The 56558-nt window shown below is 72.8% G+C and carries 51 protein-coding genes and 1 tRNA gene (2 of these 52 only partly in view); 23 read left to right on the forward strand and 29 right to left on the reverse strand.

What is annotated here, in order from left to right; genetic code table 11:
• Positions 1-495, forward strand: the end of a protein-coding gene (locus B0I33_RS18625) for a LysR family transcriptional regulator (protein WP_106180070.1). It extends 525 nt beyond the left edge of the window; 495 of the gene's 1020 nt are visible here — the last part of the coding sequence; the start codon falls outside the window, past its left edge; its stop codon occupies positions 493-495.
• A gap of 40 nt (positions 496-535) precedes the next feature.
• On the opposite strand, the gene B0I33_RS18630 is transcribed toward B0I33_RS18625, so the two are convergent.
• Positions 536-2041 (reverse strand): SulP family inorganic anion transporter, encoded by a 1506-nt coding sequence (locus B0I33_RS18630; RefSeq protein WP_106180190.1) that lies wholly within the window; start codon positions 2039-2041, stop codon positions 536-538.
• 337 nt (positions 2042-2378) lie between these two features.
• Positions 2379-3104, reverse strand: a complete 726-nt coding sequence (locus tag B0I33_RS18635) for a spermine/spermidine synthase domain-containing protein (RefSeq protein WP_106180071.1) — start codon at positions 3102-3104, stop codon at positions 2379-2381.
• Between the two features lie 181 nt (positions 3105-3285).
• Here B0I33_RS18635 and B0I33_RS18640 point away from each other — a divergent pair, with 181 nt between their 5' ends.
• The gene (locus tag B0I33_RS18640; RefSeq protein WP_245900804.1) at positions 3286-3690 is read left to right on the forward strand and encodes a MerR family transcriptional regulator; all 405 of its coding nucleotides are present in this window, start codon (positions 3286-3288) and stop codon (positions 3688-3690) included.
• A 397-nt stretch (positions 3691-4087) separates the two neighbouring features.
• A complete protein-coding gene (locus B0I33_RS18645) occupies positions 4088-5305 on the forward strand; it encodes an MFS transporter (RefSeq protein WP_219927216.1) in 1218 nt (405 codons plus the stop codon).
• On the opposite strand, the gene B0I33_RS29710 is transcribed toward B0I33_RS18645, so the two are convergent.
• From B0I33_RS29710 to B0I33_RS18665, 4 genes are all read right to left on the reverse strand, one after another.
• Positions 5296-5610 carry a TetR/AcrR family transcriptional regulator C-terminal domain-containing protein gene (locus B0I33_RS29710; RefSeq protein ID WP_146147526.1) on the reverse strand — a complete coding sequence of 105 codons (315 nt, stop codon included), beginning with the start codon at positions 5608-5610 and terminating at the stop codon, positions 5296-5298. The genes B0I33_RS18645 and B0I33_RS29710 overlap by 10 nt on opposite strands.
• A gap of 141 nt (positions 5611-5751) precedes the next feature.
• Positions 5752-7107 carry a M1 family metallopeptidase gene (locus B0I33_RS18655; protein WP_245900806.1) on the reverse strand — a complete coding sequence of 452 codons (1356 nt, stop codon included), beginning with the start codon at positions 7105-7107 and terminating at the stop codon, positions 5752-5754.
• Entirely contained in the window at positions 7107-11030 is a 3924-nt protein-coding gene (locus B0I33_RS18660) for a Pls/PosA family non-ribosomal peptide synthetase (RefSeq protein ID WP_106180073.1), read from the reverse strand. Before B0I33_RS18660 ends, B0I33_RS18655 begins: the two co-directional genes overlap by 1 nt.
• 362 nt (positions 11031-11392) lie before the next feature.
• Complete coding sequence (locus B0I33_RS18665; RefSeq protein WP_181193355.1) at positions 11393-12406, reverse strand: helix-turn-helix transcriptional regulator; 1014 nt, start codon at positions 12404-12406, stop codon at positions 11393-11395.
• Between the two features lie 95 nt (positions 12407-12501).
• Between B0I33_RS18665 and B0I33_RS18670 the strand changes: the two genes are divergently transcribed.
• Positions 12502-12924 (forward strand): VOC family protein, encoded by a 423-nt coding sequence (locus tag B0I33_RS18670; protein ID WP_106180075.1) that lies wholly within the window; start codon positions 12502-12504, stop codon positions 12922-12924.
• A gap of 248 nt (positions 12925-13172) precedes the next feature.
• On the opposite strand, the gene B0I33_RS18675 is transcribed toward B0I33_RS18670, so the two are convergent.
• Positions 13173-14327 carry an epoxide hydrolase family protein gene (locus B0I33_RS18675; protein ID WP_106180076.1) on the reverse strand — a complete coding sequence of 385 codons (1155 nt, stop codon included), beginning with the start codon at positions 14325-14327 and terminating at the stop codon, positions 13173-13175.
• Between the two features lie 165 nt (positions 14328-14492).
• Between B0I33_RS18675 and B0I33_RS18680 the strand changes: the two genes are divergently transcribed.
• On the forward strand, positions 14493-15059 hold the full coding sequence (locus B0I33_RS18680) for a dihydrofolate reductase family protein (RefSeq protein WP_106180077.1): 567 nt from the start codon (positions 14493-14495) through the stop codon (positions 15057-15059).
• A 661-nt stretch (positions 15060-15720) separates the two neighbouring features.
• On the opposite strand, the gene B0I33_RS30015 is transcribed toward B0I33_RS18680, so the two are convergent.
• Entirely contained in the window at positions 15721-15909 is a 189-nt protein-coding gene (locus B0I33_RS30015) for a hypothetical protein (RefSeq protein ID WP_181193356.1), read from the reverse strand.
• 428 nt (positions 15910-16337) lie between these two features.
• On the opposite strand from B0I33_RS30015, the gene B0I33_RS18690 reads away from it, so the two are divergent.
• Positions 16338-17282 carry an alpha/beta fold hydrolase gene (locus B0I33_RS18690; RefSeq protein WP_106180078.1) on the forward strand — a complete coding sequence of 315 codons (945 nt, stop codon included), beginning with the start codon at positions 16338-16340 and terminating at the stop codon, positions 17280-17282.
• A gap of 503 nt (positions 17283-17785) precedes the next feature.
• Here the strand turns inward: B0I33_RS18690 and B0I33_RS18695 are convergent.
• Positions 17786-17859 (reverse strand) — tRNA-Leu (locus B0I33_RS18695).
• A gap of 194 nt (positions 17860-18053) precedes the next feature.
• Between B0I33_RS18695 and B0I33_RS18700 the strand changes: the two genes are divergently transcribed.
• Both B0I33_RS18700 and B0I33_RS18705 read left to right on the forward strand, forming a co-directional pair.
• Positions 18054-18671, forward strand: coding sequence for an ANTAR domain-containing response regulator (locus tag B0I33_RS18700; protein ID WP_106180079.1), 618 nt, complete (start codon positions 18054-18056; stop codon positions 18669-18671).
• 189 nt (positions 18672-18860) lie between these two features.
• Positions 18861-19682 (forward strand): alpha/beta hydrolase family protein, encoded by an 822-nt coding sequence (locus B0I33_RS18705; RefSeq protein ID WP_106180080.1) that lies wholly within the window; start codon positions 18861-18863, stop codon positions 19680-19682.
• Here B0I33_RS18705 and B0I33_RS18710 read toward each other — a convergent pair.
• Both B0I33_RS18710 and B0I33_RS18715 read right to left on the reverse strand, forming a co-directional pair.
• On the reverse strand, positions 19651-20625 hold the full coding sequence (locus tag B0I33_RS18710; protein WP_106180081.1) for a LysR family transcriptional regulator: 975 nt from the start codon (positions 20623-20625) through the stop codon (positions 19651-19653). The genes B0I33_RS18705 and B0I33_RS18710 overlap by 32 nt on opposite strands.
• 9 nt (positions 20626-20634) lie before the next feature.
• Complete coding sequence (locus B0I33_RS18715; RefSeq protein ID WP_106180082.1) at positions 20635-21078, reverse strand: PaaI family thioesterase; 444 nt, start codon at positions 21076-21078, stop codon at positions 20635-20637.
• Positions 21079-21139: 61 nt separating this feature from the next.
• On the opposite strand from B0I33_RS18715, the gene polA reads away from it, so the two are divergent.
• Positions 21140-23851, forward strand: coding sequence for a DNA polymerase I (gene polA / locus B0I33_RS18720; protein ID WP_106180083.1), 2712 nt, complete (start codon positions 21140-21142; stop codon positions 23849-23851).
• A 121-nt stretch (positions 23852-23972) separates the two neighbouring features.
• A complete protein-coding gene (locus B0I33_RS18725; protein ID WP_245900808.1) occupies positions 23973-24578 on the forward strand; it encodes a Rossmann-fold NAD(P)-binding domain-containing protein in 606 nt (201 codons plus the stop codon).
• Here the strand turns inward: B0I33_RS18725 and B0I33_RS18730 are convergent.
• From B0I33_RS18730 to B0I33_RS18755, 6 genes are all read right to left on the reverse strand, one after another.
• Positions 24575-25162 (reverse strand): TetR/AcrR family transcriptional regulator, encoded by a 588-nt coding sequence (locus B0I33_RS18730; protein ID WP_181193357.1) that lies wholly within the window; start codon positions 25160-25162, stop codon positions 24575-24577. The genes B0I33_RS18725 and B0I33_RS18730 overlap by 4 nt on opposite strands.
• On the reverse strand, positions 25159-27054 hold the full coding sequence (locus tag B0I33_RS18735; protein WP_106180084.1) for a YhgE/Pip domain-containing protein: 1896 nt from the start codon (positions 27052-27054) through the stop codon (positions 25159-25161). Before B0I33_RS18735 ends, B0I33_RS18730 begins: the two co-directional genes overlap by 4 nt.
• A complete protein-coding gene (locus B0I33_RS18740; RefSeq protein ID WP_106180085.1) occupies positions 27051-27740 on the reverse strand; it encodes an ABC transporter ATP-binding protein in 690 nt (229 codons plus the stop codon). The genes B0I33_RS18735 and B0I33_RS18740 overlap by 4 nt, the downstream gene beginning before the upstream one ends.
• 66 nt (positions 27741-27806) lie before the next feature.
• Positions 27807-28739 carry a GNAT family N-acetyltransferase gene (locus tag B0I33_RS18745; protein WP_106180086.1) on the reverse strand — a complete coding sequence of 311 codons (933 nt, stop codon included), beginning with the start codon at positions 28737-28739 and terminating at the stop codon, positions 27807-27809.
• A 27-nt stretch (positions 28740-28766) separates the two neighbouring features.
• The gene (locus B0I33_RS18750) at positions 28767-29639 is read right to left on the reverse strand and encodes a GNAT family N-acetyltransferase (RefSeq protein ID WP_106180087.1); all 873 of its coding nucleotides are present in this window, start codon (positions 29637-29639) and stop codon (positions 28767-28769) included.
• The gene (locus B0I33_RS18755; RefSeq protein WP_106180088.1) at positions 29636-30484 is read right to left on the reverse strand and encodes a class I SAM-dependent methyltransferase; all 849 of its coding nucleotides are present in this window, start codon (positions 30482-30484) and stop codon (positions 29636-29638) included. The genes B0I33_RS18750 and B0I33_RS18755 overlap by 4 nt, the downstream gene beginning before the upstream one ends.
• A gap of 269 nt (positions 30485-30753) precedes the next feature.
• On the opposite strand from B0I33_RS18755, the gene rpsA reads away from it, so the two are divergent.
• Positions 30754-32265 (forward strand): 30S ribosomal protein S1, encoded by a 1512-nt coding sequence (rpsA, locus tag B0I33_RS18760; protein ID WP_106180089.1) that lies wholly within the window; start codon positions 30754-30756, stop codon positions 32263-32265.
• A gap of 226 nt (positions 32266-32491) precedes the next feature.
• Here rpsA and B0I33_RS18765 read toward each other — a convergent pair whose 3' ends face one another.
• Entirely contained in the window at positions 32492-32710 is a 219-nt protein-coding gene (locus B0I33_RS18765) for a hypothetical protein (RefSeq protein WP_106180090.1), read from the reverse strand.
• Positions 32711-32867: 157 nt separating this feature from the next.
• Between B0I33_RS18765 and coaE the strand changes: the two genes are divergently transcribed.
• Entirely contained in the window at positions 32868-34052 is a 1185-nt protein-coding gene (gene coaE, locus B0I33_RS18770; RefSeq protein ID WP_106180196.1) for a dephospho-CoA kinase, read from the forward strand.
• Positions 34053-34059: 7 nt separating this feature from the next.
• Here the strand turns inward: coaE and B0I33_RS18775 are convergent, their stop codons facing one another.
• Entirely contained in the window at positions 34060-34599 is a 540-nt protein-coding gene (locus B0I33_RS18775) for a ribonuclease FAU-1 family protein (protein ID WP_106180197.1), read from the reverse strand.
• A gap of 59 nt (positions 34600-34658) precedes the next feature.
• Between B0I33_RS18775 and B0I33_RS18780 the strand changes: the two genes are divergently transcribed.
• From B0I33_RS18780 to uvrB, 3 genes are all read left to right on the forward strand, one after another.
• On the forward strand, positions 34659-35945 hold the full coding sequence (locus tag B0I33_RS18780) for a PucR family transcriptional regulator (RefSeq protein ID WP_106180091.1): 1287 nt from the start codon (positions 34659-34661) through the stop codon (positions 35943-35945).
• Between the two features lie 136 nt (positions 35946-36081).
• Positions 36082-36309 carry a hypothetical protein gene (locus B0I33_RS18785; protein WP_425440489.1) on the forward strand — a complete coding sequence of 76 codons (228 nt, stop codon included), beginning with the start codon at positions 36082-36084 and terminating at the stop codon, positions 36307-36309.
• A 59-nt stretch (positions 36310-36368) separates the two neighbouring features.
• Positions 36369-38528 carry an excinuclease ABC subunit UvrB gene (uvrB, locus tag B0I33_RS18790; protein WP_106180093.1) on the forward strand — a complete coding sequence of 720 codons (2160 nt, stop codon included), beginning with the start codon at positions 36369-36371 and terminating at the stop codon, positions 38526-38528.
• Positions 38529-38540: 12 nt separating this feature from the next.
• Here the strand turns inward: uvrB and B0I33_RS18795 are convergent, their stop codons facing one another.
• Complete coding sequence (locus B0I33_RS18795) at positions 38541-38921, reverse strand: VOC family protein (protein ID WP_106180094.1); 381 nt, start codon at positions 38919-38921, stop codon at positions 38541-38543.
• Between the two features lie 93 nt (positions 38922-39014).
• Positions 39015-39776, reverse strand: coding sequence for an enoyl-CoA hydratase/isomerase family protein (locus B0I33_RS18800; RefSeq protein ID WP_106180095.1), 762 nt, complete (start codon positions 39774-39776; stop codon positions 39015-39017).
• A gap of 65 nt (positions 39777-39841) precedes the next feature.
• On the opposite strand from B0I33_RS18800, the gene B0I33_RS18805 reads away from it, so the two are divergent.
• Together B0I33_RS18805 and B0I33_RS18810 are read left to right on the forward strand one after the other, a co-directional pair.
• Positions 39842-41200: a hypothetical protein gene (locus tag B0I33_RS18805; protein ID WP_106180096.1), complete on the forward strand. Its 1359-nt coding sequence runs from the start codon at positions 39842-39844 to the stop codon at positions 41198-41200.
• Positions 41201-41329: 129 nt separating this feature from the next.
• A complete protein-coding gene (locus tag B0I33_RS18810) occupies positions 41330-41725 on the forward strand; it encodes a hypothetical protein (RefSeq protein ID WP_106180097.1) in 396 nt (131 codons plus the stop codon).
• 45 nt (positions 41726-41770) lie between these two features.
• Here B0I33_RS18810 and B0I33_RS18815 read toward each other — a convergent pair whose 3' ends face one another.
• Positions 41771-42751 (reverse strand): ABC transporter permease, encoded by a 981-nt coding sequence (locus B0I33_RS18815; protein ID WP_106180098.1) that lies wholly within the window; start codon positions 42749-42751, stop codon positions 41771-41773.
• Positions 42748-45636, reverse strand: coding sequence for an alpha/beta fold hydrolase (locus tag B0I33_RS18820; protein WP_106180099.1), 2889 nt, complete (start codon positions 45634-45636; stop codon positions 42748-42750). Before B0I33_RS18820 ends, B0I33_RS18815 begins: the two co-directional genes overlap by 4 nt.
• A gap of 254 nt (positions 45637-45890) precedes the next feature.
• Between B0I33_RS18820 and B0I33_RS18825 the strand changes: the two genes are divergently transcribed.
• The 3 genes from B0I33_RS18825 (at position 45891) to B0I33_RS18835 (ending at position 49404) form a co-directional block, all read left to right on the forward strand.
• Entirely contained in the window at positions 45891-46895 is a 1005-nt protein-coding gene (locus B0I33_RS18825; protein ID WP_106180100.1) for a TerC family protein, read from the forward strand.
• 37 nt (positions 46896-46932) lie between these two features.
• On the forward strand, positions 46933-48885 hold the full coding sequence (locus tag B0I33_RS18830; RefSeq protein ID WP_106180101.1) for a S9 family peptidase: 1953 nt from the start codon (positions 46933-46935) through the stop codon (positions 48883-48885).
• A 75-nt stretch (positions 48886-48960) separates the two neighbouring features.
• A complete protein-coding gene (locus B0I33_RS18835) occupies positions 48961-49404 on the forward strand; it encodes a DUF8021 domain-containing protein (RefSeq protein WP_106180198.1) in 444 nt (147 codons plus the stop codon).
• On the opposite strand, the gene B0I33_RS18840 is transcribed toward B0I33_RS18835, so the two are convergent.
• From B0I33_RS18840 to B0I33_RS18860, 5 genes are all read right to left on the reverse strand, one after another.
• On the reverse strand, positions 49386-50039 hold the full coding sequence (locus B0I33_RS18840) for an RES family NAD+ phosphorylase (RefSeq protein WP_106180102.1): 654 nt from the start codon (positions 50037-50039) through the stop codon (positions 49386-49388). The genes B0I33_RS18835 and B0I33_RS18840 overlap by 19 nt on opposite strands.
• A gap of 37 nt (positions 50040-50076) precedes the next feature.
• The gene (locus B0I33_RS18845) at positions 50077-50661 is read right to left on the reverse strand and encodes a DNA-binding protein (RefSeq protein WP_106180103.1); all 585 of its coding nucleotides are present in this window, start codon (positions 50659-50661) and stop codon (positions 50077-50079) included.
• A 161-nt stretch (positions 50662-50822) separates the two neighbouring features.
• Positions 50823-51500 (reverse strand): helix-turn-helix transcriptional regulator, encoded by a 678-nt coding sequence (locus tag B0I33_RS18850; protein ID WP_106180104.1) that lies wholly within the window; start codon positions 51498-51500, stop codon positions 50823-50825.
• A 4-nt stretch (positions 51501-51504) separates the two neighbouring features.
• Positions 51505-52203: a response regulator gene (locus B0I33_RS18855; protein ID WP_106180105.1), complete on the reverse strand. Its 699-nt coding sequence runs from the start codon at positions 52201-52203 to the stop codon at positions 51505-51507.
• Positions 52200-53321, reverse strand: coding sequence for a sensor histidine kinase (locus tag B0I33_RS18860; RefSeq protein WP_106180106.1), 1122 nt, complete (start codon positions 53319-53321; stop codon positions 52200-52202). Before B0I33_RS18860 ends, B0I33_RS18855 begins: the two co-directional genes overlap by 4 nt.
• A gap of 149 nt (positions 53322-53470) precedes the next feature.
• Here B0I33_RS18860 and B0I33_RS18865 point away from each other — a divergent pair, with 149 nt between their 5' ends.
• Complete coding sequence (locus tag B0I33_RS18865) at positions 53471-54406, forward strand: ABC transporter ATP-binding protein (protein ID WP_106180199.1); 936 nt, start codon at positions 53471-53473, stop codon at positions 54404-54406.
• Positions 54403-55179: an ABC transporter permease gene (locus B0I33_RS18870; protein ID WP_106180107.1), complete on the forward strand. Its 777-nt coding sequence runs from the start codon at positions 54403-54405 to the stop codon at positions 55177-55179. The genes B0I33_RS18865 and B0I33_RS18870 overlap by 4 nt, the downstream gene beginning before the upstream one ends.
• 212 nt (positions 55180-55391) lie before the next feature.
• Here the strand turns inward: B0I33_RS18870 and B0I33_RS18875 are convergent, their stop codons facing one another.
• Positions 55392-56063: a histidine phosphatase family protein gene (locus tag B0I33_RS18875; protein WP_106180108.1), complete on the reverse strand. Its 672-nt coding sequence runs from the start codon at positions 56061-56063 to the stop codon at positions 55392-55394.
• A 116-nt stretch (positions 56064-56179) separates the two neighbouring features.
• On the opposite strand from B0I33_RS18875, the gene B0I33_RS18880 reads away from it, so the two are divergent.
• Positions 56180-56558, forward strand: partial view of an ABC transporter permease gene (locus B0I33_RS18880; RefSeq protein WP_181193358.1) — the 5' end (the start) only. The gene runs 380 nt beyond the window's last position; only the first 379 of its 759 coding nucleotides appear in the window; it begins with the start codon at positions 56180-56182; the stop codon falls past the right edge of the window.

Genomic DNA, 56558 nt, shown 5'->3' on the forward strand with positions numbered 1-56558 from the left:
GCCACCGCCGGTTCCTTCCCCGACGGTCCGGTCGGGTTGCGGCAGCTCGACGGCGTCCCGATGGTGGCCTGGCCGTTGACCTGCGACCAGCCCTGGATGGAACAGGCGGTCACCCGCGCCGGCGTCCGTCCGCGGATCGTGTTCCGGTCCGCGGTCAACGACACCCTGTTGTCGATGGTCCGGGCCGGGATGGGGTCGGCGGTGCTGCCCTGGCTCGCCCTCCGCGGAGCCGCCATCCCGGACGACGGGCTCCGGGTCCACGCGCTACGGCCGGCCTTGCCACCACGGGAGGTCTACCTGCACTGGCGGGCCGGAGCTGCCCGCTCACCCCTGGCCGGCCGGGCCGTCGAGATCGTCGTCGAGATCGCTGCCGCGCTCGCGCCCGAGGCGGCCAGGGCGGGAGACCTGCCGGGTTCCCGGGAGTGGCGCGCCCCGGCCGGCGACGGCCCGGCGGGAAACGGCAACAGGCCACCGGACCGTGCGCTTCGCCCGTGACACCGCGGCCGCCGTGGTCGGCGGGACGCGCCGGGCCGGGTCAGTGGGTGCTGGTGAGGTTGCCGGCGAGGGCGGTGTGCCGTTGCTCGCTGTCGGGGTTCATCCCGGTGATCGTGACGGTGGCGCCCCGCGCCTGGTACTTGGTGGTGATGGCGTCGAGCGCGGCGACGGTCGAGGCGTCCCAGATGTGGGCGTCCGACAGGTCGATGACCACGTTCGGCGGGTCGCCGGCGTAGTCGAACTGGAACACGAGGTCGTTGCTGGAGGCGAAGAACAGCTGGCCGCGGACGCGGTAGATCTTCGTGCTGCCGTCGGGGTCGAGGACGCTGTCCACCGACACCAGGTGGGCGACGCGCCGGGCGAAGAGCACCATCGCCACGAGCACGCCCACGACCACGCCGATGGCGAGGTTGTGGGTGGCCACGGTGACGCCCACCGTGGCGAGCATGACCGTGATCTCGCTCTTGGGCATCCGGCGCAGGGTCCTCGGGTGGACGCTGTGCCAGTCGAACGTGCCGGCCGCCACCATGATCATCACGCCGACGAGGGCCGCCATGGGGATGAGCGCGACCACCTGGCCGAGGGCGACCACGAGCACCAGCAGGAACACGCCGGCCAGGAACGTGGAGGCGCGGGTGCGGGCGCCGGACTTCACGTTGATCATGGTCTGGCCGATCATCGCGCAGCCGCCCATGCCGCCGAAGAACCCGGTGACGATGTTGGCGACGCCCTGGCCCCACGACTCCCGCGTCTTGTCGGAGTGGGTGTCGGTGATGTCGTCGACCAGCTTGGCGGTCATCAGCGACTCCATGAGCCCGACCAGCGCCATGGCCAGGGCGAACGGCGCGATGATGCCCAGCGTCTCGACGGTGAGCGGCACCGAGGGGACGCCGAGGACGGGCAGGCTGTTCGGCAGTGCGCCCTCGTCGCCCACCGTGGGCACGGCCACTCCGGCGGCGACGGTGAACGCGGTGAGCCCGACGATCGCGACCAGCGGCGCCGGGACCGCCCTGGTGAGCTTCGGCAGCCCGGCCATCACCACCAGTCCGATCGCGAGCAGCGGGTAGACCTGCCACGGCACGTCGATGAGGTAGGGCAGCTGGGCCAGGAAGATGAGGATGGCCAGCGCGTTGACGAAGCCGACCATGACGCTGCGCGGCAGGAACCGCATCAGCCGGGCGACCCCCGCCACGGCCAGCAGCACCTGGATCAGGCCGCCAAGGACCACGGTGGCGAGCAGGTACTCCACGCCGTGATCCCGCACCAGCGGGGCCAGCACGAGCGCGATCGCGCCGGTGGCGGCGGAGATCATGGCCGGGCGGCCGCCGGTGAAGGCGATGGCCACCGCCATGGTGAACGAGGCGAACAACCCGACCCGGGGGTCGACCCCGGCGATGATGGAGAACGACACCGCCTCGGGAATCAGTGCGAGCGCGACGACGAGCCCGGACAGTGCCTCGGTGCGCAGCACGCGCGGGGCGAGCCAGCTGGGGCGGCGGAGCCGGGAAGGCGACGTACTCGGGCGCAGCGCAGCGGGAAGCGACATCATCCTCTTTCGGGAGCGGGAGTTCGGGAACGAGAGACAGGGGAGCCGCTTCGACGGGGCTCGCACGCTCCCGGTCACCCTACCCTCACGTGACGGGAGAAATGGTCGGAATGTGATCCAGGTCCGTGGCCGGAGGGGCACGCCGTCAGGCCTCGTGAGCTTTTCCGTGGTGAGACCCGTTTCTCACGCACGCGTCTGGACGACCTGGCCGAGCAGCGTGACCACCTGCTCGCCGATCGTCTCGTAGCCGATCTCACCGGTGAAGCGCTCCGGCTCCGCCGCGAGTGCTGTGGCGAGAGGTGGCCGCCTCGTCCGGGATACGGTGATCGTCCAGGTGTCACCTGGCTCGCGGATCCAGTGCCGTGTAGACGGTCGCGGTGGCTTCGCGGCCCTGCAGCGGGTTGTCGAACCGGATGATGTCGGCTCGCACCCCGGTGAAGCTCTCCCGCAGTGCTGCCGTGAACTCGTCGTCGGGCGGGTCGTTCGACCAGAGCGCGAAGACACCGCCGGGGCGAAGATGGTCCCGAAGCCGCCGCAGTCCGGCGGGTTGGTAGAACCCGGCGTGGCTGGGGTGGAGCAGGTGGCGCGGTGAATGGTCGATATCGACCAGGATGGCGTGGAACGTCCGTGCGCCGACCGCCGGGTCGAGGCTCGCCGCCGACCGGATCATCGCGAAGAAGTCGCCGTGCACGAGGGTGCACCGCGGGTCGGACGTCAGCGTCGCCCCGGCGGGGATCAAGCCGCGCTCGTGCCACTCGATCACCTCGCCGAGGGCGTCGACCACCACGAGCGAGCGGACGGTGGGGTGCTCCAGTGCCGCCTGGGCGGTGTAGCCGAGGCCGAGGCCGCCGACCGCGACGTCGAGACTCCCGGAGGCGACCCGGGGGAGGGCCAGCCGGGCCAGTTCGATCTCGGCGACGGTGAACAGGCTCGACATCAGGAACTCGTCGTTCAGCTTGATCTCGTGGACTTCCTTCGCCACGGCGGGATCCCAGCGACGGCGGAGGACGAGCTCGCCCATCGGCGTCGAGCGCCAGTCGAGTTCCTGAAAGCGCGCGCTCATCGTGATGTCGTACTCCGGTCGGCCATCCCGACAGGGTAGCCGCCGCCCATCGTGGCCCAGCTCCGGTTCCGCGGAGGACCCTCCGGGCTCCCGCGCGTGGGCCGGGGCGGTGAGCGGGATTCTCCTGGAACAGAGCCGGTACGGTGGACGGAGCCGGTGGTCGAGGAAGTGAGGGTGCCGCGTGGGCGAGCACATGCAGATCGGCGAGGTGGCCGAGCGCACGGAGCTGTCGTTGCGCACGATCCGCTACTACGAAGAGGTCGGGCTCGTCATCCCGAGCGCGCGCAGCCAGGGCGGGTTCCGCCTCTACACCGAGCCGGACGTGGAACGCCTGCTGCTGGTCAAGCGCATGAAGCCGCTCGGTTTCCAGCTCGACGAGATGCGCGAACTGCTGGAGCTGCTGGATCCCGGCACCGGAGCGCGGCGAAGACTGCGCAAAGAGGACCGTGAACGGTTGCGCGGATTCACCGACGTCGCGGAGGAGCGGTGCACCGAGCTGCGCGCGAAGCTGCACTCGGCCGAGGAGTTCGCCGAGATGCTGCGCGAACAGCTCGCCCGGCAGCGAGTGAACACCGCACGAGCGTGAGTCCGTTCTCGCGGGAGAGTGCCGGGAACGCGGCCCGTCGAGCCGGGTGACGGCTGCCGGATCGCCGCGGTGGGAGACGGCGGGCCGGCGGGCGAGTCCCGTCGCCGCAGGCCCACCGCCGGATGCGGGCAGCATACAGTGACGTAACTGGAGATTTCGGCAGGTTGCCGCGCAAGGAAGGGCGGCCGCCCGGCGGGTCGCCGACGACCCGCTGATCGCGGGAAGCCTCGGAACACTACACTCACGTAACAGTTCTGTGCTGATTCGGTCGTACCGCCGTCACCGAGGCCGGCGCGTTCCCCCGTCCGTCGAAAGGACTGGCTCGATCGTGCCTTCCAGCGCCGCCACCCCGGTCCCGACACGTCCGGAGGTCCCCGGGCGGGCCTATCGGCCCCGGGTGATCTCGGCGGCGGCGGTCGCGATGGCGCTGACCGCGCCCGGGCAGACGGCAGCGGTATCGGTGTTCGTCGACCCGCTGATCCGTGACCTCGGGCTCTCGCGTTCGGTCGTCTCCACGGCGTACCTGCTCGGCACGCTGACCGGCGCCGTGGTGATGCCGCTGCTCGGCAGGCTGATCGATCGCTTCGGGCCGCGCCGGGTCATGGCCACGGTCGGGCTGTGTTTCGGGGCCATCCTGATGCTGGCCACGATCGCCGGCGAAGCCATCGGGCTGACCGCCGCGTTCGTCGGGATCCGCGTCGGCGGCCAGGGCGCGCTCACCCTGGTGGCCACCACGACCGTGGCGATCTACGTGCATCAGCGGCGCGGGTTCGCCGTCGGGGTGAGCTCGGCGATCGGCGCGGCAGGCATCTCACTGGCGCCGGTGCTCCTGGAGCGGCTAGTCACCGAGTGGGGCTGGCGGACGGTGTGGATCGCCGAGGGCTTCGCCGTGTGGGCGCTCGTGCTGCCCGCCGCGCTGCTCCTGCTGCCGCGACGGCCCACGCCCCGGACCACGGTGGCCGGTGACGACGGCGGCTCCCGCTCCCGGGCCGCTCCCGTGGTGGACTGGACCCTTTCCGAGGCGCTGCGCACCGGCATGTTCTGGGTCGTGGCCGGTGGGGTGGCAGTCTGCGCGCTGGTCACCACCGGACTGAACTTCCACCAGCTTTCCGTACTGGGGGAGCGCGGGCTCTCGGCCGCCGAGGCCGCGGCGACCTTCGTGCCGCAGACGGTCGCCGGGCTCGTCGCGACATTCGGCCTTGGCTGGCTGGCCGACCGGTTCTCCGACCGGGTGCTCATCGTCCTCACCATGCTCGTGCTCGCGCTGGCCACGGTCGGTGCCGGCTGGCTGACCCCGGGCGTGACCGCGGTGCTCTACGGTGCCGCACTCGGAGCGGCCGCCAACGGGCTCCGCACGCTGGAGGCCGTGGCGTTCCCCCGGAGTTTCGGCACGGCGCACCTCGGCGCGATCCGCGGTGTCGTGCATTCGGTGACGGTCGGCGCGTCCGCGTTCGGGCCGCTGTTCCTCGCCCTGGGCCGGGACGCGGCCACCAGCTACCGTCCCGCGCTCCTCGCGTTCGCCGCGTTTCCCGTGCTGATCACCGTCGCCGCGGTACTCGTCCGCACCCCTCCGCCGGTACCGCCCGGTCGCGGAACCGCCGGGGTTCACCGCTGATCCGGCGGCAGGTAGCCGTGGCGGAACGCGCGCACGCCGGAACGGACCAGGTCGTCGCGTTCGGCGTCGTCCAGCGGCGGCACCGAGGACTGGGCGCGGGTGACGGCCGCACCGGTGACGAGCCAGCGGTAGTGGTTGGCCGCCCGGCCGGCATCCTCCAGTGCCAGTAGCCCGCGATCGGCCAGGCGCCGCAACTGGTGCGCGAGCGCGCGCTCGGCCCGCCGTGGGCCGGACTCGTGCCACGGGGCGAGAGTTCCGGCCGGGAGCCGCGCCGCCTCGGAGGGGAGGCGGCGGACCAGGGCCAGGTGCTCGGCGAAGCCGGGTGGTGGTAGATCGTGCGGGGCGGCACCGTGGCCTCCGCGGCGATACCCGTGGGTGGCGGCGCGCCGCGCTCGGTGGCGGCACCCCCTCGGTGCCGCGCCCGCGGCGAGACCGGTCCGCTGAAGCTAACGTGCGACGGGCGCTTCCTGGTCGGGCAGTTCCGGCAGGCGCGGGTCGTCGAGCCACTCCGTGAAGAACTCGCCGAGATCCGCCCCGGCGTGCTCGGCGGCGAGGGTGGTGAACCGTTCGGTGGTGACCGTCCCGTGCCGGTGACCGGCGACCCAGTTCCGCAGCAGCGCGAAGAACGCGGCGTCGCCGATGCGCTCGCGCAGGGCGTGCAGCGTCAGGGCTCCCCGCTTGTACACCCGCTCGTCGAACAGGTGCGCCGCGCCGGGGTCGGCGATCCGGAGGTCGGCCGGCTTCCCGGCGAGCACGCCGTGCCACTCGCGTGCCAGCACCCGCGCGGCCGGGCCGCCGGACTCCTCCGACCACAGCCACTCGGCGTAGGTGGCGAAGCCCTCGTTCAGCCAGATGTGCCGCCAGTCGGCGACGGTGAGGCAGTTGCCGAACCACTGGTGGGCGAGTTCGTGCACGACCAGCCGCTCGTGGGTGCGCCGCCCGTCGACGTGGTTCGCGCCGAACACCGACATGCCCTGCGCCTCGACCGGGTCGTCCAGGTCGTCGTCGGTCACGACCACCTGGTACTCGCCGAACGGGTACGGCCCGAACAGGCGCCCCAGCAGGTCGATCATCGCCCGCTGCCTGCCGAAGTCGTGCCGGAACGACTCCCGCAGGCGCGCCGGCACGGCGGCCCGCTGGGGCACCGGCCCACCGGGCAACGTCACGTCCACATACTGTCCTATCTGGACGCTCATCAGGTAGGTCGCGGTCGGTTCCGGCCGCTCGAACACCCACCTGGTGGTGCCGGCGCCCCTGGTGCGCTCGGTCAGCCGGCCGGTCACCGCCACGGTGTACGGCGACGCCGTGGTGAGCGCGATCCGGTAGGCCGCCTTGTCCGCGGGGTGGTCGTTGCACGGGAACCACGACGGGGCGCCGACCGGCTGGCTCGCGACCAGCGCGCCGTCGGTCAGCTCGTCCCAGCCGATGTCGCCCCACGGCCCGGCGACCGGGCGGGGGTTGCCGACGTAACGGACCTCCGCCACGAACTCGGCGCCGTCCGGCAGCGGGCGGGCCGGCCGCACGCGCAGCTTGTGCCCGTGCCGGGTGAACCGGGCCGGCCTGCCGTCCACGAGCACGCGGTTCACCCGGAAACCGGTGAGGTCGAGGCTGAACCGGGACAGCGCCTGCGTGGCCACCGCGGTGACCGTGGCCCTCCCGGACAGCCGGTTCGGGCCCACGCGGTAGTCGAGGTCGAGATCGTAGTGCCGGACGCGGTAGCCGCCGTTGCCGTGCGCGGGAAGGCACGAGTCGCCCGAGGTCTCCGCGCCGGGTGTGGGCGGGGTGCCCTGCGCTCGCGCCACTACCGGTGCCCTCCGGGCCAGGCCGCGATCGGGTTGCCGAGCCAGCTCGAGCCGGCCGGAACCGCGTCCCCTCGCGTCACCAGCGAGCCAGGGCCGACGGTGGTGCGGGCGCCGATGCTCGCGCCGGGCAGCACGATGCCGTGTGGCCCCAGCGTCGCACCGGCGTCGAGGACGACCGCGTCCATGCTCATGATCCGATCGTGGAACAGGTGGGTCTGCACGACACAACCCCGGTTGACGGTGGCACCGTCGCCGATGCGCACCAGGTCCGACTCGGGCAGCCAGTACGTCTCCAGCCAGACCCCGCGGCCGATCCGCGCCCCCATCGTGCGCAGCCACGCGGGGAGCAGCGGCGTGCCCCCGGTCCGGCCCACCAGCCAGGGCACCGCGAGTACCTCGACGAACGTGTCGGCCAGTTCGGCCCGCCAGACGAACGAGCTCCACAGTGGATGCTCGACCGCGCGGAACCGGCCGGTGAGCGACCACTTCGCGGCGGTGGTGACGGCGCAGGCGAGCAGGCCGGCGGCGGCGAGCACCACCCCGGACAGCAGCGCGGCAGCCCACGGGCCCAGCGACAGGTGCAGGACCAGCAGCGTGAACAGCACCAGCACCGCCAGCACTACCCCGCACATCACGGGCACCACCCGGCACAGCTCGACCGCCGCCCGCGCCAGCTTCAGGCGCAGCGGCGGGGCGAAGGTGCGGCTGGTGTCGGCCGCTTCGGCCGCGCGCCGCAGCGGCATCGGCGGCGAGCCCAGCCACGACGAGCCCTTCTTCGCCTTGGCCGGAGCCGAGGAGAGCACCCCGACCAGCCCCCGCTTCGGGACGGCCCGCCCGGCCTCGGTCATGCCGGAGTTGCCGAGGAAGGCCTGCTTACCGATCCGCGCGGGGGCGACGTGCAGCCAGCCGCGGCCCAGCTGGTAGGTGGCGACCATGGTGTCGTCGGCGAGGAACGCCCCGTCGGCGACCTTGGTCATCTTCGGCAGCGCGAGCACCGTGGACGCCTCGACGCCCCGCCCGACCCGTGCGCCGAGCAGGCGCAGCCACACCGGGGTGAACAGGCTGGCGTAGAGCGGGAACAGGTCGTCGCGCGCCATGTCCATCAGCCGCTCGGTCGTCCACACCTGCCAGGCCGCGCGGCCGTGGACCGGGTGGTACCCCTCCCGCATGCCGAGGCTCAGCACGCGGACGCCGATCAGGACGAGCAGCGCGTAGCTCACCAGGAAGGCCAGCGTCGCCACCGGCACGGCGAGCAGCGCGCCACCGAGTGCCGCGCCGGGCGTCGGCGCGCCGCTGATCGCGGTGGCCAGCACCAGCAGCCCGGGCACCGCCGCGGCCGACGGCAGCAGGCCGAGCACCAGCGAGGTCAGGCCATAGACCGCGGCCCAGCGCCGGGACCGGGGCGGGCGGCTCGACGGCCACTTCAGCGCGTCCGCCTGCTGCCGGGTCGCGGGCGAGCCCGCCCAGCGCTGCCCGGCCGGGACCGTCCCGCCGACCGTCGAGCCGGGGGCGATCTCGGCGCCCTTGCCGATCCGGGCGCCGGGCAGCAGCGTGGCCCTCGCCCCGACGCGCGCCCCGGCGCCGACGCGGATCTCGCCGAGGTGCACCCGGTCGCCGTCGACCCAGTAGCCGGACAGGTCGGCCTCCGGCTCCACCGCCGCGCCCCGGCCCAGCTTGAGCATCCCGGTGACCGGCGGCGGGGCGTGCAGGTCGACGTCCTTGCCGACCTTGGCGCCCAGTGCCCGCGCGTACCGGGTCGTCCACGACGCGCCGGACACGCTCGCCGCGCCGCTGGCGTCGGCCAGCTGCTGGGCCGCCCACAGGCGCAGGTGGACCCGGCCGCCACGGGGGTGGCTTCCGGGCCGCACGCCCCGCAGGAGCAGCCGGGCGCCCCCGGCCGCGATCGCGATCCGGCCCGGCGGGCTGAACAGCACCACCCAGGCCACGCCCAGTGCCCACCACGGGGCCGCCGGGGCCCAGCCGACAAGACCGAGACCGGCGAGGAGACTGGACAGCGCGGCGCCGATCGTGGTCCAGCGCAGCCCGGCCAGGGTGAGCAGAGGCAGCAGGAGCAGCGCCTGCAGGAGGCCGGTACGCCGCGGGACCGGGGCGATGTCCCGGCGCTCGGTCCGCTCGGCGCCCGCCTCGTCCAGCCGTGCGGCCAGCGCGCCCAGCCGGGGATGCCGGTACAGGTCGCTCACCGAGATCGCCGGATGGTCTTCCCGGATCCGCGCGACGAGCTGGGCTGCGGTGAGGCTGCCCCCGCCGTGGGCGAAGAAGTCGGCACGCGGGTCGGACACCGCGACGCCAAGGACGTCGGCCCACAGCCCGGCCAGCAGGCGCTCGGTCTCGGACAGCGGTCGCCTCGCCATGGCCTTGCGGTGCCCCGGCACGGCCGGGCCGGGCAGCGGCCACGGCAGCGCGTCGCGGTCGACCTTGCCGGACGTGCGGGTCGGCAGGTCGTCCACCACGGCGAGCAGCGGCACGAGCGCGGCGGGCAGGCGGTCGGCCAGCCGCGCGGTGGCCACGTCGGCGTCGAAGGCGCCCGGACGCGCGGCGACGTAGCCGACGAGGATCTGGTTGCCGGACGGGGTCGTGCGGACCGCGGCGGCCGCGCCCGCGACCCCGGGTAGCGCCTGCAGCGCGGCGTCCACCTCGCCGAGCTCGATCCGCCGTCCGCCCAGTTTGACCTGCTCGTCGGCGCGGCCCACGAACACCAGCCCCTCGGCCTCGGCGCGCACCAGGTCGCCGCTGCGGTAGGCGCGGGGCCAGCCGAGCGCGGGCAGCGGCGCGAACTTCTCCGCGTCCCTGGCGGCGTCGAGGTAGCGGGCGAGCCCGGCGCCGCCGATGACGAGCTCACCGGTCTCGCCCATCGCCACCGGCTCGCCGTGCCCGTCGACCACGGCGAGCTGCCAGCCGACCAGCGGGAGCCCGATGCGCACCGGTCCCTGCCCGGTCAGCCGCGCGGCGCAGGCGACCACGGTCGTCTCGGTCGGGCCGTAGGTGTTCCACACCTCGCGGCCCGCCACCGCGACCCGCTCGGCCAGCTCGGGCGGGCAGGCCTCACCGCCGAAGATGAGCAGCCGGACGTCCTGCAGCGCGTCGGCCGGCCACAGCGCGGCCAGCGTGGGCACCGTGGACACGATCGAGATCCGCCGCTCGACCAGCCACGGTCCCAGGTCGACGCCGGAGCGGACCAGCGCGCGCGGCGCCGGGACGAGGCACGCGCCGTGCCGCCAGGCCAGCCACATCTCCTCGCACGAGGCGTCGAACGCGACGGAGAGCCCGGCCAGGACCCTGTCGCCCGGCCCGATCGGCTCGTCGGCGAGGAACAGCCCGGCCTCGGCGTCGACGAACGCCGCCGCGGCGGCGTGGCTGACCGCGACACCCTTCGGCGTCCCGGTCGAACCGGACGTGAAGATGATCCAGGCGTCGTCGGTGGGCGCGGGACGTCCGCGCACACCACCCGGCGTGCCGCGGCGGGTGAGGGTGCCGCCGTCGGTGAGCACGGCACACACCCCGGCCTCGCCGAACACCAGCGCGGCCCGCTCGTCGGGGTCGTCGGCGTCGACCGGAACGTACGCGGCCCCGGCGGCCAGCACGGCCAGGATCGCGACGTACAGCTCCGCGGTGCCGGACGAGATCCGCACCCCGACCCGGTCGCCGGCACCGACACCGGCGGCGTCCAGCCGCCGCCGGACCGTCTCGATGCGGTCGGCGAGCGCGCGGTAGGTCAGCACCGTCTCGCCGTCGTCGAGGGCCGCCGCGCCGGGGTGGCGGGCGGTGGTGTCGCCGAGGATGTCGAGCAGGGTCCGCTCACTCGGCGCGAGCCCGGACCAGAACAGTGCCCGTTGCGGGGCGGCGACGGTGCCGGTCGGCGTGGGAAGGAGCCCGGCCGGGCTCCGGTCGGCGGTGAGCGTCACGCACCCTCACAGGTTCTCGTCGGGCCCGCCCTCTCCACACGAGGGCACCCGGTGCGACCGGATACCTTACGCGAAGGAGAACAGCAGGTCTCGGCACGGTCACACGGACGAGGGCGGGCGCACGCTCCGCGCGCTCACTGTCGCCGGGGACGGGCCGCGCCGTCCGCGGGCCGGGGCCGCTCGACGGCAGGGTGGTGTTCGCGGCGGCGGACCCGGGAGGCTCTGGCTTCCTCCACGGCCCGGTGGCGGCGACCACGTCCCCGCGCGGTCAACGCCCGGGCCGATCCGCACGCCCCAGGAGGGTTGTGCGGATCGGTGAACCGGCGCTGCTGGTCCGCCCGGGTCGACGGGCACGTCGCCGGTCAGGTGGCTTGCGGGGTGGCGTGGGGCGTGGCGGATCCGCTGGCCGCCGCCCTGGCGTAGCGGTGGGCCAGGCGGGCGAAAGCGGCTTCGAGTTCGGCCGGGCTGACGACTTCGATGTCGGCATCGAACCTGCCGATGGTGGCGGCCAGGGCGGGCCACGACCACGAGCCCAGGACGAGCCGGCAGCGGCCCGGGCCGAGTTCCTCGACCACCCCGTCGTGGACGAACGGTGACACCTCGGCGGCGGGCAGGTCGAGGATGACCTCCCCGCGGCAGGGCCAGCCGTCCGAGCCGGTGGTGCCGGAGAACGTCCTGGCGAGGAAGGTGGCCACGGTCCCTCCGGGCAGTTCACGCGGCGTGAAGCGGGGGCCGGTGGGGGTGCGCGGGGTGATCCGGTCGGCGCGGTAGGTGCGCCAGTCGTCGCGGTCGAGGTCCCAGGCGACGACGTACCAGCGCCCGCCCCTGGTGACGAGGTGGTGGGGTTCCACCCGGCGTGGCGGGATCGGCGTGCCGTCGTCGGTTTCCGGCCGGGACGCCGCCTGGTAGTCGAAGCGCAGCACCTCGCGGGCGTGCACGGCGGCGCTGATCGCCATCAACACGTCACTGTCGACCCGCGGCGCCGGGTACCGTTCGACGGCGGTGACCTGGAGGGTGTCGATGCGGTGGCGCAGCCGTGCGGGCATGACCTGCCGGACGGTGTTCAGCGCCCGCGCCGCGGCCTCCTCGATGCCGGCACCGGCGGTGGTGGCGATGCGCAGTGCCACGGTCAGGGCGACGGCCTGCTCGTCGTCGAACAACAGCGGCGGCAGTTGCGTGCCGGCGCCCAGCCGGTAGCCCCCGTCCGGGCCTTTGCTGGTCACGATGGGGTAGCCGAGCTCGCGCAGGCGGTCGATGTCGCGGCGCACGGTGCGTGGGCTGACATCCAGTCGCTCGGCCAGCAGCGTTCCTGGCCAGTCCCGGCGTGCCTGCAGCAGCGACAACAGCGCCAGGAGTCGCGCGGAGGTTTTCGGCATGTTCCTCATTCTGCCCGAGGTAGAGGACACATCCTGGCCGCTTCCGCTGCGACCGTTGGCTCGCATCCGCCATCGAATCCACGCAGGGAGCGATCTTGTCCATCACGACCACAACCCACCTGAACTTCCGCGGTGACGCGCGCGCGGCGCTGGAGTTCTATCAGTCCGTTTTCGGTGGCCACCTCGCCGTCGTCACGTACGCCGACGCCGGGAACGTCCAGCAGGAGTCCGAGGCCGACCAGGTGATGTGGGGCCAGGTGCTCGCCGAGAACGGCTTCCACGTCATGGCCTATGACGTGCCGACACGGATGGGCTACGACCAGGGCCAGAACGCCTTCTTCGTCTCTGTGCGCGGCGAGACCGTCGACGAGGTCACCGGCTACTGGGAGAAGCTCGCCGCCGGGGCGACCGTCGTGGTCCCGATGGGCCCGGCGGGCTGGGCGCCCGCCTACGGGATGCTGCGCGACCGTTTCGGCATCGTCTGGGTCGTCGACGTCGTCAGCGAACACCACGGGTGACACCCGCCCCGGGCGGGCGGAACGCACGTTCCGCCCACCCGGGGCCGACCCGGCCAAGGACACCTGCCGCCGACCCGTCCGCGACCATCGCGGGCATCGGGACGATGCGGCGACGGTGGCCAGGCCGTCCGTCCCCAGTCAGCGAAGCGGTGGCTGGTCCACCGGCCCGGCGCCGGAGACCCGCGCGGTCGCAGCATCGTGCCGCGCACCGCGGCGCCGGCCTGATCGAGATCGGCGCCGCGGTGGTGTCAGCGCAGCTTGCCGAAGAACTCCCGGACGTCGTTGACGAGCAGGTCGGGGGCCTCCATGGCGGCGAAGTGGCCGCCACGGTCGAACTCGGACCAGTGCGTGATCGTGTGTTCGAGTTCGAGGGTGCGGCGGATGGACACGTCCAGGGGGAACACCGCGACGCCGGTGGGCACGGTGGAACGCTCGCGCGCGCTCCAGGCTCCGGCGTGCGCGGTCTCGTAATAGCTGTTGGCCGAGGATCCGGCGGTGCCGGTCAGCCAGTACAGCATCACGTTGGTGAGCAACTGGTCCCGATCCACCGCGTCCTCGGGCAGTTCGGCGGCCGGATCGGTCCACTCCTTGAACTTCTCCACGATCCAGGCCAACTGCCCGACCGGGGAGTCGTGCAGCCCGTGCGCGAGGGTCTGCGGCCGGCTGATCTGGATCATCGCGTAGCCGGCCCCCTCGGTCTTCAGGTACGCCAGGTGCGCGAGCCGGGCTCGCTCCACCGTGGTCAGCTCGCCCACCTCGTCTGGGCTGACCTCGGCGAACGCGGAGAGCCCGTTCGTGTGCACGCCGACCACGTTGCCGGGGTTGAGGCGGCCGAGCCCTGGGGCGATGACCGCGCCGGTGTCGCCGCCCTGTGCGCCGTAGCGGTCGTAGCCGAGCCGGTCCATCAGCTCGGCGAACGCCCTGGTCGTCCGGTTGATGTCCCAGCCTGCCTCGCGGGTGGGTCCGGAGAAGCCGCTGCCGGGGTTCGACGGGATCACCAGGTGGAACGCCTGCGCCGGGTCGCCGCCATGCGCCCGGGGGTCGGTCAGCGGGCCGATGACGTTCAGGAACTCCACGACCGAACCGGGCCAGCCGTGGATCAGGATCAGTGGCAGCGCGTCCGGCTCGGGCGAGCGCACGTGCAGGAAGTGGATGTTCTGCCCGTCGATCTCGATGGTGAACTGCGGGTGGGAGTTCAACTCCCGCTCGTGGACGCGCCAGTCGTAGCCATCGCGCCAGTACTCGGCCAGTCCCTTGAGGTAGCTCACCGGCACCCCGCGGCTCCAGCCCACCCCGGGCAGGTCCGCGGCCCACCGGGTCCTGGTGAGCCGGTCCCGGAGGTCGTCCAGGTCGGACTGGGGAATGTCGATGGTGAAAGGCCGGATCTCGCTGTCGTGTGTCATGCCGACAACGCTAGAAACCGGTTAGGTCGGATTCGGTCCTAGGCTGAGGACGGACTCTCCCTCCGGCAGAACAGACGCCACTGGTCCGGCGTGGAGCGGAATCGCGCGTGGCGGGGTGTCGCGGGGGCGCGATGAGTTTGCCGCGCTCCGGCGGTCTGCACCACCATGGGAAAGCTGACCTATGGCATGAACGTCTCGGTGGACGGCTACATCGCCGACGCGAACGGCGACCTCGGTTGGAGCGTGCCGGACGAGGAACTGCATCAGTACTGGAACGACCGGACCAGGGACATCGCGCTCTCGCTGTACGGGCGGAAGCTGTACGAGCTGATGTCGGCCCACTGGCCGACCGCGGGCCAGGCACCCGGCGTGCCCCCGGTGGAGGCCGAGTACGCCCGGCTGTGGCTCGCGATGCCGAAGGTGGTCTTCTCGCGGACCCTGGAGTCGGTCGACTGGAACTCCAGGCTGGAGCGGGGTGAGGTGGTCGAGGTCGCGCGGAGGCTCAAGGCCGAGACCGACGGCCTGCTGGAGGTGGGTGGCGCCACGCTCGCCGCGCCCCTGGTCAGGGCCGGTCTCGTGGACGAGTTCCAGGTGGTGGTCACGCCGGCCGCGATCGGCGGCGGCATGCCGTTCTTTCCGTCGCTGCCCACGTGGCTGAGGCTGGAGCTGGTGGAGAACCGCACCTTCGCCTCGGGCGCGGTACTGCTGCGCTACCAGCCCGTACGCGGCTAGACAACTGCCGGGGAAGTCGGTGGGTGGGTGTGCGGGGCTGCTGAGGAGGGCGTCATCGAGGACGAGGTGATCGCCCTGATCGGCGGGATCCACGGCGAGGCCCGGCTGAGCTTCCCGTGGCAGCGCGCCGACGTTCGACGGCGACTCCCTCGCCACCCACAGGCGGGAATCGACCGCGGTCGATTCCCGGAAGAGGCGACGGGCCGGATGCGTCCTGAGTGGACGTGGTTCGCGCGGGAGGCTTCCCGGATCGTGGCGCGGGCCCGGTGGTGAGGGCGGGCGGAGAGCGTTCCTCGCGCTGTTCCGGCGGGTCGCGGTCGGCAGCGTCGACGTCGCCACCGACGCGATCTCGAGGTGATGGACGGCGGCGCGCAGGCGCAAGCCGAACTCGAGTTCTCCCTGTCGTGCCCTGGCGAACGATCGTGGTGGCGGGTCGCGGCGACGCCGGACGGGGAGCCCGTCGGGTTCGCGATCCCGGCCGCGACGCCGTACCACCGCGACGTGGGCTACCTCGGTGTGCTGCCGGAACGGCGCGGGCAGGGTACGTGGACGACATCCTCGGCGAGATCACCCGGGTGCACGCCGCCGAGGGCGCCGAGCGGATCACCGCGACCACGGATGTGCCGAACATCCCGATGGCGGCGGCGTTCGATCGCGCGAACTACCGGGTGACCGAGGTCAGGATGGTCTTCACGGGCCCGGTCCCACTGGCCCGCCTTCGCCGGACCGCCCCGGCGAGCGCCTGCCGGTCGAACGTGCCCGACGGGAGGAGCGGCACCGCGGCGGCCGCCTCGAACCGTGGCGGCAGCAGGCACTCCGGCAGCACCGCGGCGGCGGCCGCGCGCACCATGGCCGCCAGAACGCGAGAGTGGGCTGCCGCGTCCGGCGGTGGAGGCCGCCGCGGCCGAGCACGCGGACTGCCTGGTCCAGCCCGGGCGGCGATCCGGCCTGCTGCGCCGCCAGGTGCTCATGTTGCGCGAGGCGCTCGGCGTCGCAACCCCGGCTGAGGCTTGGGCGGGCCCGGCTTATGTCTGCCCGCTCGGCGCCGTACGACGCGCTGAAGAGCGTGGTCGTTCTTGTCGGGTCAGTCCGCGGTGCGCGGCCGATGGGATCATTCGTGTTTTCTCGGTTCGCCCCCTTTTGAGGACCGATCTTGTCCGCAATGTGCCCCACGGTGGTAGCAGCCGATCAGGCGGGCTCCCAGGTTCGGTAGCCCGATCACCCGTCTTCGATTCCGGCGGTCGACTGATCGCCCCGAAAGAACAAGGAGACAATGCGATGTTCGATCCAGCCGATTTTCCCGAGCCCACCCGTGTTTCGGTCAACGGTGTGGAACTCGAAGTCTTCGAAGCAGGCCGGCACCATGCTGGAGAACCCATTGTGCTCTGCCACGGCTGGCCGGAGCACGCCTTTTCTTGGCGCTATCAGGTGCCCGCTCTTGCCGCGGCGGGCCACCATGTCATCGTTCCGAACCAGCGAGGTTACGGCAACTCGTCCCGTCCGAGTGAAGTCACCGACTATGACATCGAACACCTGTCGGGGGATCTCATCGCGCTTCTCGATCACTACGGATACGACGATGCCACCTTTGTCGGTCACGACTGGGGCGCCATGGTCGTATGGGGGCTGACCTTGTTGCATCCCCACCGGGTCAGCAAGGTGATCAATCTGAGCTTGCCTTACCAGGAGCGCGGAGAAAGGCCCTGGCTCGAGTTCATGGAAGAAGTGCTCGGCGGTGACTTCTATTTCGTCCACTTCAACCGGCAGCCGGGCGTCGCGGACGCGGTACTGGAAGAGAACACATCCCGGTTCCTCCGCAACCTGTACCGAAAAAACGTGCCACTCCGGGAGCCGGAGCCAGGAATGGTGATGATCAATCTCGCCAACGCGGAGACACCACTGGGCGATCCGTTGATGAGCGACCGCGAACTGGCCGTTTTCGTGTCCGCCTTCGAATCGTCCGGGTTCACGGGCACCATAAACTGGTACCGGAACCTGGACCGCAACTGGCACTTGCTGGCCGACGTGGACCCGATCATCCGGCAGCCCGCCCTCATGATCTACGGCGACCGGGACGCGGTCGCGAGGTCCGAGGACCTGACGGCGTTCGTGCCCCATGTGGAAGTGGTCAGCCTGGATTGCGGTCATTGGATCCAGCACGAAAAGCCGGAAGAAACGAACCGAGCGATTCTGCGATGGCTGGAACAGCAGAGCGCCGTCTAGTGCCAGGAGCCTCCCTGAGGTCTCGCGATGATCGCGGTGTTCTCCGGCTACGACACCGGGGATTTCAGGGAGGCTGGACGGTACGGCGCTCTCGCCGGGGAGACCACCGCAACGAGGACCGGCTGCCCGGAGTGCGGCGTTGATCGCTTCCCGTGCGGCTCCGCGCCGGTGACGGCGAGCGCGGGCAGGACCTCGGCATGAGTGCGAGCGCGGTGGTGGCACGCTCGCGGCCGGGACATGTCCTGGGAGCTCCATGACGGAGGTGGCCCGGAGGTGCGGACCCGCTCGGTGCCGAGCAGGGTGCCGTCGATGGTCACGTGGCCGTAGCCGACCGGTCACCCCGGCGTAGACGACCCACGCGGAGTGAATCACCGCGCTGTTCGACCCAGCGGCGCCGACGGCCCCAGACGCAGGAAGAGCCGTGGGCGCACTCGCACCCACGGCCATGGACAGCGCTTCTTTTGTTGATCACTTAATCGATTGTTGTGGCTGGTCAGAGCCGGTGCCCCCGGTGCGACTCGAACGCACACTGGACGGATTTTGAGTCCGCTGCCTCTGCCGATTGGGCTACGGGGGCGCTGACCACTCACTGTACTCGCGCGTGATCACGCTGCCTCATCCGGGCCGCGGCCGCCCCGCAGCTCCGGACGGGCGGCGGGCCTGCTCACGGAACGTGGTGAACGCCATCTCTACGTCGTCGTCATTCCCGGTAGCCTCTCGGTAGCGGCATGCCGCACCACCCCAACCCGTCGATCGCCCAGGAGGACCCCGGTGACCGAAGCGGCTACCGAGGCCAACGGTGTTGCCACCGCGCCGCAGCGTCGAGTGCTCGTTGCCGAGGACGAGGCGCTGATCAGGCTGGACCTCGTCGAGATGTTGCGCGAAGAGGGTTATCAGGTGGTCGGCGAGGCCGGCGACGGGGAAGAGGCGATCAAGCTCGCCACCGATCTCAAGCCCGACCTGGTGATCCTCGACGTCAAGATGCCCAAGCTCGACGGTATCGAGGCAGCCGCCAAGATCACCGGGGACCGGATCGCGCCGGTCGTCATCCTGACCGCCTTCAGCCAGCGCGACCTGGTGGAACGCGCGCGCGAGGCGGGCACGATGGCGTACCTCGTGAAGCCGTTCGCCAAGCGCGACCTCGTGCCCGCCATCGAGCTCGCCGTCAGCCGCTTCGCCGAGCTGCAGGCGCTCGAGTCCGAGGTCGCCGGCCTCAACGACCGGCTGGAGACCCGCAAGCTGATCGACCGCGCGAAGGGCCTGCTCATGACGGCGCAGGGCCTCACCGAGCCGGACGCCTTCCGCTGGATCCAGCGCACCGCCATGGACCGCAGGACCACGATGAAGTCGGTCGCCGAGGCGGTCATCGAGAGCATCGGCGAGAAGTAGCCGCAGCCTTCTGCTGTCATGAGTTGGCTCGTTACGAGCGAGAAACCTCAGTAACGAGCCACTCCTGACATTTCGCGGCACAACCGGCGGTTGTGGGTGGGTCCGAAAAGCTGTTGGACGTCGGGGGAGCCGCAGGGTTTTCTCTTCGTAGCGGGCCGGGACGGTCCCTGGGGACTACGGGAGGAAAGCATGCAGTCAGACGCGGCGGGTGCGACCGAGGCGATCAAGGGCACGGCGGCGGGGGTGCCGTTCGTCGCCCTGCCGCCACGGGACACCGGTGACCCGGCGCCACTGCTGATCAGCTGGCACTTCATGGACCCGCCGTGCACCGAGGCGGCCATGGCCGCGGCGCTGCCGCTGGCTGACGTGCCCGCGTGGCGCGTGCATCTGGGCCTGCCGATGTTCGGCAGCAGGCTGCCGGACGGCGGCTTCGAACGAATCTTCGCGCTCGCCGCCGAGGACTACGTGCGCCGGCTGTTCGAGCCGGTCGTCACGCGGGCCGTGGCCGAACTGCCCGCCGCGCTCACGGAGTTGCGCGCCCAGCTGCCCGTCACGGACGCTCCGCTCACCCTGGTCGGCGGGTCCGCCGGCGGTGCCGCCGTGCTGCTCGCGCTCGCGGAGGCCGGGCTCGACGTCGGCGCGGCGGTCGCCATCAGCCCCGTCGTCCAGCTGGCTCCGGTCGTCGCGGCGGGGGAGCGAGAGCACGGCGTGACCTACGCCTGGACGGACACCTCCCGCGCGGTGGCCGACCGGTTCGACTTCGTCGCGCGGGCCGGGGAACTGCCGGACGTGCCGCTTCTCGTCGTCACCGGTGCCGACGACGAGGTCGCCTTCCGCGAACCGGCCCGGCTGCTCTGCGACCGCCTCGGCGGGCGCGCCCAGCAGGTCGTGGTCGACGACATGGCCCACGGCATCGCCGAACCACCCGGTGTCGAACCGGCGCCGCAGACACCGCAGGCGGCGCGGGTCGACGCGGAGGTCAGCGCCTGGCTGCTCCGGCACCTGCGCTGATCCGGTCGGCCCCGGGCAGCCACGTCCGGTCCGGATCGTGCGCGCACCAGCCCTCCGCGCCGCTCACCCGCTCGAGCAGGGCGACGAGCGCGCGGAGGGCGGGCCGCCGGTCATCCCGCCGCCACACCGCCGACCACGGGAACAGCGGCGCCGGATGGAACGGCAGCACCCGCAGGTTCAGGTCCCTCGGCAGGTCCATGTCCGCACCGGACAACGTCACCCGGTGCCTGCCGTACCGGGCCTGCTCCAGCGTGTGCCGCAGCCCATAACTCGTTCCGGTGAAATCGAGCGGCACGTCGAACTCCCGCCCGAGCCGCTCCAGGAACAGCCGGAACTCCACTGGTCCCCGCGTCGACGGCAGCCACAGCCCCTCCTCGCGCAGGTCCGCGAGCCGCACCGCCGCGCCCGCCGCGAGCGGATGCTCGGGCGGAAGCACCGCCAGCAGCGGCTCCAGCCGCACCAGCCGGTGCTCGACGTCCGGCGGCAGCTCCCGCCCGAGGTCGTGCACGCGGCCGAAGGCCAGGTCCGTCTCGTCCCGCAGCAGCGCGTCCACCGCGGCGCCCAGCCCACCGCGCGCGTCCCGCTCCACGGTGAGCCCCGGATCCTGCGCGGAGAGCGTGCGCAGCAGAGACGTCGGTGCCAGCCGGTGGTCGAGCACGTCGAGCCGCAGCGGCCGCCCGTCCCCGGTGGCCAGTGCGGCAGCGGCCGCGTCCGCCGCCCGGATCAGCTCCCTGGCGTGCGGCAGGAAGCGCTCGCCCGCGCCGGTCAGCTCGATCGTGCGCGGCCCGCGGACGAACAGCGGCGCCCCGACGGCGTCCTCCAGCCTGCGCACCCGTTTCGACAGCGCCTGCTGGGTCAGGAACAGCCGCTCGGCCGCGCGGCTGAAGCTCCGCAGCTCGGCGGTGACGGTGAACGCGCGTACCTGCGCCAGGTCCAGGTCCACGCGCTCACGTTACGCGCCCGGCGGCTTGTCCCGGACGATGCAGGTCAGCCGCGCGGTGCAGGTGCGCCTGCCCTCCTCGTCGGTGATGACGATCTCGGAGGTGATGGTGCCGCGCCCGACGTGCAGGGGCGTGGCCACGCCCGTGACGTGCCCCTTCGTCGCCGCGCGGTGGTGGGTGCAGGACAGCTCCAGCCCCATCGCGGCCCGCCCCGCGCCCGCGTTGAGCGCCGCGACGGTGGATCCGAGCGCCTCGGCCAGCACCGCGTTGGCGCCGCCGTGCAGCAGCCCGTACGGCTGCAGGTTCCCCGCGACCGGCATCGTGCCGACCACCCGCTCCGGGGCGAGCTCGACGAACTCCAGCCCCACCTTGTCGTTGAGCTGCTGCTCCGCGACCTGCGGATTGATGCCCGCGAGCTGCTCGCGGATCTCCGCCTCCGACACGTGCTCGGTCACTCACCGCTCCTAGGTCGATACGCAGGCAGGACTGTCAGGCCTTCACCCTAGACTCGCTCCCGTGAGCCCCCACGAGAACACCTCCGTAGCCAACGACACACCCCGGCTCCTGCTCATCGACGGACACTCGATGGCGTACCGGGCCTTCTTCGCCGTGCCCGCCGACCGCTTCCGCACGTCCACCGGCCAGGTCACGAACGCGGTGTTCGGGTTCACCTCCATGCTGATCAACCTGCTCCGCGACGAGCAGCCCACGCACCTCGCGGTCGCCTTCGACGTCTCGCGGCAGACGTTCCGCTCCGAGACGTTCGCCGACTACAAGGCCAACCGGCTCACCACCCCGGACGACTTCAAGGGGCAGGTCGACCTCATCAAGGAGGTGCTGGCCGTCCTCGGCATCCCGGTGCTCACCAAGGAGGGCTTCGAGGCCGACGACATCATCGCCACGCTCACCACGCAGGCGGGTGCCGCGGACTACCGGGTGCTGATCTGCACCGGCGACCGGGACGCGCTGCAGCTGGTCAACGACGCGGTGACGGTGCTCTACCCCCGCAAGGGGGTGTCCGACCTCGTGCGCTTCGACCCGGCCTCGGTGGAGGACAAGTACGGCCTCACGCCGGCGCAGTACCCCGACTTCGCGGCGCTGCGCGGCGACCCGTCCGACAACCTGCCCGGCATCCCCGGCGTGGGGGAGAAGACCGCCGCCAAGTGGATCAAGCAGTTCGGCTCGCTCGCGGACCTGGTCGACCGGGTCGACGAGGTCAAGGGCAAGGTCGGCGACGCGCTGCGCGCCCACCTCGACGCGGTCATGCTCAACCGGCAGCTGACCGAGCTGGTCCGTGACGTCCCGCTGGAGACCAGGCCGGACGACCTCGGGGTGCGGCCGTGGGACCGGGACGCCGTGCACCGCCTGTTCGACGAGCTCGAGTTCCGGGTGCTGCGCGACCGGCTGTTCGCGACGCTCAGCAGTGCCGAGCCGGAGGCCGACGAGGGCTTCGAGGTCAGCGGCGGCGCGCTGGAGCCCGGCTCCGTGGCGGGCTGGCTCGCCGCGCACGCGGGTACGGGCACCACCGTCGGTCTCGCGTTCCGCACCACGGGCGCCTCCGTACGGTCCGACCTGCAGTCGGTCACGCTGGCGGCGCCTGACGGCGAGTGCGCCTACCTCGACGTGTCCGGCATGGACGAGCGGGACGAGAAGGCCTTCGTCGCCTGGCTCGCCGACCCGGGCGTCCGCAAGGTCGGTCACGCGCTGAAGAGTCCCCTGCACGCCCTGCTCTCCCGGGGCTGGCGGCTGGCCGGCCTGGCCATGGACACCGAGCTGGCCGCCTACCTGGTCCGGCCGGGTCAGCGCTCGTTCGAGCTGGACGACCTGGTACTGCGCTACCTGAGCCGGGAGCTGCGGTCCGAGGCCGAGGGCGAGGACGCGCAGCTGTCGCTGCTCGACTCCGACGACGGCGACACCAAGCTCGTGCAGGCCGAGCTGGTGCGGGCCCGCGCGATCGCGGAGCTCGCCTCGGCGCTGTCCGGCGAGGTCGACAAGATCGGCGCCGCCACGCTGCTCGGGGACATCGAGCTGCCGCTGCTCGAGGTCATCACGGAGGTCGAGGCGGCGGGCATCGCGGTCGACGCCGACCAGCTGACCACGCTCGAGGCCCACTACGCGGCGCGCGTCAAGCAGGCCACCGAGGACGCCTACAGCGTCATCGGCAAGCAGATCAACCTCGGCTCGCCGAAACAGCTGCAGGTGGTGCTCTTCGACGAGCTCGGCATGCCGAAGACGAAGCGCACCAAGACCGGCTACACCACCGACGCCGAGGCGCTGCAGACGCTGTACGAGAAGACCGAGCACCCGTTCCTCGCGCACCTGCTGGAACACCGCGACGCCACCCGGCTGCGCACCACCGTGGAGGGCCTCATCAAGTCCATCTCGGACGACGGCCGCATCCACACCACGCTGCACCAGACGATCGCGGCGACAGGAAGGCTGTCCTCGGTCGACCCGAACCTGCAGAACATCCCCATCCGCACCGAGGAGGGCCGCCGCATCCGCGACGCGTTCGTGGTCGGGCCCGGCTACACGGAGCTGATGACCGCGGACTACAGCCAGATCGAGATGCGCATCATGGCGCACCTGTCCGAGGACGCGGCGCTCATCGAGTCCTTCCAGTCCGGGTTCGACTTCCACGCCGCCACCGCGGCCCGGGTGTTCGGGGTCGACCCCACCGAGGTCACCGGCTCCCAGCGCGCCAAGATCAAGGCGATGAACTACGGCCTGGCGTACGGGCTGTCCGCGTACGGGCTCTCCCAGCAGCTTCGGATCTCCACCGAGGAGGCCAAGGGGCTGATGGACGAGTACTTCGCCGGGTTCGGCGGCGTGCGCGACTACCTGCACAGCGTCGTCGACCGCGCCGCCAAGGTGGGTTACACGGAGACGATCCTCGGCCGCCGCCGCTACCTGCCCGATCTCACCAGCGACAACCGGCAGCGCCGCGAGATGGCCGAGCGGATGGCTCTCAACGCGCCGATCCAGGGCAGCGCCGCCGACATCATCAAGGTCGCGATGATCGGCGTGCACCGCGCGCTGAGCGAGTCCAGCCTGGGCAGCAGGCTGCTGCTGCAGGTCCACGACGAACTGGTGCTGGAGATCGCCGACGGCGAGCACGCCGAGGTCGAGGCGCTCGTGCGCAAGGAGATGGGAGCCGCGTGCGACCTGGCCGTGCCGCTGGAGGTGTCGGTCGGCTTCGGCCGCTCGTGGAACGACGCGGCGCACTAGCACCGCCTGCGGCCACGCAGTGAAGGCCACCTTCACTGCGTTCAACGCACTGAAGGTGGCCTTCACTGCGGCCGGGCCGGGTGGGGGAGTAGTGCGGGCGTGAACTGGGTACTTTCCGGACGTGACTGCCCGAAACGCGCTGATGCTGGCCGGCACCGGAATGCTGAGCGAGGTCGCTCAGGTGCTGGCCGGTGACGGCTGGCGGGTGGTCCTGCCGTGCCGGAGGTACAGCCCGCTGCCCGCGCCGGAGGAGCTCATATCCGCCTCGGCGCCGCCCGGCAGGGCATCGCACGCCCGCCCGGACGCGTTCCCCGACCCGGGCAAGGCCGTCTGGGTGGAAGCCCACTGGGACCGTCCCCGGGAGCTGGCCCGCAAGACGGAGAAGGTCCTCACCGCCCCCGCCGGGCTGCTGGTGGCGTGGGTGCACGAGACGTACCGGCGGTCCGTCCTCGGGGCGGTCGAACCCCTGCTCGCGAGCGCCGCACCCGTCGTGGAGGTGCGTGCCCTCGCCGACCTGGGCCGGATCCCCGACGAGCCCGATCCCCTGCTCGTCGGGCATCCGACCCAGCAGGTCCTGCTCGGCAGCGTGTCCGAGCAGGACCCCCGGCGTCCCCTCGCGCACGACGAGATCGTCGACGGCGTGCTCGTCGCCGTGCGCCGGGCGCTGGCAGGCAGGCACTCGTCGCTGCACCAGGTGGGTCAGCGCCGCGGGCTGCCCGTCCGCTAGGAGCCGTCGCCTGCCACGCCGAGCAGCAGCGCGAGCACCGAGTCTCGCACCTCGGCGCGGCTGCGCTCCGGCGTGAACACCAGCCAGTCGAGGGCGACGACGAGGAGCGTGCCGAACAACCCCGCCGCCGCGGTGCCCACGTCGACGCGACGGGACAGCCTGCCCGCCTCGGCGACCCGGCGCAGCTGCTCCGCGATGATCGCGATGATGCCGTCCCGCAGCGGGCGCAGCGTCTCGTGCCAGCGACCCGGCGTGCGCCACAGCTCGCTGACGAGGATGTGCGAGAACCCGGCGTACTCGCTGATGAACTCCAGCGCGCCGTCCACCAGCGCGCTCAGTCCGGCGACCGGGTCGTCGGCACCGGCGGCGGCGCGCAGCCGCTCCGAGAGCAGATCGACCCCGTACCGGAGCAGCGCGTCGACCAGGCCGTCCTTGCTGCCGAAGTTGTAGTACACCGTGCCCTTGGCGACCCCGGCCGCGGCCGCGATCTCCTCCACGGTGACATCGTGCAGGCCGCGGTTGCGGGCCAGCCGCATCGTGGCCTCGAACAACCTGCGCCGGGTGGCGTCCGCGCGGGCACTCACAACGCCAGCTCCGGTTTCAGCCGTGCGGCCGTCCACACGCGACGCCTGCGGGCGGCGAGCACCGACACGACCAGTGCGCAGGCGAGATAGGCCAGCAGCACGGCGATGTCGGTGAGGATGTGCATCGATGCGCCACTGTAGAGCAGGTGCCGCAGGCCGTCGATCACATATCCCATCGGCAGCACGACGTGCAGCGGGTGCAGCGCGTCCGGCAGCGTCTGCCACGGGAACGTGCCGCCCGCACTGACGAGCTGCAACACCAGCAGCACCAGCCCGAGGAACTTGCCGACCGCGCCGAACAGCGCGTTGAGCGCGTGCAGGATCGCGGTGAACGCCAGGGAGGCGAGCAGGACGAACCCGAGCGCCGGGAGCGGGTGTGCCACCGGGATGCCGACCAGCCACGTCACCGCGCCGAAGAGCACCACCGCCTGCGCGAGTCCCAGCAGCGCGGCGGGCAGCCAGCCGCCGAGCGCCACCCGCGGCGGCGAGGCCCCCGCCGCGAGCGCCCGCGGCGACAGCGGCCGCACCAGCAGGAACAGCACGAACGCGCCGATCCACGTGGCGAGCGCGATGAAGAACGGCGCGAGTCCCGCGCCGTACGTGCCCGCGGACGCGAGGCCGACCGAACGGACCGCGACCGGGTCCGAGATCGTGTCCGCCGTGGCCTCCCGCGTGGACTCGTCCGGGTTCGGGATCTGCCCGAGGCCCTCCCGCAGGCCCTCCCGCAGCCGCACCGCGCCGTCGGAGATCCGCTCGGTACCCGTGACGGCCCGCTGCTCTCCCCGGTCGAGATCGGCCGCACCCCCGGCCAGCCGGCCTGCACCGTCGGCGGCGGAGGCGATCCCGGACGCGAGCCGGGGTGCGGCGGCCGCCAGCCGCGTGGCGCCGTCGGCGACCTGACGCGCGCCGTCGGCCAGCGTGCCGAGCTGGTCCGCGGCCCGCTGCACGCGGGCGTCCGCCTCCTCGACCGGGGCGCGCGCGTCGGCCAGCACGTCGAGCGCCCGCCGCACGTCCTCCTCGGGCAGCCCGGAGTCCCGCAACCGCTGCGCGAGCCGGTCCCCGGCGTCGTCGAGCCCGTTCCGCAGCCGCGCCGACTCCGCGGCGAGCCCGGCACCCGCGGCCGCGACCCGCGCGTTGCCCTCGGCGACCTGGCTCGCCCCTTCGGCGAGGCGGCGCGCCTGTTCCGGCAGCGACTCCGTGCTCGAGCGCAGCGTGTCCAGTCCGGTGGCCAGCCGGGTGGAGCCCTCGGCGAGCTCCCGTGCCCCGGACGCGAGCCTTCGCTGCCCGTCCACCAGGGTGCCCGCGCCGTCGGCCAGCCGCGCCGCCCCGTCCGCGGCCTCCTTCGTCCTGCCGTGGAGGGTGGAGAATCCCAGCAGGAACCTGTTCGCCGCCTCGTCGCCCACCCGCCGTGCGATCGTGTCCCTGACCTGATCGGTGACCTGGTTCGCGATCGTGTGCGACAGGTAGTTGTTGGCGTCGTTCGTGGTGAGGGTGATCGTGGCGCGGCGGGGGTCGAGCTCGCCGCTGGAGAGCAGCGCGGCGGAGAAGTCGCGCGGGATCGTGATCACGAACGCGTACGTGCCGTCCCGCACCCCCTCGTCCGCGGCGCCCCGGGAGACCTCGTGCCAGTCGAAACCGCCGGACGAGACCAGCTCGCCGGCGATCTCCCTGCCGAGGTCGCGCCGCTCGCCGCCGGGACCGGCGGCCCCCGCGTCCTCCGTCACCACGGCGGCGGGCAGCTCGCCGAGCCGACCGTACGGGTCGTGGTTGGCGTAGAGGTAGAGCGACGCGTACAGCAGCGGCACCGCGATCAGCGCGGCGACGGCGAGCCGGGGGAGGGTGCCGGTGGTCAGCCTGCGCAGCTCGGCCATGGCGATCCGCACGCTGCTCATCGGGTCACCTCGATGTGGTCCTCGGGTTCGTCCGGTTCGGGGTCGGGTGCGCAGCGCGGCGGCTCCGGCTGCCGGGTCTCACCGAGCCGGGCGGTGGGCCAGGGCAGCGCCCCGGCCGTGGTGGTGGCGGTCACGACGACCACCGCGAGGCCCCGTTCGGCGTGCTCCCGTGCGGGCAGCAGCCACGACTCGACGTCCGCGCCGTGCCGGTCCGGCTGGTCGAGCACGAGCAGCCGGACGTCGCGCCGGGCGGCGGCCAGGTCGGCCAGCAGCCGGACGCGCAGCGCGGCGGGCAGCCGCTCGAACCGGGTGTCCGCGTCGGCGGCGCAGTCGCGGCAGGCCAGCCACGTGCGCACGGCGGCGCGGCGCGCGGGACGCCCGGCCAGCGCGAGCTCGTCGCCCGCCACGACCCGCAGCGGCAGCGCCGCCTCCGGCTCGGTGAGGCCGGGTGCGTCCACGACGGCGGCCAGTGCGCGCAGGGAGATGCCGGGCGGCCCGCCCTCCACGGTCACGGTGCCGGTCGTCATCCGCAGCCGTCCGGTGAGGGCCAGCGCGAGGGCGGTGCCTGCCGCGCCCGGCTCACCCCGGACGACGGCGAGCTCCCCCTCGGCCACCGTGAGCGACGTCGGCGGCAGCAGCGGGCCGTGCGGCCCGTCCAGCGACACCCGGTCGGCCACCACGCGCATTCCCGCCTCCTTGAACTGACTGGTCAGTTCAAATTAGCGCTCCGCGATACCGGCCGCCACCCGGGGTCAGCGGAGCAGCGCCGCGGGGCGGACCTCCCAGATGGTCCAGAGCGGGCGATAGCCCTGGCGATGCCAGAACACCGACGCCAGCGGGTTCGGCGGGTTGTAGAACAGGCTCGTGCCGCGGGCCCCGTCACGGTCCAGCTCCGCGTGCGCCGCCGCCAGCAGGGCCCGGCCGACACCCCTGCCCCGCACCCCCGGCAGCACGGCGACGCTGTGCAGCTGCCCCCACCGGCCCGCGGGCAGCATCGTGCCGAACGACGTCTCCGGGGTGACGTCGGTGCGGCCGCCGTCGGCGAACCCGACCGGTTCGCCACCGAGCTCGGCGAGCCACACCGGCTCGCCGTCCGCGAGCCTGCGCCGCAACGTCCTCCGCCGCCGGTCCCGCTCGCCCGAGCCGGGCCGCGGGCGCAGGTTGCCGACCTGCGCCGAGTACTCGATCTCGACGCGTTCCAGCCGCAGGATCGGCTCCACGTCGGCGGGTCGCGCCCGCCGGATCCGCACGGCGGGATCGCCCGCCCCGGCCGCGGTGCCCGCCCCGCGCACGGCGAGCGCGGTCAGCGGGACCAGGCCGTGGTCGAGCAGGGCGCGGGTCGCCTCCACGTCCCGGCTCGGCCACGCCACCACGCACGCCGAGTCGGTGACCGGGCGCTCGCGGTCCAGCCGGGCACGGCAGGCCCGCAGCACGGCGTCCATCTCGGCGGTGCCGCCGTCGCCGAGCAGCGGGGTCAGCTCCCACACCCGCAGCGCGGACCAGAGCGCCTCCGGCGCCGCCGGGTCGATGTCGGTCCGCCGCAGCACTCCCGTCACGCGGCGGCCGTCGGGCAGCGTGGCCACCAGCGTCTCGCCGTCCGGCGGGCTCGCCGCCACGGGCAGCAGCGAGTCGATCGCCGCGAACCGGTCCGCCTGCGCGGCGACCAGGTCGGTCCCGGTGTCCACGACTTCCCCCTCCCTGCCGCCCTCGGGTCAGCGCAGCGCCGTCGCCGGGCGGACCTCCCACGTCGTCCACAGTGGACGGTATCCCTGCCGGTGCCAGAACACCGAAGCCAGTGCGTTGTGCGGACTGTAGAACAGATACGTCCCCCGCGCGCCCGGCGCGAGCAGGTCCCGGTGCGCGACCGCCATCAGCGCCCGGCCGATCCCGGTGCCGCGGACGCCCGGGGCCACGGACACCGTGCCCACCCGGCCCCACGAGCCCGGGGGCAGCCGCGCGGGATCGGGCGCGGGCCGGCCGCACACCGCGAGACCCACCGGCATCCCGGCCGACTCCGCCAGCCACACGGGTTCCCCCGCGCGCACGGCCCGTCGCAGCTCCGCGCCGACGAGCCCGGCGGCGCCCGGGCGGAGCACCCCGGGGCCCGCGAGCGCGGAGTACCGCAGCTCGGCGAGCCACAGCTCCACCAGGCCGGCCACGTCCGCCGTCGAGGCCCGCCGGATCGTGACGCCCCCGGTGTCCTCCGTGTCGTGGATGTCCTGCGTGTCCCCCGCCGGGCGCACGCCCAGCACGGTGCTCGGCAGCAGGCCCGCGTCGAGCAGGACACGCCCCGCGGCCAGGTCGCGGCTGGGCCGGGTCACCACGCACGCGGAGTCGGCCCCCGGCCGCTCCCGGTCCACCCGGCCGCGCAGCACACGCAGCAGCGCGGACAGGGCCGCGGGACCCTCGGCGCCCGGCAGCGGGGTGAGCTCGAACGTGCGGCGGGCGCGCCACAGCGCCTCCCAGCCCTCGTACCGGCCCCGGTACAGCACACCCTCGGCGCGCCCGGCCCCCGGCAGGTCCACGACCAGCCGCTCGCCCGCCGGGACGTCCGGCGCGCGCGGCAGCAGCGGGTCGCCGGTCACGGCTCCCGGACGCAGCGGAAGATCGCCGTCCCGGGGAAGAACCGGCCGCGCAGCGGGCTCCACTGTCCCCACGTCCGCGTGTGCCCCTCGGGCCACTCCGGCTCGACGAGATCCACCAGCCGCAGGCCCGCGGCGGCGAGGGCACGCACGAAGTCGCCGAGGGTGTGGTGGTACTCCACGTAGGTGGCGGAGCCGTCGGCGTCCACCTCGACGTAGGGAGTGCGGTCGAAGTACGGCTGCGTCACGGTCAGCCCGCCGGGCCCCGGATCGTCGGGGAACATCCAGCGCATCGGGTGGGTCACCGCGAACACCCAGCGCCCTCCCGGCCGCAGCACGCGGGCGACCTCGCCGAACACGGCGTCGATCGAGCTGACGAACGGCACCGCGCCGAACGCCGAGCAGGCGACGTCGAACGCGCCGTCCGCCAGCGGGAGCCGCTCGGCGTTGGCCTGCACCAGGGCGGGCCGCAGGCCGGTGCGCGTGTTCGCGGCGGCGGCGTGCCGCAGCATGCCGCCGGACAGGTCGAGCGCGGTCACCCTGGCGCCCTGGGCGGCGAGCCACCGGGCGCAGGGCGCGCTGCCGCAGCCGATCTCCAGGACGTCGGCCCCCGCGACCTCGCCGAGCAGCCGCACGTCGGCCTCCCGCAGGCCCTCCGGGCACCACAGGAAGTCGGCCTCGCCGAGGAAGTCGCCGTGCTCGGCCAGGTAGTCGTCGGCGTCGGCGTCCCACCAGGCACGGTTGGCCGCGACGGCCTCCGCCTCGCCGGCCTGCCGGTGGGCGACTCCGGCGGTGCCGAGCCGCTGCTCCGCGCTGCCGTGGCGGTCGCTCGGTGACGGCGTGGACATGGGCGCCATCCTGCCTGCGCGGCGCCCCGCCGCCGCGCGTGGACCCTGATTGTGCGGCCTGCGGACGGCCGCGTAGGATGGACGTTAGCGCAGTGGGTTCGCGCTGCCTTTACTCAGCGGTGTACGTGCTGGGGACCGGGGTCGCGCACCTTGAGGTGACGCTCGCGGCCGCTCATCGTGTCCGCTCGTCAGGTGATCGCCTTGTCTCCCACGGCGCACGCGAACTGCACACCCGACTACAACAAGCCGTTACCGGAGCAACCCACCTAATGACCATCGACACCACCACCGCCCCGACTGCCCCCGCGCAGGCGCAGCAAGTCGCGATCAACGACGTCGGGACGGAGGAAGACTTCCTCGCGGCCATCGACAAGACCATCAAGTACTTCAACGATGGCGACATCGTCGAAGGCACCATCGTCAAGGTCGACCGCGATGAAGTGCTGCTCGACATCGGGTACAAGACCGAGGGTGTCATCCCCTCGCGCGAGCTGTCCATCAAGCACGATGTCGACCCGGCCGAGGTTGTCGCCGTCGGTGATGCGGTGGAGGCCCTTGTCCTGCAGAAGGAGGACAAGGAAGGACGGCTGATCCTCTCCAAGAAGCGCGCGCAGTACGAGCGGGCCTGGGGCACCATCGAGGAGCTCAAGGAGAAGGACGAGCCGGTTCGCGGCACCGTCATCGAGGTCGTCAAGGGCGGCCTCATCCTCGACATCGGCCTGCGCGGCTTCCTGCCCGCGTCGCTGGTCGAGATGCGGCGGGTGCGTGACCTGCAGCCGTACGTCGGCCGCGAGCTCGAGGCCAAGATCATCGAGCTGGACAAGAACCGCAACAACGTGGTCCTGTCCCGGCGTGCCTACCTGGAGCAGACCCAGTCCGAGGTGCGCAGCGAGTTCCTCAACGCGCTCGCCAAGGGCCAGGTCCGCAAGGGCGTCGTCTCCTCGATCGTCAACTTCGGCGCGTTCGTCGACCTCGGCGGCGTCGACGGCCTGGTGCACGTCTCGGAGCTGTCCTGGAAGCACATCGACCATCCGAGCGAGGTCGTCGAGGTGGGCCAGGAGGTCACCGTCGAGGTGCTGGACGTGGACATGGACCGCGAGCGCGTGTCCCTGTCGCTGAAGGCGACGCAGGAAGACCCGTGGCGCCAGTTCGCCCGCACCCACGCGATCGGCCAGATCGTGCCGGGCAAGGTCACCAAGCTCGTCCCGTTCGGCGCGTTCGTCCGCGTCGAGGAGGGCATCGAGGGCCTGGTGCACATCTCCGAGCTGGCCGAGCGCCACGTGGAGATCCCCGAGCAGGTCGTGCAGGTCAACAGCGAGGTCATGGTCAAGGTCATCGACATCGACCTCGAGCGGCGCCGCATCTCGCTGTCGCTGAAGCAGGCCAACGAGGGCTTCACGCCGGACTCGGAGTTCGACCCGACCCAGTACGGGATGGCCGCCGAGTACGACGAGCAGGGCAACTACATCTACCCCGAGGGCTTCGACCCCGACACGCAGGAGTGGCAGGAAGGCTACGAGAAGCAGCGTGAGGAGTGGGAGAAGCAGTACGCGGAGGCCCACGCGCGCTACGAGCAGCACATGCGGCAGGTGGCCAAGGCCGCCGAGGCCGACGCGGCCGCGGCCGCCGACGCCGCTACCGGCGAGACCGGCGGCGAGCAGGGCTACACCTCCGCGCCTGCCGAGTCCGGTCAGCGCGGTGGCGGCGGCAGCACGGGCGGCACGCTCGCCAGTGACGAGCAGCTCGCCGCGCTGCGGGAGAAGCTCTCCGGCGGTGCGTGAGTAGCGCCTGAGCACAGCTCGACCCAGGGTGGCCCCGGTCCGATCGGACCGGGGCCACCTTTTTCCGCGTCGCCGGCGAGCTCCCCAATGTGGCATCGGGTGCGTTGAACGCACCGAACGCCACATTGGGTGCGTTGAGCGCACCCAATGTGGCATTGGGGAAGCGCACGGGAGAAGGCAGCGGCCCCGCACCCGGGCTACGGGTACGGGGCCGCGGGCGGGTGGCTCAGGTGGTGGTGACGGCGGGTGCCCAGGCGCGCTCGACGGCGGCGGCACGCGCGCGGCGGCGCAGGCCGGCGAGGCTGTGCTTCGCCGGCACGAGCAGGCCGGTCAGCCAGGTGCGCCGGTACTCGGCGAGCGCCTCGGCCACGGGCCGGTGCCGAACGCAGTGCACCAGTCCGGGCGTCCCGAGCCGGTGCCTCCCGACGTGTTTCCTGGCTGGCATCGTTCCTCCGTGTGGGCGATTGCCGTCGCTGGCACCGTACGCAAATGATGACCGAAACAGTAGTAGCTCACCGGCGTGTCACCCTCACCAGTTGCATTACGTTTTGGTTGATACCTCAGCGTCAGCATCCGACCGCCGGGCTGGTTGAATGCGGGACATGCTGCGCGTGGGACTGACGGGCGGGATCGGTGCGGGCAAGTCCACCGTCGCCGCGAGGCTGGCCGAGCACGGCGCCGTGCTGATCGACGCCGACCGCATCGCCAGGGAGGTCGTCGAGCCCGGTTCCGCGGGCCTGGCCGAGGTCGTCGACGCCTTCGGTGCCGACGTGCTCGCCGCGGACGGCTCACTCGACCGGGCCGCGCTGGCGGCGAAGGCGTTCGCCGACGACGAGACCCGGGCGCGGCTGAACGCGATCATGCATCCCCGGATCGGCGAGCGGACCGCGCGGCTCATGGCCGAGACCGCCGAGGACGCCATCGTCGTGCACGACATCCCGCTGCTGGTGGAGGGCGGGCTCGCGGCGAACTACCACCTCGTGGTCGTCGTGGACGCGGACGAGGACGTCCGCGTGCGCCGCCTCGCCGAGTCCAGGGACATGAGCGAGCGGGACGCGCGCGCCCGCATCGCCGCCCAGGCCACCCGGGAGCGGCGCCGCGCCGTGGCGGACGTCTGGCTCGACAACAGCGGCACCCGCGACGTGGTGCTCGCCGAGGTCGACGCCCTGTGGGCCGACCGGCTGGTGCCCTTCGAGGCCAACCTGCGGCTCCGCAAGCCCCGGCCGCCGCAGTCGCCCGTGCTCTCGCCGCCCGACGACACGTGGCCACAGCAGGCCGAGCGCGCGCTCGCCCGCGTGCGGCTCGCGGCGGGCGGCACCGCGCTGCGGGCCGACCACATCGGCTCCACCTCGGTGCCGGGACTGCCGGCCAAGGACGTCCTCGACCTCCAGCTCACCGTGCCCTCGCTGGACGACGCGGACGCCGTCGCGGACGCGCTGGCCGACGCCGGCTTCCCGAGGGCCGACGGCGAATGGCAGGACACGCCGCACGACGGCGGCGCGCCGTGGCCGAAGCGGTTCCACTACGGCGCCGACCCGGCCCGCCCGGTCAACCTGCACGTGCGCCCCGCCGACCGGCCGGGCTGGCGGCTCGCGCTGCTGTTCCGCGACTGGCTGCGGGCCGAGCCGGCCGAGGCCGGGGCGTACTCCGAGCTCAAGCACCGGCTCGCGCGACGGCACCAGGCCGACGGCACCGTGGATGGCTACACCGACGACAAACAACAGTGGGTGAACGCGGCGTTCCACCGGGCCGAGGACTGGGCCGCGCGCACCGGCTGGACGCCCTGACCGGCCCTCAGCCCTGCGCCGGGTGCCTGCGCCAGTGCAGCTCGATGTCCAGCGTGGACAGCCACTCCGCCAGGTCGTAGCCGTGCCCGGCGAGCGCGTCGACCGCCGTGTAGGCGGTCTCCAGCGCCCGGCACGCGCGGTTCTCGGCGAGCGCGCCCGCGCGGACGGCCGCGAGCAGCTCGTCGGTGTCGAGCACGGCGACGCCACGGCCGTTCCGCAGCACGAGATCGAGGTAGAGGTCGGTGGTCAGCCAGGTGTCGCCGTGGATCTCCACCTCCACCACGTCGAGGTAGAAGTCCTGCTCCCGCTCGTGGCCGGGGTTGAACCAGAAGTCGGTCACCCGCAGTCCCAGGTCCGGCAGCAGCCATGACTCGAGGTAGCGGAACTGCGGCCTGCCGGGCGCGGGGCGGGCCATGTAGAGCCCGAACGGCCGGACCCGGTACTCCTCGACGTCGCGGACGATCCCCTTCGGGTCGGTGTTGGTGCGTGCGCTCACGTCGAACGTCTCGGTCTTCGGCGGGTGGATCGCCTCCTCGGTGCCCGTCATGGCCACCATCTTTCCGGGTTGACAGCGAATCCGGGAATGTCACGCCGTAGAGTGGGCGCGTGCCGGACGCCGTCGTCGCCGAGAGGCTGGCGCAGATCGCCTCGATCCTCAGCGGCCGTGCCGAGGAACTCACGGCCGAGCTGGTGGAGCTGTACAACCGCGAGCTGCCCGAGCTGATCAACGACGACGAGAGCATGGTCAGCCTGCTGTACGCCAGCGTCTACCAGAACATCGACACGGCACTGCGGATCTTCCAGCACGGCATCGACCCGGCCCGGGTGGAGGCGCCCGCCGCGGCCATGGAGTACGCGCGCAGGCTCGCCCAGCGCGGCACCCCGGTGATCGACCTGATCCGCGCCTACTACCTCGGGCAGACGGCGATCCTCGACCACGCGCTCGACGAGGGCTCGCGGCACATCGACCACCCCGGCACCCTCGGCGTCACCATGCGCAGCGCGCTGACCACGACGTTCGCGTTCATCGACCGGGTCACCCAGCAGGTGGTCTCCGCCTACCAGGAGGAGCGCGACCGCTGGCTGTTCCACCAGAGCGCGGTGCTGACCTCGCGCGTCCGCGCGCTGCTGGACGGGGACCTCACGGACGTCGACGAGAGTGAGGCCGCGGTCGGCTACCGGCTCCGGGGCCACCACGTCGGCGTGATCGCGTGGTATGCGCGGGGCTCGCCGGGGACCCCGGGGACCCCGCCCACCGACGCGCTGACCAGGCTGGAGGCGCTGGCGAGCCGGTTCCGCGACGACGCGATGGGCGCCCGGCCGCTGTTCGTGCCGAGGGACGAGGTGTCCGCCTGGGTGTGGCTGCCCGTCCCGGAGCCCGTGCTGCCGGACGCCGGGCGGGTGCGCCGCGCGCTGGCCGAGGCGGATCCGGCGGTCCGGGTGGCGTTCGGCGACCCCGGTGCGGGGATCGAAGGGTTCCGGCGGACCCACCGGCAGGCGCTGCGCGTGCAGGCGCTCGCCCTCGCGGCGGGTGAGCACTGCGACCGCGTGCTGACGTTCCGGGACGTCGGCACGGTCGCGCTGATGACGTCGGACCTGGCAGCGGCCCGCACCTGGGTGGCGGACACGCTCGGCGCGCTCGCCGAGAACGACGAGCAGCACGCGCGGCTGCGGGAGACGCTGCGGGTCTTCCTGGCCACCGGGGGCAGTTACACGGCCGCCGCGGCGCAGCTGTCGATGCACAAGAACTCCGTGCAGTACCGGGTGCGCAAGGCACAGGAGCTGCTCGGCAGGCCGGTGTCCGACCACCGGCTCGACGTGGAGATGGCCCTCACCGTCTGCCACCGGCTCGGCGGCGCGGTCCTCGACGGGCAGCACGCACGGCGTTCCTGAGCCCGGTGGTCCGCGCTTGTTCGGTCTGCCGGACCAGTGTGTCCCAAGATCCTTGGTCGGTCGACACGAAGCGTTCTTGGCAGGCCGCCACTAGCCTTCTGCTATGGGGTCCGCAATGCCTTATCCGGGTGACACGGTGGCCGTCGTCCGTCTACGCCGCGGCGTGGTGGGCGAGACGAGACGGGTGTGCCACGTGGTGCCGCTGCCCGGTCCCGGCGAGATCCCCGACAGCCTGACCGCGCTGTGCGGCGCCGACCTGCGCCCCGGTGAGGCCGAGCTGCTGCACGGCATCACCGGGATGCCGTGCGAGCCGTGCCTGGCCAAGGTGGCACCCTCGGTCGGTCAGCTCTCCGCCGCGGGCTGACCGCCGCCGGATCGGCCGACCGAGGGCGAACTGTCGGTGGGTGCGCCTACCCTGGTGACGTGGCTTTCGCAACCGAACACCCCGTGCTGGCGCATTCCGAGTTCCGGCCGATCTCCGAGATCCCCCGCCAGGGGGGCCGGTTCAAGGTCGTCAGCGAGTACGAGCCCGCGGGCGACCAGCCCGCGGCGATCGACGAGCTCGAGCGCAGGCTCAAGGCGGGGGAGAAGGACGTCGTCCTGCTCGGCGCCACCGGCACCGGCAAGTCGGCGACCACGGCCTGGCTGATCGAGCGCGTGCAGCGGCCGACGCTCGTCATGGCGCCGAACAAGACGCTGGCGGCCCAGCTGGCCAACGAGTTGCGCGACCTGTTCCCGGAGAACGCGGTCGAGTACTTCGTCAGCTACTACGACTACTACCAGCCCGAGGCGTACGTCCCGCAGACCGACACCTACATCGAGAAGGACTCGTCGATCAACGACGACGTCGAGCGGCTGCGGCACTCCGCGACCATGAACCTGCTGTCGCGGCGGGACGTCATCGTCGTCGCGAGCGTGTCCTGCATCTACGGTCTCGGCACGCCGCAGTCCTACCTCGACCGGTCCACCAGGCTGGCCGTCGGTGACGAGGTGGAGCGGGACGGGTTCCTGCGTGCGCTGGTCGACGTCCAGTACACCCGCAACGACCTGGCGTTCGCGCGCGGCACGTTCCGCGTCCGGGGGGACACCGTCGAGATCATCCCGGCGTACGAGGAGCTGGCGATCCGCGTCGAGTTCTTTGGTGACGAGATCGACAAGCTGTACTACCTGCACCCGCTGACCGGCGACATCGTGCGCGAGGTCGACGAGGTGCGGATCTTCCCCGCGACCCACTACGTCGCCGGTCCGGAGCGGATGGAGAAGGCCGTCCGCGGTATCGAGGCGGAGCTCGAGGAGCAGCTGGCGCACCTGGAGAAGCAGGGGAGGCTGCTGGAGGCCCAGCGGCTGCGGATGCGCACCAGCTACGACGTCGAGATGATGCGGCAGGTCGGGTTCTGCTCCGGCATCGAGAACTACTCGCGGCACATCGACGGGCGCGAGGTCGGTTCCGCGCCCGCCACCCTGCTCGACTACTTCCCCGAGGACTTCCTGCTCGTCATCGACGAGTCGCACGTCACCGTGCCGCAGATCGGCGGCATGTACGAGGGCGACGCGTCGCGGAAGCGGACGCTCGTCGAGCACGGCTTCCGGCTGCCGAGCGCGCTGGACAACCGGCCGCTGACCTGGGAGGAGTTCTCCGACCGGATCGGGCAGACGGTGTACCTGTCCGCCACGCCGGGGCCGTACGAGATGGGGCAGACCGGCGGCGAGTTCGTCGAGCAGGTCATCCGGCCCACCGGGCTGGTCGACCCGGAGGTCGTCGTGAAGCCCACCGAGGGCCAGATCGACGACCTGGTCCACGAGATCCGCGTCCGCGCCGACCGGGACGAGCGCGTCCTGGTCACCACGCTGACCAAGAAGATGGCCGAGGACCTCACCGACTACCTGCTCGAGCTCGGCATCCGGGTGCGCTACCTGCACTCCGAGGTGGACACGTTGCGCCGGGTGGAGCTGCTGCGGCAGCTGCGGAGCGGCGACTTCGACGTGCTGGTCGGCATCAACCTGCTCCGGGAGGGTCTCGACCTGCCCGAGGTGTCGCTGGTGGCGATCCTCGACGCCGACAAGGAGGGCTTCCTGCGCAGCGGCACCTCGCTGATCCAGACGATCGGCCGGGCGGCCCGGAACGTCTCCGGTCAGGTGCACATGTACGCCGACACGATCACCGACTCGATGCGGCACGCGATCGACGAGACCAACCGCAGGCGGGCCAAGCAGATCGCGTACAACACCGAGCGCGGACTCGACCCGCAGCCGCTGCGCAAGCGGATCGCGGACATCCTCGACCGGGTGTACACGGAGGCGGAGGACTCGGAGCAGGAGGTCGCCGTGGGCGGCTCCGGCCGCAACGCCTCGCGCGGCAAGAAGCCCGAGCAGGGCGACCGTGTCCGCAGCTCCGGTGTGCTCGTCGACAAGAACGTCAGCGGCATGCCGCGCGCGGAGCTGGCCGACCTCATCCAGCAGATGACCGAGCAGATGATGCAGGCCGCGCGCGACCTGCAGTTCGAGCTGGCGGCGCGGCTGCGTGACGAGATCGCGGAGCTGAAGAAGGAGCTGCGCGGGATGGACGCGGCCGGCGTCCGGTAAGCCCGGCCGTGGCTACTCCGCGCTCTGGTCGCTCTCCAGCAGGCCGAAGAGGTTGCCCTCGGGGTCGCGGCAGTGGACCAGCCAGCCGACCCCGGGGATCGCCGCCTTCGGCCCCAGGACGACGCCACCCGCCTGCTCGACCTCGCGGGCGGTGGCGTCGACGTCCGCCACGTCCAGGGTGACCGCGAAGGCGTTCACCGGGGCGCCGTTCTCGGGTGCCGGACCCTCGCGCTGGGCGAGGCCGCCGTCGATGCCGGGCCCGTCCCCGGTGGAGACGAGCCAGTACGGGGTGGGCCCCCATCGTTCGAACTGCCAGTCGAACACCGCCGTGTAGAAGGTGATCGCGCGTTCCGGGTCGCTGGCGTGGATGTCGAAGTAGACGGGTCGAGGCATGCCGGCCTCCTCCGCGCGGGCGTGAGCTGGGATTTCGGTCCGACGATGTTACTCCCGGGTTGTCCGTTTCCGCTCGCCCGGCGCGAGCGCCGGTCAGCCGCGGCGCAGGACCGACCGCACGTAGTCGCTGATCGCGGCGAGCGTCTCCGGCGCCGTCCAGATCTCCTCGACCCGGGCGTCGTCGGCGGCCCGCTGCTCGCCGATCCGCTCGGTCGCGGGCCGGTGCAGCTGCCGCTTGGTGTGCGCGAACGTGGCGGCCGGGACTTCGGCCAGCCTGCGGGCGTGGGCCAGCGCCAGCGGCAGCACGGCCTCCGGCTCGGCCGGTTCGTCGGCGAGCCCGCGCTCCAGCGTCTCCGCGGGGTCGTACGTTCGGGCGTCGTACGTCAGCTCGGGCAGGATCCGCGAGCCGTAGGCGCTGCGGAGGATCTCCAGGGCCGTGAGGGGGAACGGCACCCCGACCGCGAGCTCGGTCCACCCGAACCGGCCGCCCCCGACCCCGAGCACACGGTGGTCGCACGCGGCGGCGAGCACCGCACCACCCGCGATGGCGTGCCCGTTCACGGCGGCGACCACGGGCCGGGGGAAGTCGAACAGGGCCAGGAACGCGTCGGACAGCGCGGGGAGGAACTCCCGGACGTAGGGCTCGCCGCCGTCGCGCACCCGGACGAGATCCACGCCCGCGGAGAAGGCACCGCCGCTGCCGGTGAGCACCACCGCCCGGTACCCGGAGTTCTCCACCTCCTCCAGGCGGGCCGCCAGGTCCCGGCACAGCCCGGTGTCGAGCGCGTTGACCCGGCCGTGCTCCATCCGCAGCACGGCGACGTCCCCGTCGGGCTCCACGTGGATCGACGGCATCGGTCCTCCTCCTCGCTCCCGGCCGCACCGGTCGGCGCGCCGGGAACACACTAGGCTCTGTTCCCGTGCTCTGGGTGTCGGTGCCCGCCTTCGCGGTCGCGTGGTGGCTCGGCCTCCACCTGCTCGCGCGGGATGCGCGGAAGCCGGTGCTGCGGCGGGCGGGTGGCGGGCTGCTCGGCTACGCCGTGGCCCTCGTGGTGGAGCAGGCCACCGCCGGTGCCGACGGCTCCTCCGGCGTGCGGCTGGTGCTGCTGAGCCTGCCCGCGATCGCGTGGAGCGGGGCCCTGACCGGGCTGGGTGGTGACGACCGTGCGCGGCGTGCGGACCGCGCCTGGCTGCTCGGCGTCGTGCCCCTGTTCGCGCTCGCTTCGGCGCTGGTGCTGGCCGGGGTGGACGCTGCCCGTCCCGCCCTGCTGGTGCTCGCCGCCGGTTCGCTCGGGGGCGCGCTCGCGGTCGTCCTCGCCGGTCACGGTGCGCTGCGGGCGGCGCGGTCGCGCGCGAGCACGGTGCGGGCGGTGCTCGTCGCGGCCGTGCTGATGCTCGGGCTGGGCACCGTGCTGGTCGTGCTCGGGTTCGACCTGCTGCCGCGGGCGCTGCTGCTGCCCTCCATCGGCGTCGACCTCGTGCTCCTCGGTGTGGTGATCGTGGTGTTCGACGCCTTCGACGAGGGTGAGTCCGTCCGGGCCGACCTGCTGCGTTCGCTGCTGTCGGCGTGCGCCGCGACCGTCGTCTTCGGCGGGCAGGTGGTGGTGGCGATCGCGGTCACCGGCCTCCGCCTGCCGCTGGTGCTGCTGCTCTACGGGGTGGTCGCGGCGGCGATCGGGATCCAGGTGCTCGCCGGGCCGCTGCAGTCGGTGCTCGACCGGTTCGCGTTCCGCTCGGCGCCGCGGCTCAGGGCGGCGCGGGGCGAGCTGCGGGAGGTGTCCGACGCGCTGCCCCGCAAGGACCGGGAGGTCCGGCTGGCCGACCTGGCCGACGCGGAGTTCGCCCGGCTCACCCGGCAGGCCCTGCGGCACTACGGCGATCTCGGCAAGCTCGTGTCCAGCCCGCTCACCGAGCTGCCCGCGATCGGGACGCGGCTGGCCGCCCGCGGCGTCCCCGACGGGCCGCTGGAACGCGCGGCCGAGCTCAAGGCGCTCCTGCTGGAGAGCGTCACCCGGCTCAAACCGGCGACGGGGGAGGAGTTCGGCACGAGCGAGGAGTGGCGGCACTACAACGCGCTGTACTTCTACTACGTGCGCGGCATCCGGCCCTACAGCGTCCGCACCAAGCGCACCGACCTCGACCCGGTGTCCCGCAAGGCGCTGGCGTGGTTCGCCGACCAGGTGCCCGAGCGCACGCTGCACAACTGGCAGAGCGCGGCGGCGAGGATCGTCGCGGCGGACCTGCGCACCGCGCTGACCGGGCAGACACCCCGCCGCTGACCCGGCGCCGGCCTGCCGCCGGCAGTACTTGGCAGCGGCAGGCAGCGTCCGGCGGGCAACGGCATGGTGCCGGCAGTGCCCGCGTGGCCATCGTCGGAGCATCCGATCCACGTTCGAAGGAGTTCCACGATGTCCGCGACCATCCGTACGTCCACGCTCGCACCGCTGCGGCTGGCGCTGCGCCTCGACGGCGTCGCCACCACCCTCACCGGGGCGGCGCTGCTGCCCCTGGCCGGTGTCCTCGACACGCCACTCGGCCTGCCCGCGAGCCTGCTGCTCGGGACGGGCGCCTTCTTCGTGGTGTTCGGGGTGGCCGTGCTCGCCCTGGCCACCCGCCGGCACCCGCCGCGCGCCGCGGTGCGCGCGGTGATCGCGGTGAACGTGCTGTGGGTGCTCGACAGCGCCGTCACGGTCGCCGCGGGCTGGTTCGCGCCCACCGCGCTCGGGACCGCCGTGATCGTGACGCTGGCCGTGGTGGTGGCCGCGGGCGCGGCCCTGCAGGCGCTCGCGTCGCGTCGCGCCTGACCCGCGGCCGCTCCGGGACCCGCCAGGTCCCGGAGCGGCGGCACCTCAGCTGGTGATGTCCTTGGTGGCGAACCGGCGCGCGGCGAGCAGGCCGAACACGGTCGCGTACAGCACCGACGACAGCACGCCGCTGGCCATGTCCGTCCAGTCGACGTCGGTCGCGATCAGGTCCATCCAGGCGAACGAGAAGTGCGTCGGCAGGAAGTCCCGCAGGTCGCCGAGTGCGGTGATCTGGTCGAGGATCTGCGAGACGATCGCCACCAGCACCGCGCCGCCGACCGCCCCGAGCGGCGCGTCGGTGGACACGCTGAGCAGCAGCGCCAGCCCGGCCACCCACGCCAGCTGGATCGCGATGAACACCGTGCCGAGCGCGATCGCCACCAGGCTGCGCCCGAACGACACCGAGTCACCGGTGGGGCTGATCGCCTCGCCCGCGCCGTACCAGACGACCCCGACCGCGAGGGCCACCAGCGGCAGCACCGCCAGCGTCAGCGTCGCCAGCAGGGCCGAGGCGATCGCCTTCTGCCGGAGCAGCCGGTGCCGGGGCACCGGTATCGCCAGCAGGTACTTCAGGCTCGACCACGACGCCTCGCTCGCGATGGTGTCGCCGAAGTACAGCGCCACGATCATCGGCAGCAGGAACGACCCCGACACGAACATCGCCAGCACCACGAAGTTCGGCGCGCTCGCGGTGGCCAGGTCGACGAACCCGCCCGAGCGGCGGTTCGGGTTCGCGTCCCCGATCTCGAAGGCCAGCACCAGGACGAACGGCAGCAGCGCGACCAGCCCCAGCAGCAGCTGCGTCCGGCGCCTGCGCAACTGCCTGCGCAGCTCGACGCCGAGCCGCAACGTCCGGCCGGGGTGGTAGCCCGCGACGGCACCGTCGCTGCCCACGCCGACGGTCTCGCTCCGCGCCGCGTCGGTCAGCTCGTCCAGCGCCGCCGGATCCGTGTGCACGCCGTGATCGACCCGGTCGACGCGCGGGTCGCGGGCACCGTGGGCATCCCCTCCGGGCAGGTCGCTCATGTGCCGTCCCCTTCCCCGACCAGTTGCAGGAACGCGTCCTCGAGCCGCCGCCTCGGCCCGGCCTGCTCGACGGAGACACCGGCCTCGACCAGCGCGGCCACCGCCCGCGACCGGGGCAGCCCGTCGAGATCGGCGTGCACGAGCTGGCCTTCGATGTCCACACCGGACACACCGCCGACGGCGCGCAGCGCCTCGGCGGCCGCTTCCGGCCGGTCCACGCGGAACGTGGCCTCGCCACCGGCCGCGACGATCTCGGCCACCTCACCGGAGGCGACGAGCCGCCCCCGGTGCATGACGACTACGTGGGTGCATGTCTGCTCCACCTCGGCGAGCAGGTGGCTGGACACGACCACCGTGCGCCCCGTGGCCGCGTAGCGCCGCAGCACCTCGCGCATCTGGTGGATCTGCGGCGGGTCGAGCCCGTTGGTCGGCTCGTCGAGCACGAGCAGCTCGGGCAGGCCGAGCATCGCCTGCGCGATCGCCAGCCGCTGCCGCATGCCCTGGCTGTAGGTGCGCACCTTCCGCTGCACCGCGTCGCCGAGCCCGGCGATCTCCAGCGCCTCCGCGACGTGCGCCCGCTGTTCGGGCCTGCCCGTGGCGGCCCAGTAGAGCTTCAGGTTGGCCTCCCCGGACAGGTGCGGCAGGAAACCGGAGCCCTCGACGAACGAGCCGATGCGGGAGAGCACCGGCGCGCCGGGGCCCACCGGGTAGCCGAACACCCTGATCTCGCCCTCCGTGGGCGCGATGAGCCCCATCAGCATCCGCAAGGTGGTGGTCTTGCCCGCCCCGTTGGGGCCGAGCAGCCCCAGCACCTGGCCCGGTTCGACCCGGAACGACAGGTCGCGCACGGCCGTGAGCCCGCCGGGATAGGACTTGGTCAGCCCGTTGATGACCAGCGGCGTGCCGGCCAGCTCGGGGTCGACCCGGTGTGAGCGGCGGCGACGCACGGCCGCCACCGCCGCGACCGCGGCGGCCAGCGCCAGCGCCCCGCCGATCCCGATCAGCTGCGGGACGGGCCAGCCCGAGGTCACCGCGTTGCCGGGCACCACGGGCACGCGCAGGGTGCCGCCGGCGAGCGAGATCCGGTACGTCGCGGGCTCCACGGGCGTGGTGTAGCCCTGGTCGGTGGTGCCCACCACGAGCTGCAGCCGGTGCCCCGACTCGAAGGGCCGCACGATCCCGGGCAGGGTCACCGTCACCTCGACGGGGGAGCCGTCGGCGGGCAGCCGCGGGATCCGCAGCGGTGCCACGGCGTTGCCCGGCAGCGACCGCACGCCGTTCGGGCTGACGTCGTAGAGCTTGGCGAACAGCACGGCGCCGCCGTCCGGCACGTTCCCGGCCGCGGACACCCGCAGGCGGACCGTGGCGGACCCGGTGGCGAGCAGCTGGGAGTCCACCGGCTGCGAGGTGAACGTCGCCGACTGCGTGGGCGGGTCGACGGTGAACAGCCCGGACAGCCGGGAGGAGTTGGCGACCACCCCGTTCAGCCCGGGCAGGCCGCTCACGGCGGCGGGTACGCCACCGGGCGGGTTCACGACGGCCTGCTCCGGCCCGGCGAGCGCGACGTCGGCACGCTCGGTGGCACCGGAGCCGAGTCCCGGGTACGCGGGGGCGCGGACGTCGCGCACCGAGGGAGCGCCGTCCGTCCGCAGCGAGCCCTGCACCTGGTACGTGAAGCCGATGCCGGGGGCGTCGCCCTCCCCGGTGAGGTGGTGGCCGAGGAAGTCGGCGATCGTGGAGCGCAGCTGCGGGCCCGGTGCCCCGCCGTCGTGGCCGCCGGTGTACCAGAGCACCGACACCGGGCCGCCCGCCGCCGCGATCTGCCGGGCGTTGGCGTCGGCCTGGTCGAGCCCGAACAGGGTGTCGTGCTCGCCCTGGACCAGCAGCGTCGGCACGGTGATCCGGTCGGTGACCGAGCGGGGCGACACCCGCCGCAGCAGCTCGGTCGTCGCGGGCGAGGCCTGGCCGTCCACGGCGACGTCCTGGTACGCCCGGCACACCTCGCGGGTGAACCGGCCGCAGGGATCGGCGCCCGGGCGGGGCCCGGCGCCCTGCGCCGCGGCGGAGCCGCCCTGCGCGGCCTCGTTCTCGTCCGGCTCGTCGCCGGGCTCGATGGCCTCGCGCCCGGCCCCGGTGCCCGCGGGCAGGCCCGTGCCCGCGGAGAACAGCAGGCCGGCCCAGCCGCTCTTGAAGACGCCGTCGGGGGCGAACGCGCCGGGCGCCGGGGTGCGGGCCTCGACACCGTCGCGGGTGGCGGCGTTGGGCAGCAGGCCCTGCGCGAGGTCGTTGTAGGTCATGACGGGCGCGATGACGTCCACCCGCCGGTCGGTGCCCGCGAGCAGCAGGGCCAGCGCGCCGCCGTAGGAGGCCCCGGTGACGCCGACCCTGGGATCGTTGGCGCCGTCGCGCAGCACCTCGGGCAGGCCCGCCAGGTAGTCGAGCAGCCTGCTCGCGTCGGCGACCTCGCGGTCGGGGTCGTTCAGCGCGATCCGGCCGGTGCTCTCGCCGAAGCCGCGCGCCGAGTAGGTGAGGACGACGAATCCGCGTTCGCTGAGCTCCCGCGCCTGCTCGGTGACGCTGTCCTTGCTGCCGCCGAACCCGTGCGGCAGCAGCACCGCGGGTGCGGGCGTGCGCTCTGGGACGTACAGCGTGACGTCGAGCTGGACCCGCTCGGCCGAGCCGGGAGCGGCGGCGGCGTCGACCGTGGCGACCCTCGTGTCGAACGTGGGCGGGTCGTCCTCGCCACTGAACCAGACGATGCCCGCGGCGAGCAGGACGACGACGCCGACCAGGGCGGCCAGGCGCGCGCGGCGGCCGGGGGGAAAGGGAACACGGGGCACGAAGTTCACCGTATGGGACGTTTGCTGAGAACCGGTCAGGGGCATCTGATCCCGGAGCTCAGGGTTGCCGTCGTGTGACGCACGTTACGTGAGCGCACAGGTGATGCCGCCTACGCACGCTGGCGTTCCGGAGGGTGAACCACGAAGATGGAGATCGTTGTGGAGGGGAGTATTCCTTCGCGGCGGCGTCGTCAGCACGGCTGCCCTCGGGGCACCCGGCGCCGTCGGTCGGTGCCGGTCACCGGTGGAAGAGACCTCCGGTAGTGGTCCCTTTCCCGCCTACCGGAGGCTGACGTTCTATGACCGTGCCGTTGTGGCTGTGGCTCGCGACCATCGGGGGTCTGCTCGCGCTCATCGCGATCGACCTCGTGATCGTCGATCGCAAACCCCATCAGGTGACGACGGGTGAAGCCGCGCGCTGGGTGACCTTCTACGTCTCGTGCGCGATCCTGTTCGGCATCGCCGTCTGGCTGTTCGGCGGGCACGATCCCGGTGTCGAGTTCTTCACCGGGTACATCACGGAGTACTCGCTGTCGGTCGACAACCTGTTCATCTTCATGGTGATCATGGCGTCGTTCCGGGTCCCCGCCATCCACCAGCACCGCGTGCTGCTCATCGGGATCCTGCTCGCACTGGTCATGCGCGGCGCGTTCATCGCGATCGGAGCCGCCCTGATCGCCCAGTTCGTGTGGGTCTTCTTCCTGTTCGGCGCGATCCTGGTGTGGACGGCGATCAGCATGGTCCGGGGCAGCGGCGACCACGAGGAGTACCACGAGAACGCGGTCACGCGCTGGGTGCGCAAGATCTTCCCGGTGACCGACGACTACGTCGGCCACAAGATGTTCGTCCGGCAGGGCGGCAAGCGGTTCATCACGCCGATGTTCGTGGTGATCGTCGCCATCGGCAGTGCCGACCTGCTGTTCGCGGTGGACTCGATCCCGGCCATCTTCGGCATCACCCAGGACGCCTACCTGGTGTTCACCGCCAACGCGTTCGCGCTGATGGGCCTGCGGCAGCTGTACTTCCTGCTCGGCGGCCTGGTGACGCGCCTGGTCTACCTGTCCTACGGGCTCGCGATCATCCTCGGCTTCATCGGGGCGAAGCTCGTGCTGCACGCGCTGCACGAGTACCACGTCACACCGGCCTGGCTGGAGATCAACAACTGGATGTCGCTGGGCGTGATCGTGACGGTCCTGACCATCACCACGGTCGCGAGCCTGCTGAAGTCCAGGCGGGACCCCGAGGCGGTGGGCTCGCTGGAGTTGCAGGCGGCGGCTCCCGAGGAGTCCCGCGGCGAGCATTAGGTCGTTAGCCGCGCTAACGATCGGGTAGTGTCGGGGCATGCGCCCCACCGACATCGCACTGCTCGCCACGCCCGGCAGGCCCGCTCTGCGCGGTGACCTGCTTCTCGTCGCCGTCTCGCGGCCCGACCTGGCGGCCGACTCCTACCGGAGCTCGCTGTACCGGGTCGGGCCGGACGGCGCCACACCGTGGACCCACGGCGAACGCGACTCCGCGCCCGCCATCTCGCCGGACGGCCGGTGGGTCGCGTTCCTGCGGGCCACCGGCAAGTCCGGCCCGCTGTCCCGGCCGCAGCTGCACGTGATGCCCGCGGCGGGCGGGGAGTCGCGCCGGATCACCGAGCTGCCGCTCGGCGTCGAGGAGCCCGCGTGGGCGCCCGACTCGCGGCGGATCGCGTTCCTCGCCCGCGTCCCCGAACCGGGACGCTACGGGCTGCCGGAGGGCGACGAGGCCGAGGCTCCCGCGGCCGAGGCGGAGGCGCCGAGGAGGATCACGCGGTTCGACTACCGGCTCGACGACGTCGGGTTCCTCCGGGACCGGCCGAAGCGGCTGTTCGTGCTCGACGTCCTCGCCGACGAACCGGGCGAGCCGGAACCGCTCACCGGCGGCGCCACCGGGGTGTCCGACCCGGTGTGGGCACCCGACGGCGAGTCCGTGCTCGTGGTCGCGCCCCGCGACTGGGACCGCACCGAGACCCACCACAGCGACCTCTACACCGTCCCCGCGGCCGGGGGTGACCCGGTGCTCGCCGTGCGCACCGAGGGGAACGCCGCCCATCCCGTGGTGACCGGGGACGGCACGGTGCTCTACCTGGGCGCGGAGTTCACCGACTCGCCGGTCGCGCGCAACACCGGCCTGTGGGCCGCACCGCTGGGCGGCGAGCCGGCCGCGCCGCGCAGGCTCACCGACACGGAGTCCGTGGACTGCGCCGTCTCAGCTGGCCGCCCGGTCGTCTCCGGCGAGCGCGCGCTGGTGGTCGTGCGCCACCGGGGCGCCGCCGAACTGCGCGCCGTTCCGCTGACGGGGGAGCGGCTGCCGCTGGCCGGGCTCGACCTCCTGGCGGGGGAGCGTGCCGCGGTGCGCGCCGCCGACGCCGACGGCGACACCGTCGCCGTGGTGGTGGCGGGACCGGCCGACGCGGGCGAGGTCGCCCTGCTGTCCCCGGAGGGCAGCCGCACGTTGACCGACTTCTCGGGGCCGTTGCGTGCCGAGGGGGTCCGCCCGGCCGAGGAGCTCACCGCCTCGGCCCCGGACGGCTACCCGGTGCACGGCTGGATCGTTCTCCCGGAGGGCGAGGGCCCGCATCCCGTCCTGCTCGTCGTGCACGGCGGGCCGTTCGCGCCGTACGAGTGGAGCCTGTTCGACGAGGCGCAGGTGTACGCCTCCGCGGGATACGCGGTGGTGCTGCCCAACCCGCGCGGCTCCGCGAGCTACGGCGAGGAGCACGGCCGCACCGTGCTGGGCAGGCTCGGCACGGTCGACGCCGACGACATCCTCGCGCTGCTCGACGCCGCCCTGGAGCGGGCGGACACCGACGAGAGCCGGGTGGGCCTGATGGGCGGCTCGTACGGCGGGTTCATGACCGGCTGGCTCGCCGCGCACCACGGCGAGCGGTTCCGCGCGGCCTGGAGCGAGCGGGCCGTGAACGCGTGGGACTCGTTCACCGGCAGCTCCGACATCGGCTGGTTCTTCACGGGCGTCTACGTCGGCGACGACCCGGAGGAGCAGCGCCGCCGCAGCCCGCTGACGCACGCCGGGCGGATCCGGATCCCGTTCGCGGTCGTGCACTCCGAGCACGACTGGCGGTGCCCGGTCGAGCAGGCGCAGCGGATGTTCGTCGCGCTGAAGCGGAACGGCACCGAGACGGAGCTGCTGCTCTTCCCCGGCGAGGGGCACGAGCTGAGCCGGACCGGGCGGCCGCGGCACCGGGTGCACCGGTTCGAGGCGGTGCTCGACTGGTGGGCCCGGCACCTGTCCGCCCCCGGCTCGTGACCGCCCCCGGTGGCGGGGACCGGGTTCCCCGTCGCGGGCCGGACGGTAGAACGCGTTCTCGGTAGGGTGTTCGCCGTGCTGAGACGAAAGCTCGTGGCCCTCGCCGTGGCCGTGGTGGGCGTGCTGGCGGTCCTGCCCCCCACGGCCGCGGCCGCCACCGGAACCACCGTGCGCCCGGCCGCGGCGCGGGCCTACCTCGACGCGCTGGTCACCCACGACGCCTCGGCGGTACCGCTCGCCCGCGACGCGCGGCGGGTGGAGAACGGCATCCCGACCGGCTTCAGCGGGGCGGACATCCGCTGGCAGCTCGAGCACGGTCCGCAGTACCGCGTGATCACCGGCATTCGCGAGCTGACCCTCACCGTCCGCGGTGACCGGGTCGACACGCGCTACCTGCTCGACACCGGCCTGCTGGGCATCGACCTGGTCACCACCGAGATCACGGAGTACTTCCTCGTCCGCGACGGCGAGATCCGCTACATCGACGCCACGATCGTCCCTCAGTTCAGCAGTACGTAGTTCAGCTCCTGGCACACCCGGGCCAGTGGCACGTCGAGTCCGGGGTGGTCGAGGGACAGCAGCACGTCCGGGGCGGCGGGCAGCGCGCCGCCGGCGGGCGGGTCCCACAGGCACAGCGCGGGTGCCCCCGAGTCCATCGACGAGCGGTACCAGAGGCCGTCGAGGTCGGGAAACACCGCGCGGATCGCCCGCGCCCACGCCTGCGTGATCTTCTTCGGCCCGCTGGAGATCTCCTGGGACGCGCCGACACGGGTGGGCCACAGCCCGGACAGGTCCAGCAGCCGCAGGGTGCGCGAGGGCCGCACCACCACCAGGTGCGGTCCCCTGGTCTTGCGGTCCACGGTCGAGGTGGTCTGGTAGACCTCGGCCACGCTCGTCCGCACGGACAGCCCGAAGTACAGCACCCCGTTGCGGGGATCGGTGACGGGCGCGCCACGGCGCGGCTGCTGCGGGTCGAACCGGCCGTGCGGCAGTGGTCCGGTGTAGCGGAAGGTGTTCCAGCGCTGGGGGTGCCTGCCGTGCGCGGTGAAGATCCGGACCAGCCGCGTGCCCGGATGCACCGCCACGATGTCCTCCGTGCGGTTCAGCTCGTTGAGCAGGAGTGACCGCGCGGGCGGCAGGGGCAGCCTTGCCATGAACTGTGACTACGTCTCCGTCGGCTGTGCTTCGCGGTCAGGCCGGGGTGCCCAGGGTGGCGACCAGCTGCGCCACGGGCTCGGGGTCGCCACCGGCGAGCAGCCACTGCCTCGGGGTGGCGGGCTTGCCGTTGATCACCAGGTCGGTCTGCGGGGTGCTCATGAACGAGGCCACCACGAGCGGGGGCTGGTCGTCCGGCACCGCGCGGAGCACCACGTCGAGGCCGGGCAGCACGCTGCTCGCGGTGAACTGCCACGCGGGCAGCCGCCAGCCGCCGTGGCCCTTCCAGCCGGTGAGCCTGCGTTCCTTCAGCCGGTGCCGGATGCGGCTGTCGTCGACGCCGAGCCGTTTGGCGGCGTCCTGCACCGACAGTGCCGAGTCGGCGAGCACCGCCTGCTCGGCGACGGTTCGCACGCGGTAGTCGGGTTCGCCCTCGCGGTGCGGCGTCAGGTCGAGACCCACCTCGGTCAGTGCGGCGCGCTGGTCGGCGGAGAAGTAGTGCGACGGGTCCGGGTTCGGCGGGGACAGCCTGCGCGCCGCGTCCTCGACGTAGGCGAGGAACTCCGCGGTGTCGGCCTTCAGCCCCGCCCTGGCCAACACGTCTCGCAGCGCAACAGTCATACGCATAGATTAGCCTGGATGTGCGGGTTCGTGCGCTTGTTCCGACGAGAATGTGGCCGGATTCACCAGAATCGCTACGATTCGCACACGATCAAACACAACCCGTAGCGCGGCCGAGACACAGCATGCCCGCCCGGGGGGCCCTTGTCCAGTGCCCGGAGTCACCGGGTGCCGAAGAACTCACCGGGCGTGCATCCCGTGAGTTCCCGGCAGTCGCGCGACATATGCGCCTGGTCGGCGTACCCGGCCGCCACGGCGAGCCGCGCGAGCTCCCGGATGCGCGGCGCGCGGGACAGCGCTCGCTGCAGGCGGGCGACCCGCAGATAGGTGGCGGGCCCGTAACCCACCGCCGCCGTGAACCGGCGGCGCAGCTGACGCTCGCCCACCCCGAGACCGGTGAGCGCGGCGGAGACCCGAGGGGCCCCGCGATCCAGCCGCGCCAGCAGCACCGCGAGCTCCGCGTCGGGCATCCCGGTGGCGTGCCGGGCCACCACGTCCGGCAGCGCGGCGGCGCGGTGCAGCAGGAGGTCGGTCACCGTGCGGCCGCGCCGTCCCCACAGCTCGTCGAGCGGCACCCGCCGGTTGGCCAGCTCGTCGGCGGGCACGCCCAGCACGCGCGGCGCGTGGCCCGGCCGGAACCGGGCGCCGTGGACGACGGTGCCCTCGCCGAGCGCACTCCGCCAGGGCCGGGTGTCGGGCCCGGCGACGAACACCTCGTCGCCCGCGACCACCAGGTCGAGGCAGCCGTCGGGCACGACGAGCTGCCGCCCGACGCTGCTCCGCCACAGGCAGCGCAGCACCCCGCTCAGCCGCGGCGGTGGTGGTGACTCGGCGTACATACGTTCATCGTGGCCCAGCGGCCCGACACCCGCCGCGCCCGCTTTCGGCGCTCGGCGACAGAAGACCGTGCTGCAGTGCGCGCAGGACGGCTCTGGTGCGATCGCGGACGCCTAGCTTCGTCAGCAGGTTCGACACGTGATTCTTCACCGTGCCCTCGGCCAGGTGCAGCGCCTCGGCGATCTCACGGTTGGCGTAGCCGCCCGCGAGCAGCCGCAGGATGTCGGTCTCGCGTGTGGTGAGGGGCCGCGGTGGCGGCAGGTCGTCGAACTCCTCCTGCCGCGGCAACTGTCCCGTCCTGCGGACCAGCCGTTCGGTGAGCGCGGGTTGGACGAGCGTGCCGCCGCCGGCCAGCGTCCGGATGGCGTCGACGAGCTGTTCCAGCGTGACGTCCTTGAGCAGGTAGCCGTGCGCGCCCGCGCGGAGCGCCCTGAGCACCAGCTCGTCGTCGTCGAACGTGGTGAGCACCAGCGTGGGCACCGTGCTGCCGCGTTCGCGCAAGGCCTCCAGCGTCGCGATGCCGTCCCTGCCCGGCATTCTGAGGTCGAGCAGCAACACGTCGGGCGGTTCACCGGTGACCAGTGCCAGCGCCTCGTCCCCGTCGGCGGCCTCACCCACGACGTGCACCTCGCCGGAGAGCTCCAGCAGGCCGCGGATGCCGTGCCGGACAATCGTCTGGTCGTCGACCACGGTCACGCGGATCATGGCACGGGCACCGTCGCTTCGACCTGGAATCCCGATCTACCGTCGAAAGACACCGCCCCGCCGAGCTGCTCGACACGTTCCCGCAGCCCCGTCAGCCCGTTGCCCGTCCGCACCAGCGGGGCGCCCCGGCCGTCGTCGTGGGCACGGAGCGTGATCGTGCCGGCCCCCGTGCGGGCGATCCGGATCCAGAGGTTCTCCGCCTCCGAGTGCCGGATGGCGTTGGTGACCACCTCCTGGGTGCAGCGGATCAGCGTGGCCGCCGCCGCCTCGTCCGGTTCGACGTCCTCGTCGACGGCGAGATGCACCCGAGGACGCGGCAGGTCCGCGACGAGCTCCGCCAGCGCCGCACGCAGCGGGACCGCCCGGCCGCGCAGCTCACCGACCGCGGTGCGCACGTCGCCGAGCAGATCCTTGGTCAGCCGGCGGGCGCGCAGCACATGTGCGGTCACCGCCTGTCCGTCACGGTGCGAAGCGACCTCCAGCTCCAGAACCAGAGCGGTGAGCTGGTGACCGACGAGGTCGTGCAGCTCCCGCGCGATGCGCAGCCGCTCGGCCGAGCGGCTGGACTCGGCGAGCAACGCGGTCGCCGCCCGCAGTTCGGTGTTGGCCACGGCGAGCCGTTCCGTCGCCGCCGTCTCCCGCAACTGGCTCCACACCGCCCACACCGCACAGGCCTGGAGCGTCGCGTAGATCAGCGCGCTGAGCGCCGCGTCGAGTGGTGCGCCGCTGTTGATCGTCGCGACGAGCGCGACCACGGCGCTGTTTCCGGCGATCAGCAGTAGCGTCGCGCGGCGGGACACGAGATGTGCCGCGATCGCGGCGACGACCACCAGCAGGATGGCGGTCCAGCCGGCGCGTGGAGCCAGCAGCACGGTGCCCACCGCGCACAGCCCGAAGGCGGACACCATCGGAGCGGGGTGGCGCCGGGCGAGCGGCCAGCGGGTGAACGCCAGCCCGAGCGTCCCGAGATAGCCCAGGTAGCAGGCCCACCACAGCCAGGCGGGCCCGGTCGTGGGCGCGCCGCCGGTGAGCTGCTCCAGCAGCACCGGAATGCCGACGAGGAGGCAGACCACGCACAGACTGAGCGCGCCCCAGAGCTCGAGCCGCGACTCACGCATCGGCTCAGGTTACAAAGCCGCCGCGGCCGGCGCCCGTGCCGGAAGTCACGGGCTCGGTTGATGACCTCCGGCACGCGCCGACCCGTCCCGTCCGCGCCTAACGTCGTCGGGCGCCGGCGCCCATCGTGGCCGACGAATCGGAGGTGAGCATGTCCGGTACCAGTCCAGTGATCGAAGTCGATGAGTTGTGCAAGAGCTACGGCGGAACCGTCGCCGTCGACGAGGTGAGCTTCGCCGTAGCGCGGGGCGAGATCTTCGGCATGATCGGGCCGAACGGCGCGGGCAAGACGACGACCGTCGAGTGCGTCGAGGGCATCCGCAAGCCCGACGCGGGCCGGATCAGTGTGCTCGGCCTGCATCCACTGCGGGACCGGGCCCGGCTGCGCCAGGTACTCGGGGTGCAGCTGCAGCACGGCATGTTGCCGGACAGGCTGCGCGTCGGCGAGGCGCTCACCCTGTACCGATCGTTCTACCGCGATGGTGTCGAGCCCGAGCGGCTGCTGGCCGAGCTCGGGCTGACCGCCAGCCGCAACACGGCTTTCGCCGATCTTTCCGGTGGCCAGGCCCAGCGGCTTTCGATCGCACTCGCGCTCGTCGGGAAACCCAGGATCGCCGTCCTGGACGAGTTGACCACAGGCCTCGACCCGCAGGCCCGCCGGGACACCTGGGAGCTGGTGGAGCAGGTGCGCGAATCCGGGGTGACGGTGCTGCTGATCACCCATTTCATGGAGGAAGCGGAGCGCCTGTGCGACCGCGTCGCGATCATCGACCGCGGCCGGCTCGCCGCGCTCGACACGCCGGACGGGCTCATCGCGCGAGCGGGTGTGCAGCAGCGGGTGCGTTTCCGTGCGACCGGACCGTTCGACCGGGCCAGGCTGGCAGGCCTGGCCGAAGTGTCCGGCGTGACGACTCAGCGGGGCGAGGCGGTGGTGACCGGCACCGGTGACCTGGCGCATGCCGTGAACGCCGAGCTGGTGCGCCAGGGCGTCGTGGCGACCGAGATCCGGCTGGATCGGGCCACTCTCGACGACGCGTTCCTCGCCGTGACCGGGCGCAGGCCGGCACCGGACGGGGAGAGGGAATGACCGCCGAGGCCGTTCCCACGTTGCGCCCGGGGCCCCGGGCGTGGGTCCTGCTGATCCTGACCGAGGGAAAACTCGTCGCCAGGGACACCGCCGGCCTGGTCATCCCGCTGGGTCTGCCAATGCTCATCATGGTGATGAACGGGCTGGGCTCGGACCGTGCCCCGGTGCCTGAGTTCGGCGGTCTGCCGCCCCTCGACGCCTATGTCGTGCCCCTGACGATCGCGATGGTGGTCGCGCTCGTCGGAGTCGTGAACATGCCGTCGTTCCTCGCCGCCTACCGCAAGACCGGCGTACTGCGCAGGCTGTCGGTGACCCCGGCGCACCCGGCCATGGTGCTGGTCGCGCAGGTGGTGGTCAGTTTCGTCCAGTCAGTGTCCGGCGTGATCCTGGCGCTGGTGGTGGCCCGGCTCGCGTTCGACGTGACCGCTCCGCGGTCCGCACTCGCCGCGGTCGGCGTCTTCCTGCTCATCGCCGCCGCGATGTACTCGGTCGGCATGCTGGTGGCCGCGATCTCACCCACGGTGAACTCGTCCGTCGCGATCGGACTGGTCGTCTTCTTCGCGTTCTTTGCACTCGGTGGTGGGTTCGGCGGCAGGGAGAACCTGCCCGACTGGCTGGCCACCGCCGGTGCGTACCTGCCCTTCGGAGCGGGCATGGACGCGCTCGGCGCCTGCTGGACGGGGACCGGCCCACACGGGGGCCAGATCGTCGCCCTCACGGTGACGGCGGTGCTGGCCGGGGTGGCATCGGCGCGGCTGTTCCGGTGGAGCTAGACGACGCGGGCGGCCGTTCCGTCGCACCACCCGGGTCTCGCCGGGCGGCCTACCGAGCCGTACCGGGGATCGTCGTCCTGCAGCGCCGCGCCGCGGGACCGCTCGGATGTTGCGGTCGGCCTCCTGCTGATCGCATCCGGGGTCCCCGGTCCGCGTTCGTGCCGGTTCCGCGTTGTCCCGTCGGCGGCGCGCGACCGGGCGGGCCGGTCCGTTCAGCCGGTGAGGTGTGCGGTGTCGTTGAAACGGCGCACGATCCACGTCTCGCCGACGATGACGAGCTCGGAGATGGACCCGTTGTCGGCGCCGATGAAGGCGAAGGGCCGCGAGTCCGTGGCGAGCGCCAGAGCCTGCCCGATGACGCCGCCGTGGGTGAACACCGCGAGCCGGTGCCCGCGATGGGCGGCCGCAAGACGTTCGACGGCGCCCCGCACCCGCGCGGCGAAGGCCTCGGCCCGCTCCGCGCCCGGGATCACGTCCCAGCGCTGCTCGGCGCGCAGTCGCTGCGCGAGCGGATGGCCGTCGGCGAGGTGCTTGCGGTAGAGCCCGCCCTCCCACTCGCCGAGGTGCACCTCGCGCAGGTCCTCCTCGACCGAGGGCCGCAGGCCCAGCCGTTCGGCCAGCGGTGCGGCCGTCTCCGCGGTGCGGCGCAGCGGCGTGACGTAGATGGCGTCGATCGGCTCCGTCGCGAGCCGGTTCCCGACGCGCTCGGCCTGTGCCCTGCCCTCCGGTGCGAGCTCGGGGTCGCCCTGGCCGCCGACGAGCGGGAACGGCGAATCGGGGCGCGCGGGCGCGGACTCGCCGTGCCGGACCAGCAGGACCCGGGTGGCCTCCGGCGGCGGCTGGAAGCGGAACTGGCGGTACTCGCGCTGCTCGTCGGTGGTCACGGGTGCGGAGACTAACCGATGCCGCCCGTGCCGCCCCCACTGTGGCCGCGGGTGCGTTCCACGCACCGAACGCCACGGTGGGTGCGTGCGGGCGCGCCTGCGGCACGATCATCCGCGTGACGAACGGGTCGATCGTGGCCGGACCGATGCTGGCGGCCGTCCTGCTGGTGCTGTTGCTGCTCGCCGCGGTGGTCGTGTGGCGGGGCGAGCTCGGCTCGGGCCGGGCCGTGCTGACCGCGGGCCTTCGCGCGGTCGTGCAACTCGCGGCGGTGTCGCTGGTGATCGCGGCCGTGCTCCGGTCCGGCTGGCTCACCGCGGGTTTCGTGTTGCTGATGTTCACCGTGGCCGCCGTGACCTCGGCCCGGCGCGTCGGGGCGCCCCGGGACGTGGCGTGGGCGGCGCTGGCGATCGGTGGCGGGGTCGCCCCGGTGCTGGCGCTGGTGCTGGGGTCCGGGGTCGTGCCGCGGGAACCGGTCGCGGTGGTGCCGGTCGCCG

Origin of the sequence: Prauserella shujinwangii, from assembly GCF_003001955.1 — a bacterium.
In the GTDB taxonomy this organism is placed as follows: Bacteria; Actinomycetota; Actinomycetes; order Mycobacteriales; family Pseudonocardiaceae; genus Qaidamihabitans; species Qaidamihabitans shujinwangii.

Excerpts from the sequence above, each read along its gene's own strand:
- B0I33_RS18865 (WP_106180199.1), top strand. The coding sequence starts at position 53,471 with ATGTCCGGTACCAGTCCAGTGATCGAAGTCGATGAGTTGTGCAAGAGC.
- B0I33_RS18765 (WP_106180090.1), bottom strand. The coding sequence starts at position 32,710 with ATGCCAGCCAGGAAACACGTCGGGAGGCACCGGCTCGGGACGCCCGGA.
- B0I33_RS18740 (WP_106180085.1), bottom strand. The coding sequence starts at position 27,740 with ATGCGCGTGGTGGCCGACCGGGTGTCGCTGGACGGGCCGCACGGCCCG.
- B0I33_RS18755 (WP_106180088.1), bottom strand. The coding sequence starts at position 30,484 with ATGTCCACGCCGTCACCGAGCGACCGCCACGGCAGCGCGGAGCAGCGG.
- rpsA (WP_106180089.1), top strand. The coding sequence starts at position 30,754 with ATGACCATCGACACCACCACCGCCCCGACTGCCCCCGCGCAGGCGCAG.
- B0I33_RS18635 (WP_106180071.1), bottom strand. The coding sequence starts at position 3,104 with ATGAGCGCGCGCTTTCAGGAACTCGACTGGCGCTCGACGCCGATGGGC.
- B0I33_RS18860 (WP_106180106.1), bottom strand. The coding sequence starts at position 53,321 with ATGCGTGAGTCGCGGCTCGAGCTCTGGGGCGCGCTCAGTCTGTGCGTG.
- B0I33_RS18825 (WP_106180100.1), top strand. The coding sequence starts at position 45,891 with ATGACCGTGCCGTTGTGGCTGTGGCTCGCGACCATCGGGGGTCTGCTC.
- B0I33_RS18815 (WP_106180098.1), bottom strand. The coding sequence starts at position 42,751 with ATGAGCGACCTGCCCGGAGGGGATGCCCACGGTGCCCGCGACCCGCGC.
- B0I33_RS18735 (WP_106180084.1), bottom strand. The coding sequence starts at position 27,054 with ATGAGCAGCGTGCGGATCGCCATGGCCGAGCTGCGCAGGCTGACCACC.
- B0I33_RS18665 (WP_181193355.1), bottom strand. The coding sequence starts at position 12,406 with ATGCCGAAAACCTCCGCGCGACTCCTGGCGCTGTTGTCGCTGCTGCAG.
- B0I33_RS18630 (WP_106180190.1), bottom strand. The coding sequence starts at position 2,041 with ATGTCGCTTCCCGCTGCGCTGCGCCCGAGTACGTCGCCTTCCCGGCTC.
- B0I33_RS18800 (WP_106180095.1), bottom strand. The coding sequence starts at position 39,776 with ATGCCGTCGATCCACGTGGAGCCCGACGGGGACGTCGCCGTGCTGCGG.
- B0I33_RS18705 (WP_106180080.1), top strand. The coding sequence starts at position 18,861 with ATGCAGTCAGACGCGGCGGGTGCGACCGAGGCGATCAAGGGCACGGCG.
- coaE (WP_106180196.1), top strand. The coding sequence starts at position 32,868 with ATGCTGCGCGTGGGACTGACGGGCGGGATCGGTGCGGGCAAGTCCACC.
- B0I33_RS18830 (WP_106180101.1), top strand. The coding sequence starts at position 46,933 with ATGCGCCCCACCGACATCGCACTGCTCGCCACGCCCGGCAGGCCCGCT.
- B0I33_RS18855 (WP_106180105.1), bottom strand. The coding sequence starts at position 52,203 with ATGATCCGCGTGACCGTGGTCGACGACCAGACGATTGTCCGGCACGGC.
- B0I33_RS18775 (WP_106180197.1), bottom strand. The coding sequence starts at position 34,599 with ATGACGGGCACCGAGGAGGCGATCCACCCGCCGAAGACCGAGACGTTC.
- B0I33_RS18680 (WP_106180077.1), top strand. The coding sequence starts at position 14,493 with ATGGGAAAGCTGACCTATGGCATGAACGTCTCGGTGGACGGCTACATC.
- B0I33_RS18810 (WP_106180097.1), top strand. The coding sequence starts at position 41,330 with ATGTCCGCGACCATCCGTACGTCCACGCTCGCACCGCTGCGGCTGGCG.
- B0I33_RS18820 (WP_106180099.1), bottom strand. The coding sequence starts at position 45,636 with ATGCCCCTGACCGGTTCTCAGCAAACGTCCCATACGGTGAACTTCGTG.
- B0I33_RS30015 (WP_181193356.1), bottom strand. The coding sequence starts at position 15,909 with ATGGTGCGCGCGGCCGCCGCCGCGGTGCTGCCGGAGTGCCTGCTGCCG.
- B0I33_RS18675 (WP_106180076.1), bottom strand. The coding sequence starts at position 14,327 with ATGACACACGACAGCGAGATCCGGCCTTTCACCATCGACATTCCCCAG.
- B0I33_RS18850 (WP_106180104.1), bottom strand. The coding sequence starts at position 51,500 with ATGTACGCCGAGTCACCACCACCGCCGCGGCTGAGCGGGGTGCTGCGC.
- B0I33_RS18840 (WP_106180102.1), bottom strand. The coding sequence starts at position 50,039 with ATGGCAAGGCTGCCCCTGCCGCCCGCGCGGTCACTCCTGCTCAACGAG.
- B0I33_RS18845 (WP_106180103.1), bottom strand. The coding sequence starts at position 50,661 with ATGACTGTTGCGCTGCGAGACGTGTTGGCCAGGGCGGGGCTGAAGGCC.
- B0I33_RS18870 (WP_106180107.1), top strand. The coding sequence starts at position 54,403 with ATGACCGCCGAGGCCGTTCCCACGTTGCGCCCGGGGCCCCGGGCGTGG.
- B0I33_RS18795 (WP_106180094.1), bottom strand. The coding sequence starts at position 38,921 with ATGCCTCGACCCGTCTACTTCGACATCCACGCCAGCGACCCGGAACGC.
- B0I33_RS18690 (WP_106180078.1), top strand. The coding sequence starts at position 16,338 with ATGTTCGATCCAGCCGATTTTCCCGAGCCCACCCGTGTTTCGGTCAAC.